Below are 50,431 nucleotides of genomic sequence, written 5' to 3'. Positions count from 1 at the left end.
GCGCGGGGGGGCGGGGGGGGCGGGGGGGGCGGGGGGGGGGGCGCTCCCCTCTTGAGAGTCCCCGCGAGGGGGCGCGCCCCGCGGGGGGGCGCGGGCCCCCCACGACATGGCCGCGGACCCGGCCGGGGCCCGTACCGCGATCCTCGCGCAGGCCCACGGCTCGCTCCAGGCCGGCTACGTGGAGGCCTTCCAGCCCCGCTACGCCTACGGGGCGTCGCTCACGCCCGAGCTCACCGCGCAGCTGGCGGAGGTGGCCGGCTGGGCCAAGGCCGCCCAGCAGCTGCCCGGCTCCGCCGATGCCGCGGCCCTGCGCGGGCACCTGAACCCCACTCCCCTGAAGGCCGTGGACCCGGCCGCCGTCACCCTCGACTGAACCCGAACGGAGACCACCATGAGCACCGTCGACCAGAACACCCTGCGCCGCCGCGGCGTCGGACTGCGCGCCCACGACCCGGAGCGCAGCTACGGCGGCTACACCCTCTACACCCCGATCGCCGGCCCCGGCGAGGTCCGGCTCGTGGACATCGAGGGCCGCCTCGTGCACTCCTGGAGCTCGCCGCATCCGCCGGGCCGCCACGCGCGACTCCTGCCGAACGGCAACCTCTTCTACCAGGGCAAGGACACCTCGGGGCCGTCCCTGTTCCCGATCTGGGACGTCTACCACGGCGGCATCTTCCAGGAGATCGCCCCGGACGGCACGGTGCTGCGCGAGGTCCGCCACCCCTTCCACCACCACGACGCGTCCCTGCTGCGCAACGGCAACCTGCTGCTGCTCGGCGTGGAGCCTCTCGACCCCTCCGACGCGGCCCGTATCCAGGGCGGCATCCCGGGTACGGAAGCGGCGGGCGGCGTGGTCCACGGGGACGTGGTGTACGAGCTGACCTGGGAGGGGGAAGTGGTGTGGCGGTGGGCCGCCATCGAGCACCTCGACCCGGCCGAGGTGCCGCTGAACCCGCATTTCGCCCGTGAGCACTGGCCGATGGCGAACACCGTCAACGAACTCGCGGACGGCGGTGTCGTGGTGGGCTTCCGCAGCGCCTCCACCACGGTGGCCGTGGACCGCGCCGACGGCTCGGTGCGCTGGCGGCTCGGCCCCGAGGTGCACTCCCAGCAGCACTACCCGCACGAGCTGGACAACGGCAACATCCTCGTCTTCGACAACGGCACCTACCGGGACACCACCTCGGTGCCGTACTCGCGGGTGGTGGAGGTCGAGCCGGTGACGGGCAAGGAGGTGTGGGCGTACGAGGACAACCCGCCGCAGAACTTCTACAGCCCCTACATGTCGAGCGCGCAGCGGCTGCCGAACGGCAACACGTTCATAGCCGAGGGCAGCTTCGGCCGGCTGTTCGAGGTGACCGCCGGGGGCGACGTGGTGTGGGAGTACGTGGTCCCCGAGTTCGGCTCGTTCGGGACGGGGGTCGGGCTGGAGTCCTCCCGCGGCGCCCAGAACTCGGTCTTCCGGGCCTACCGCTACGGGGCGGACGAGATCCCCTGGCTGTGACCTCCCCCGGCTATGGCCCCGCCGCGCGGGGCCGGCCCCGGCGGGAGGTGTCCCGCCGGGGCCGGCCCGGCCCGCGTACGCAAGTCAGATGCGGAAGGGGCCCGTCACCTCGTACGTGATGCCGCCCGAGGAGCTGCCGGTGGCGCCGCGCCGGCTGGAGAAGTAGAGCCGGTCGCCGGCCGGGGAGAACGCCGGGCCGGTGATCTCGGAGGAGGACTGCCCGGTGATCCGCAGGAAGGGTGCGACCACGTCGTCCGAGGTGATCAGGCAGCCACGGGTCGGTCTCGTAGACGAAGCCGAGGCTGGCCTCCTCGCAGGGGAGCCAGGTGTTCCAGGGGGTCTTGCCGCCCGCGCAGTTCCTGCGCGCGCCGGAGAGGATCCGGTAAACGCGGCGGTCACGGTTCCGGAGGAGTTCAGGCGGACCGCGCCCGCGCCGCCCGAGGGGTTGATCTCGGAGTTGGAGACGTAGATCCAGCCGGTGCCGTCGGCGAAACAGGCGCCGCCGTCGAGGGCGTTGTGCCAGGTGTACGAGGTTCCGGCGACGGTGAGGCCGGAGCAGGCGATCACGCGGCTGGTGAAGCCGGCGGGCAGCATGATGCCGTTCGCGTCGGCCGCGCCCAGCGCCCCGTACGGGCCGGGGCCGGGCTGCGCGGGGGCGGCGTAGGCGGCTCCCCGCATGAGCGTGCCGCCGAAGGCGGCGGACGTGCCGACGACGGCGCCGCGCAGGAAGGTACGTCGTTCCACGGTCACTCCTCGAAGAGGGGACGCCCCGACCGGGCCGGGGCAGGGGTGGAGCGGGCAGGTTGGGAAGGTCCCGTAATCCGCCGCTCATGACGGTTCTTCGCGGTGCCCCACATACCTTGAGGTAACCACTGACCTGAATGTTCGTACTTGTGACCACGCCCTTCATGGGTGACGCTGTGACCGCGACCGGAAAGCGCGCTTCGACTGACGGCTTTCCGTGCGGACCAGTTGAGAGGAATTCATGAGCACGTACGCGGGCAAGAAAGCGGTTATCACCGGCGGCACCATCGGAATGGGGCTTGCGACGGCCAAGGCCTTGGTCGAAGCCGGGGGTGAAGCACTTGTCACGGGGCGGAACGAGAAGAACCTGGCCGGCGCCCAGGCCGAACTCGGCGCCAAGGGACACGTCATACGCTCGGACACGGGGCTCCTGAGCGACATCGACGCCCTCGGCCGGATCGTCGAGGAGAAGCTGGGGCAGATCGACTTACTGTTCGTCAACGCCGGCTTCGCGCAGCCCGGCCCGTTCGGGCACGTGACCGAGGAGTTGTTCGACACCACGTTCAACGTGAACGTGAAGGGCGCGTTCTTCACGGCCCAGCGGCTCGCTCCGCTGGTCAAGAACGGTGGCTCGATCGTCTTCACCACCTCGATCGCCAATGACTCGGGCAACCCGGGCATGGGCCCGTACGCCGGATCCAAGGCCGCGGTGCGGGCGTTCACCAAGGTGATCGCGGCCGAGCTGCTGCCTCGGAACATCCGGGTCAACGCGGTCAGCCCCGGGTTCATCCACACCCCGACCGCCGGCATCACCGGGGCCAGTCCCGAGATGCTCCAGGCGTTCGAGAAGATCGGTGACGAGCTCACCCCGATGCGCCGTCACGGTTCGGCCGAGGAGATCGCGCGCGCCGTGCTGTTCCTCGCCTTCGACGCCACTTTCACCACCGGTGAGGAGCTGAACGTCGACGGCGGTCTCGGCCAGCGCATCAACCGGCCGCAGGGCCTGTAGTTTTCGCCGGAGGGCGGAGCACGAGAAAGACGGTGCAGCAATGCGCCCCGCCTCTGCCGGGCTGCCGGTGTTGCCCCCTGACGGAACAAGGAGACGCCGATGGCGACGGGCCCGGGCTGCCCGAACGGGTGGCGGTGCGCGGCGCCGAGCGTCGGCCCTCCTCAGCGACGCCGAGGTCGACCGGCTGGAGCAGGCGTTGCGGGCGCTGTGCTCCGTTTCTGCGCGACCAGAAGGTGCAGGCACCCCTGTTCGCCCGGTGAACGGGCCCGATTCCGGCGGAATTCAGCGGCGCGAAATATCCTGTGAACGCCCGCGCGAGCAATGCACTTCGTTACGCTGGCGGCTCTGGTGACACCCGCATGTATACGGGGACACTCGGGGAGGGTGAGAAGAAAATGAGCGTAAGGGCACGGCCGGTCTTCTGCGGCCTCGACGCCGCGATGGAAGTCATCAGCGGCAAGTGGAAGGTGCTCATTCTCTGGGCCCTGCACCACCAGTCGCACCGGTTCGGCGCATTGAAACGGCTCGTCCCCGGAGTCAGCGAGAAAGTGCTGATCCAGCAGCTGCGCGAGCTGGAGGCCGACGGGATCGTCCTGCGCACGATGCACGACGACACCCGGCTGCGCGTGGCGTACTCGCTGACCCCCAGCGGCGAGGAACTGTTCGAGGCGCTCGAACCCCTCGGCGCCTGGGGCCGGGAGCACCTCCCCCGCAGGAAGGAACTCCCGGCCGAGGCGGCCGCCGGGGCCTGAGTCCCCGCGCCCTGCCGGCTTCGTCCGCCGGGTACCGCGGCCGGTGGATGGCGAGCCACCGAGCGCAGCAGGCAGTCGACCAGCTCGTCCACCGCGGCGTCCGACAGCGGGTCGTGGGTGAGCATGGTGACGTGCCGCCTTCCGCCTCCCCACTCCGGGCGCTGCACGCCGACGCCGGCCGCCGGACCGCGGCGTTCGCGGCCGCGGGACTCTCCATCGCCCGGCCCGCCGAGCGGAGCTGGATCCGCTCGACGCCGCTGCGGCCCTGAAGCCGGACGCCCCGCACCCCGGACCGGGGGGCGGGGCGTCCGCGTCAGGCGCCCACCGCTTTGCGCATGTGCTCGGCGGCGCGCCGCTCGAAGTCGTCCGGGTGGACGTCCTCGATGTGCGTGGCGATCGTCCAGCGGTGGCCGAACGGGTCGAGCACCTGGCCCGTGCGGTCGCCGAAGAAGTGGTCCTGGACCTCCCGCTGCTGGGTGGCCCCGGCCTTCAGGGCGCGGGCGAAGACGGCGTCGACGTCCTCGACGAACAGGTACAGGGTGACCGGGGTGCCGCCGATGGCCCGGGGGCCGAGCAGGCCGGCCTCCCGCAGCTCGTCGGAGAGCATCACGATCGTGCTGCCGATCCGTATCTGCGCGTGCATGATCTTGCCGTTGGGTGCGGTGGACCGGGCCAGCTCCTCGGCCCCGAACGCCTCGGCGTAGAAGGCGATCGCCTCGCTCGCGCCGTCCACGGCCAGGTAGGCCGTCAGCTCCGCATATCCGTCGGGAATCGGTTGGACCATTCTTGACCTCCGTGGTGTTCGGTGACTTCGGTGAGGGGACGGCTAGGCGGCGGTGAGCCGGTCGAGTGCGTCCAGGAAGCGCTTCAGTTCCCGTTCCGTGCCGAGCGAGACGCGCAGGTGGCCGGGGAAGCCGAACATGCCGGTGTCCCGCACGAGGATGCCGTGCTCCTTGGCGAGGACGTCCTGCGCCGTGGCCGAGTCCTCCACCCGGACCGCGACGAAGTTGGTCTCCGAGGGCACGTACCGGTATCCGCGCCGCTCCAGTTCGGCGTGGAACCAGTGCCGCCGCTGCGCGGTGGACTCCCGGATCCTGCGCAGGAACCCCTGGTCGGCGAGTGCGGCCAAGGCCCCCGCCTGGGCGACGCGGTTGACGCTGAAGGGCAGGACGTTCAGCGTGCGGCGGACCTCCGCGATGAGATCGGCCCGGCCGACGGCGTACCCGATGCGCAGCGCCGCCAGCCCGTACGCCTTGGAGAACGTGCGCAGCGCGAGGACCGGCGCGCCCCGGTCGAGGAAGTCCCGCGTCTGGGGCAGGCCCGGGTCGCCGAACTCCTGGTACGCCTCGTCGAACACCAGCGGTACCCCGCCGGCGTCGGCCGCGGCGACCAGTCTCGCGAAGTCCTCCCGGGCCAGTGCGGTCCCGGACGGGTTGTGCGGGTTGCACACGTATCCGATGCCGTGTTCCGGGAGCCTGTCCGCGAAGTCCGCCACGTCGACGGCGCCGTCGCGCAGCGGCCGTGCGACCGCCCCGCGGCCGATGCGTTCGAGGACCTCCGGATAGCCGGGGAAGGTGCCCTCGCTGACCAGCCCGGGCCGCGAAGGGTCGCCGAGGCTCAGCGCGGTGGCCAGCACCAGCTCGTCGCTGCCGTTGGCCACCGCGATCTGGTCCTCGGCGACGCCCCAGTGCGCGGCGAGGGCCGCCACGAGGGTCTCCCGCTGCGGCGCCGGGTAGCGGTGCACCCGTTCCAGCGCCTTCGTCGCCGCCGCCACGGCCGCGGGGCTGGCGCCGTACGGGCTCTCGCTCAGGTGTAGCCGCACCATCGTGTCGGCGTCCGGGACGCTGGTGTTGTAGACCTTCGGCTGCGGCCGTACGGGTGCGGTCACAGCCGGGATCCCAGCAGGATGCCGAAGCAGTAACTGCCCACCACTGCTTCCTTGGTGAGGAAGAAGTGCTCGCTGCCGGCCGGGATGCGCATCACGGCGGGCGAGGTCAGCTCGTGGAGGACACCGTCGAGGTGGACCTCGATGCGGGCCTGCCCGGGCTCCGGCGAGATCAGGAAGTAGATCTCGTCGACCTCGTGGGTGTGGGGCGCGGCGACCGGCTTGTCGACGAGCGTGCTGAGCTCGCCGCCCGCGATCTGCACGGGCATGCCGCCGAACATCTCCGCCGTGAGGTAGAAGGGCGCCGGCTGGTGGTGGCCCGCCACCGCGAGCGGGATGGGCAGCGCGGAGACGATCTCCGCGGTGGTCGCCGCGCTCATGCCGCCTCCAGCACGAAGAGGTAGGTGTGCGGGGCGCCGAAGGGGACCGCGCTGCGCAGGTGCATGCCGCCCTTGGCGAAGAGCTCCTCGTAGGCCTCGCGGGTGTAGATGGGAACGCCCATGAGGGCGTGCGCCAGTTCGAAGCCGCTGGAGAAGATCGGCAGGGTGTCCTCGCCGTTCCTCGGCCTGACGGTGGTGTCGCCCAGCAGGAACGTGTTGGCCTTGGGGAAGGCGGCACGCAGCCGGGGGATCACCTGGTCGCGGCGCTCGGGGTCGACGAGCAGGTCGTGCAGGAACATGAAGCTCATGACGACGTCGGCCTCGTCGGCGCCCTCGACGCGGTGGTCGTTGAACAGGATGTCGAGCACGTCCGCGCACACCGGCTCGACGGTTCCGCGCAGCCCGTACCGCTCGACGGTCTCGGCCCCGAGCTCGGTGGCGGACTTGCTGATGTCGATACCGATGCCACGGCTTCCGGGGCGCGCCTTCACCAGGCGGGAGACCCGCTCGCTGACGCCGGCTCCGAGGTCGACGAGGGTGGTGAAGTCGAGCCGGGAGATCTCCTGGTCCAGGAGGTGCCGCATGAGCGCGGAGTCCGCCTGGGCCGAGCCGAGCGCCACCATGCCCTCGTCGCGGTGGAGGTCGACGCCGAACCGGCGCTCCCCGCGGGCGACGGCTGCGGCGTTCGCGAAGACGTCGTGGTAGCCGCCGACGCCCCAGGTGAAGAAGCCGATCGCCTGGCGGACCTCCTCCCCGGTGCGGGTCGCACGGACGCGGTCCCCGCTCACGGCCAGGTAGCCGAAGGATTCCGCGGCGCGGACCAGGGCGTGGACGACGGCGTGGTCCAGGTGGTGTTCACGGCAGAACGAGGGCACCTCCACGGAGCCTTCGTCCTCCACTCTGCGAAACAGGCCAAGGCGTTCCAGTGCGTGCAGGACGTGCGCGCAGACGAATCCGTTGAAGGCGGTGTCGGGGTGGAGCGGGGTCTGCGCCTCCCCTTGCCACGGGGCGGTCAGCGTGTGTACCGGCGACAATGGTCTACTCCTCTCAGGATGGCGGCGGGCGGGGCGGTGGGGGCTCCGCCCGCCGCGAGCAGGACCTGGTCAGAAGGCCGGGTCAGAAGGCCTCGAGCCGGGCCAGGTTGGTGGCCAGGGAGTACGGGGTGAGGTCGACGCCCGGCGACTTGCCGAGGTGGAGGTCCCGGACGATCTGGCCGGCGAGGGGCGCCTGCGCCAGGCCGTGACCGGTGAATCCGGCGGCGAAGAGGATGCGCTCGTGCTTGCCGCTGCCCTTGCCGATGATGGCCGACTTCGTGGGCGTGACGTCCAGGGTGCCGGTCCAGGCGCTGTGCAGCGTGAGCCCTTCGAGCTCGGGGTACCACTTCGGCAGTTCGTCGACGGCGGCCTGGTACCAGATGTCCCGCAGGCCGTCCTGCTTCGAGATGCGCTCCAGACCGACGAGGACCGCCTTGCCCATGCCCATCGTCTTCAGCCCGGAGACGGGGTGGAAGGTGAACGGCAGGTTGTGGATGTCGCGGTCGGTGCGGAGCGGGTCGGAGTGCAGCAGCTCCGCGAACTGCCCCCACACCGGCAGGTCCAGGCCGGCCAGCTTTGCGACGTCGCCGCTGAACGGGCCGGCCGCGATGACGACGGACTCCGCGGTGAAGTCGCCCGCCGTGGTGGTGACCACGCCGCTGTCGGCGTCGATGCCGGTCACGGCGGTCTGCGAGTACAGGCGCGCCCCGTGCCGCTCCGCGGCCTCGGCGTACCCGCGGACGATCGCCTCCGGCTTGATGCGGTACGTCGCCGGGTTCCAGACCGCGGCCTCGATCGTGTCGGGGTCCAGCCAGGGGTTGAGCTCGACCGCCCGCGCGGCCGTGATCATCTCCACCGCGGCTCCGGCCTCGCGGTGGTCCGCGAGGTCGGCCTCCAGCTCGGCCGCCTGCTGCGGGCTGGTGAGGATCGTCAGCAGCCCCAGGTCCTGCAGTCCGACGTCGACGCCCGTGTCCGCGGCGAACTGCCGGAATTCCGCGAGGCTGCGCGTCGCCAGCTCGGAGTCGTGCGGCTTGCGGGGGAAATAGGTGCGGAAAGCTCGGGCGGTCTGGGAGGTGGTCCGGGAACCGAACTGGTTCTTCTCCACGAGGACGACGTCGACGCCCGCCTTGGCGGCGTGGTAGGCGATGGAGGTGCCGATCACCCCTCCGCCGATGACCAGCATTTCCGCCGTGTTCTTCTGCTCAGACATGCGCGCCCCTCGTAATGGTCGGACGGTAGGTCCAGTCGTCGCCTTCGATGTCCCACGGGAACAGCTGGAGGTTCCAGGCACCGAGGGCATTGACGTACGTCGCCATCTGCGCCATCAGCGCGACGAAATCCTCGCGCGTGGTGATGACGTCGAATGCGGCGACGACTTCCTTGGTGATGTCCCAAAGGGTGTTCATTCCGCAGTAGCCGAGGAATTCGGTCGGCTTGACGAGCAGGATGCGGGCCAGCTCGATCAGGGAGGAGAGCGGCATGTCGATGTTGCGGCCGGCCTTGACCAGCGTGGTGTAGTTGACGTAGCCGAGCGGCCGGGTCTCGCCGTTCACGGCGACCAGGGTGGTCAGGACCGAGTTCTTCGTCCCTGCGCCGGAGGTGCCGCGGGACTTGCCCTCGTGGATGTCGAGCAGCTCGTCGGTCGGGTCGACCAGCACGCGCTCGGTCTCCGCGGCGATCCGCTCGATCAGGTCGCGCAGCTTGTCGGACCCGACGTCGACCCGCCGTACGCCGTGGCCGGACGGCCCGTCGACGCGCCGTACGTGGGCGATCACCGGCTCGCCGTTTCCGTAGACCGACTCCCAGATCATCTGGCCGATCTTCGGCAGCGAGTCCACGTCCTCGGGGACGACCCGGCCGATCGGCGAGGTCGGCATCGGCTCGGTCAGCTCGCCGTACTTGATCGTCAGGTGCTGCACGGCGGAGAGGAACACCGTGCCGTTGGGCTGGATCTTGCGGTCCACCTTGTAGTCCGGCACGGCGTGCAGCAGATCGTGCGCCGGCGGGACGTGGTACATGCAGTCGCCGGCCACGAGCGCGTGGCCCTGCAGGGTCCGGTACGGCAGTGATGCCCACAGCGGCTCGACCAGATCCGCGTTGCGTCCCTCGTCGAGAGTGATCCGAACCTTGGCGCCGATCGGCTCCCAGGCGATCTCAATTTGTCGCATTGTGCTCCTAGCTCCTTCTACTCGGCCCTGTCGCTGACGAGAGCGGGGAGTTGGATACCACCAACGGGCTGGATGCCGTCGCAAATCGAATATAAGAACAGCGACTTTCGGTCGGCCGATCGGACCGGTTTTTCTGTCACCTTGGGAATTGTTTGTCATTTCCCGGAACGTGACACGTTCCGGGAATGCAAAATTCCGGTGCCCGCGCGGCGGACACCGGAATTCGAGGGGTGTTGGGGAATGGGAAAGATGGGGAATGGAGGACGGTCGTCAGGCCCCGTTGTGCGCGAGTGAGAACGGCGTGAGGTCGACGCCGGGACGGCGGCCGAGGTGGAGGTCGCGGACGATCCGGCCGGCGGCGGGCGCCTGGCCGAGCTCGTGGCCGCTGAACCCGGTCGCGTAGAGGATCCGTTCGTTCGGACCGTCCGCCCTGCCGATGAGCGCCGTTTTGGAGGGGGTGACCTCCAGGGTCCCGGTCCAGGCACTGTGCAGCGCGGCGTCACGCAGGCGCGGGTAGCGCTGCGCCACCTCGGCGGCGGCCTCCGCGTGCCAGACCGCCCGCAGGCCGGGATCGTCGCCGAAGCGTTCGAGCCCCACCAGGAACGAGGGGCCCATGGCCATCGTCTTCAGGCCGGCCGCGGGGTGGAAGGTGAACGGCGCCGCGACGGCGCCACCGCCGTCGCCGACCGGGTCGGTACGGAACAGTTCGGCGAACTGGTCCCGCAGCGGAAGCTTCAGCCCGGTCAGCTCGGCGATGCCCCCGCTGCCCTGCGCGTCCGCGATGACGACCGCCTCGGCGGTGAACTCGCCCGCAGTGGTGGCGACACGGCCGGACGCGGCGTCCAGTGCCGTCACGCGGGCCCCGCCGACCGTGCGCGCGCCGTGCTTCTGCGCGCCCTCGGTATAGCCGCGCAGGACCTCGTCCGCCCGGAGGTGGATCATCTGCGGACACCAGATGCCCGCCTCGATGCCCGCCGGGTCCAGCCAGGGGTTGCGCGCGGCGACCTGTGCGGCGGTCAGCAGCTCCAGCTCCACGCCGGCGTCACGCTGGGCGGGCACCTCCGCTTCCAGCTCGGCGGCCTGCTCGGCCGTGGCGGCCACGACGAGCATTCCGGTCTGCGCCATCCCGAGATCGGCGCCCAGGGTGCTGCCGAAGGCGCGGAAATCGGTCAGGCTGCGCGCCACCAGTTCGGAGTCGTGGACCTGGCCGGGAAAATACGTGCGAAATGCACCGGCGGTCTGTGTCGCGGTCTCCGCGGACCGTTCCCGTTCCAGCCGGATGACGCCGACGCCCGCCTCCGCGGCGTGGTAAGCGATGGACGCGGCGATCACCCCGGTGCCGATGACCAGTAATTCTGTGCTGTTCCTCTGCTCGGACATGCAAATCTCCCGTGATGTGGCCGACGGACCGAATCATGGGGAGGGGGTCGGGAACCGGTCAAAGAACGCCGGCGCCCCTGTGTCAGGTTCACGACCGGTTCGCGGAGGGCGAGTTGACAGAAAGTCCGCCCCCTCGTCGGCGGGTGCGACGAAGGGGCGGACCATGGGGGCATGAGGGCAGCTGCCTCCTGCTTACTTCTTGATCGGCGCCTGCAGGCTCCAGACCCGCCCGTCGGGGTCGCGCACCTTCATCTCCTGCGTTCCGTAGTGCGTTTCCTCGAACGGCGTGACCACCTCGACGGACGGGTCGGCGATGAACTCGCCGGCGTCCGCGACCTTCAGCACCACCTGGACCTCGGGCTTCTGGTCCTCGGGAATTTCGGCAAGGAGGAGGTAGGGCCCGTCACCGTTGCGGAGCATTCCCGAGCCTTCGGGAGTCGAGAACTCGACGTTGTAGCCCAGCGTCTGGAAGAACTTGGCCGCCTTTCCCCAGTTGTGGGTCTCGAGGTAGACACCTTCGATGCCTTCGGTGGTCATGCCTGCTTTCCCTTCGGAGGTTCCTGTTCGGATGCGTCGAGGTACGTGCGCAACGCCTCGGCGACCAGGGCCGAGAGCGACTGCTCGTTCTCGATGGCATGGTGCTTGATCTGCCGGATGAGCTCCACCGGCAAGTAGACGTTGAACTGTTTCACTTCTGCACGCATGCTAGCATGCTAGCACTTCTGACGCCCATTCACCTATGGGCGGCAACAAGAGAGTTACGAGCCGAGGAGGGCTCCGAACGATGAAACGCCAATGGTGGACGCTGCTGGTGGTGTGTGCTGCGACGTTCATGCTGCTGCTCGACGTCACGATCGTCGCGGTCGCACTGCCGGACATCCAGCACTCACTGGACGCGAGCTTCAGCGGTCTGCAATGGACGACGGACGCTTACGCGTTAAGTCTGGCGGCCCTCCTGCTCACCTCCGGCTCCCTGGCCGACCTGTACGGCAGGCGGCGCCTGTTCGTCATCGGCTTGGCGGTCTTCACGGCGGGATCGCTGCTGTGCGGCGTCGCCCAGGACCAGCTGACGCTGATCCTGTCGCGCGCGGTGCAGGGCGTCGGCGGCGCGATCCTCTTCGCCACCTCCCTCGCGCTGCTCGCCGGCGCCTTCCAGGGCAGGGAGCGGGGGGCGGCCTTCGGCATCTGGGGCGCCGTCGCGGGTGTCGCGACCGCCCTCGGCCCGGTGCTGGGCGGTGTGATCACCAGCGGGATCAGCTGGCGCGGCATCTTCCTCGTGAACCTGCCGATCGGCATCGCCGCGCTCGTCATCACGCTGCGCCTGGTGGACGAGTCCCGTCCGCCGCGCGCCTCCAAGGTCGACTGGCTGGGCATCGTGCCGCTCACCGCCGGCCTGTTCAGCCTCGTCTACGCCCTGATCCGGGCGAGTGACACGGCATGGGACGAGCGGGGCGTGCTGATCTGCTTCGCGCTGGCCGCGGTGTTCCTGATCGCCTTCGTGGTGGTCGAATCGCGGGTGTCCGAGCCGATGTTCGACCTGTCGCTGCTGCGGACCCCGACCTTCCTCGGCGGGTCCATCGCGGCGTTCGCGATGAACGCCTCGCTGTTCGCGATGTTCATCTACCTCGTGCTGTACCTCCAGAACGACCTCGGCTACAGCGCGATGGGCACCGGCGCCCGCCTCCTGGTCAGCTCCGGCGCCACGCTCGTCGCCGCCATGGTGGCCGGCCGGGTGATGAGCCGGGTCCCGACCCGGTGGCTGATCGGCCCGGGCCTCGTCGTGGTGGGTGTCGGCCTGCTGCTCATGACGGGCGTCTCCGCCGATTCGGACTGGACCCACCTCATCCCGGGCTTCATCGTCACGGGCATCGGCGCCGGCATGGTCAACCCGCCGCTGGCCTCGACCGCCATCGGTGTGGTCCCCGTGTGGCGGGCCGGCATGGCCTCCGGCGTGAACCAGACCTTCCGCCAGGTGGGCATCGCCGTCGGCATCGCCCTGTACGGCTCGATCTTCACCGCCTCCCTCCACGACGCCCTGCGCGAGCGGCTCTCGGCCGTCCCCTCCCTCCAGGGTCAGACCGACACGATCGCGGACTCCATCCGCATGGGCGCCCCGGGCCAGGCGATCGCCTCCGCCCCGCCGGAGCTGCGCGGCCAGGTGGAGCACGCCGTCCACGCCGGCTTCGCCACGTCCCTGAACGACCTGCTGTACGCCAGCGGCATCATCGCCCTCGTCGGCGGCGTCCTGGCCTTCGCCCTCATCCGCGCCAAGGACTTCGTCCCCCAGGGCGGCCCGGGCGGTCCGGGCGGCGGTCCGGGCGGGCCCGGGGGCCGTCCCCAGCCGCAGGGGGCCGGAGCCCCGCAGCCGCAGGCGTAGCAGCCCCGGCCGTACCGGGATCCAAGCGGCAACCGGCACTGCACTCGACACGGCCCGTGGTGTCGAGTCCAGTGCCGGGCTCTTGGGATCAGGAGCTGCTCAGCACCTGTGGGGACAGGGTCTTGATCATGGTGTTGGCCCACTTCATCTGCCGGATCGTCTGCGGGTGGCAGGCCGTGCACACCTCGAGGAGGCGTTGGTCGCGCGTGGCCTGCGCAGCCTGGGCGAGCATCTCCCAGTGCAGCGAGTTCCATACGGCTGCGAGGTGCAGGCGGCCCAGGTCGCGCAGCAGCACCAGCCCGTCCGGCAGGTCCGGGGGATCCCCCACGGTGGGGCCGGTTGCGCCGGTCGATGCGGTCGTTGCGTCACTGTCCGTTCCGTACCGGGGGCCGAGGGCGGCGAGCCGGTCGCTGTGCTCGCGGGACCAGCGGGCGAGGTCGAGGGCCACGTGGCGGACCTCCACCTCGGCCCCGTGGCGCTCCGCCGCGGCCCGCAGCGCCCGGTCGAGCTCCTGCTCTCCGCGGTGGAGTTCCCGCAGGGTGACCGCGATCGCGTTCATGACGGCTCCTCCGTCGCGCGGGCCCCGGGCCCGCCGGTGGTGGCCGGGGCCCCGTCCGGGTCGGCGGGCGCCGAGGCCGTGGTGGTGGGTGCCGGAGCCGGGGTGCCGTCGCCGCGCTCGACGAGGGCGACCCGGGCCGCGGCGGTCTTGAAGAGGGGCTGCTTGGAGACCGGGTCCCAGTCGGTGACGGTGGTCTCGTTGGCGGCCCGGCCGGCGCGCCCCTCGCCCGGGCCGTCCCCCTGAGGAGTGTCCCAGTAGCCGTAGTGGAACGGCAGGAAGACCAGCCCGTCGCGGATCGCGGTGATCCGCAGCCGGGCCAGGACCCGACCGCGCGCGGTGGCCACCTCGATCAGGTCGCCCTCGCGCAGGCCGTGCGCGTCCGCCTCGGCGGGGCTGAGCTCGGCCCACACCTCCGGCGCCGCCGCGTTGAGCTGCGGCACCCGGCCGGTCTTGGTCCGGGTGTGGAAGTGGTAGAGGGTACGGCCCGTGGTGAGCCGCAGCGGGAACTCCCCGTCCGGCTCCTCGTGCGGCGGCGCGTAGGCCGCGGCCTTGATGACCGCCTTGCCCTCGGGGTTGAGCGCCCGGTACTCCTCCTCCTCGACCGCCGCGCCGGTCAGCAGGTCCCTGCCGTACGTCTCGCAGTCGTCGGGGGCCGCCCAGCTGATGCCGTCGGTGTACAGGCGCTCGGTGCCCCCGGGCGCGGCCTCGGTACAGGGCCACTGGATGCCCCCGGAGCCGCGCAGCCGGTCGTAGGTGATGCCCGTGTAGTCGCAGGGGCGCCCGGCACTGCACCGCTGCCAGGCCTCGAAGGCCTCCTGCGCGGTCCCCCAGGTGACGAGCGGTCCGCCGTCACGGTCGCGGAAGTCCATGCGGCGGGCGTAGTCGAGGAAGATGTTCAGGTCGGCGCGGGCGAGGCCGGGCGGCTCCACCGCCTTCTCCGACAGGTGGACGGTGCGGTCGGCGTTGGTGAACGTGCCGGTCTTCTCGCCCCACGTGGCGGCGGGCAGCACGACGTCCGCGTACTGCGCCGTCTCGGTCGCGAACAGGTCCTGCACCACGGTGAAGAGGCCCTCCTGCCCGAGGACGGAGCGGATGCGGCCGAGGTCGGGCAGCGAGACCGCCGGGTTGGTGCCGCTGATCCACAGCATCTTGACCGAGCCCTGCTCGGCGTAGCGGAAGATCTGCATGGCGTGGGTGGGCGGCCCGTAGTGCGGGATGGTCTCGGGGGCGACGTTCCAGATCCGGGCCAGCTCCCGGACGTGCGCGTCGTTCTGCCAGTTGCGGAAGCCCGGCAGGTCGCCGTCGGCGCCGGTCTCGCGGGTGTTCTGGGCGGTGGGCTGGCCGTTCATCTGCAGGACGCCGCAGCCGGGGCGGCCCAGCATGCCGCGCACCAGGTGCAGGTTGTTGACCTGGACGGCGGCCGCGGTGGCCTGGTGGGACTGGTAGACACCCTGGAGCACGGTGGACAGCAGCCGGTCGGCTGCGCCGAGGAGTTCGGCGGCCTCGCCGATCGCGGCGGCGGGCACGTCGCAGATCCCGGCCGCCCACTGCGGTGTGCAGTCCGCCACCTGCTGCTCCAGCCCGTCGAAGCCGACGGTGTGGGCCTCCAGGTAGGCGCGGTCGATCCAGCCGTGGCGGAGGACCTCGTGCAGCAGGGCGTTGAGCAGCGCCAGGTTCGTGCCCGTACGGGGGGCCAGGTGTACGTCGGCGGCCCGGGCCACGGGGGTGGGGCGGGGGTCGACGCAGAGCAGGCGCGGCGGATCCGGTCCGGCCAGCCGGTCGAGCACCCGCATCCACAGCACGGGCTGGGTCTCGGCCATGTTGTGCCCGAAGAGGGCGAGGGCGTCGGCGTGGTCGACGTCCGTGTACGAGCCCGGCTGGCCGTCGCAGCCGAAGGTCTCCTTGAGCGCCTCGGCGGCGGTGGCCGTGCACATGCGGGTGTTGCCGTCGAGGTGGTGGGTGCCGATGCCGGCCCGGGCCAGCACGGCGAGCGTGTAGTACTCCTCGAGGAACAGCTGCCCGGTGGTGTAGAAACCGATCGAGCCCGGGCCGTCTTCCTCCAGGAGGGACGTGGTGCGGTCGGCGACGGCGGCGAGGGCGGTGTCCCAGGAGCACTCCTGCAGGCGGCCGTCCCGGCGGATCAGCGGTGTGCGCAGCCGGTCCCCGGAGTGGTTGGCCTGCCAGCCGAAGAGGTCCTTCGGGCCGAGTCGGCCGCGGTTGACCCGGTCACCGGTGCAGCCGCGGACCCCGACGATGCGGCCGTCGCGCACGGCGATGTCCATGGCGTCGCCGTTGGAGTGCAGCAGGGACGCGGAGGGCACCCACGCGTCGACGTCCCCGGGCAGGGTGCCGGGGGCCAGGTGGCCGTCCGTACGGGCGGGCCAGGGGGCGCCGCGCCGGTAGGGCGTGCGGCTGCCCCAGGGGTGTGCGATCCGGTCGGCGCGGCCGGCGCGCTCCACAGGTGCTCCCATCGCCCTTGCTCCTCTCGCGGGGGCGGAACCGGTCACCGGCGTCTTCCCGGTACGCCGCGCGGGACACGTGCGCGGCGCATGCATGTCCGACGCCCCGGCGGGCAGCCGCACGACAGCAGGACCGGTACGACCAGTACCAGGCCGATCGGCAGCAGGAGCGAGCCATGTCCACCGACGCCATCGTCATGCTCAGGGACGACCACAAGCAGATCCGCAAGCTCATCCGCGCCTACCGGGCGGCGGAGAGCGGCAGGAGCAGCACCAGGGGCGACGGGCAGCACGGCGACGGGCAGCGCGGTGCCCCCGGGACCCGCCACACGGCCGCGGACCCGGCCGCCAAGGCCGAGGCGGTCGACGAGCTGCTGCACCTGCTCAGCGTCCACACGCACATCGAGGACGAGGTCATGTACCCCCGCGTACGCCAACTGGTCCCGCAGACCGGGGAGACCGTGCTGGAGTTCCACGAGGAGCACCACGTCGCGGACGTCCTGGCACGCGAGCTGGAGGGCATGGACCCGGCCGACGAGGCCTTCGACGCCAAGGCCAAGGTGCTGATGGAAGCCGTCGAGCGGCACATGGAGGCCGAGGAGGGCGCCTGGTTCCCCGAGGTGCGCCGGTCCGTGGGCCGCAAGGAGCTCCAGGCCATCGGCGCGCGCATGGCGGAGGCCCGCGAGCGGGCTCCGCAGCGCCCGCAGCGATCGCTGCTGAAGAAGCTCGCCCACGCGCTCACGCCCGTGTGAGCCCCGGGCACGCCGAGGACCCGCAAGACGCCGAAAGACGCCGAAAGACGCTGAAAGACGCTGAAAGACGCCGCAGACGAACGGCCGACACGGAGGACGCGATGATGGCACGCAGGCACGGGCAGCAGGGGCACGGATCCGAGCCGCAGACCGTGGTGATCACCGGAGCCAGTGCGGGCGTCGGGCGCGCCACGGCCCGCGCCTTCGCCGCGCGCGGGGCCCGGGTGGCCCTGATCGCCCGCGGCCGCACGGGGCTGGAGGCGGCGGCGCGGGAGGTTGCCGAGGCGGGCGGCACCCCGCTGGTGGTGCCCGCCGACGTCTCCGACCACACCCAGGTCGATGCGGCCGCGGACGAGGTGGAGGCCGCCTTCGGCCCCGTCGACGTCTGGGTCAACGCCGCCTTCACCACCGTTTTCGCGCCGTTCGAGGAGATCCGACCCGAGGAGTTCCGCCGGGTGACGGAGGTGACGTACCTCGGGTACGTGCACGGGACGCGGGCCGCGCTGGCCCGGATGCTGCCCCGGGACTCGGGGGCGATCGTGCAGGTCGGCTCCGCCCTCGCCGAACGCGCGATCCCCCTGCAGTCGCCGTACTGCGGTGCCAAGCACGCCGTCCACGGGTTCACCTCCGCCGTCCGCACCGAGCTCCTGCACCGCGGCAGCCGGGTGCGCATCACGGTGGTCCAGCTGCCGGCCGTCAACACCCCGCAGTTCTCGTGGGGGCTCTCACGACTGCCGCGGCGGCCGCAGCCCGTGCCGCCCATCTACCAGCCGGAGGTGGCCGCCCGCGCCGTCGTCCACGCGGCCGACCATCCCGGACGCCGCGAGTACTGCGTGGGCGGCGCGACCCTCGCGACGGTGCTCGCCAACCGGGTCGCACCCGGCTTGCTGGACCGGTACCTCGCGCGCACCGGTTACGCCTCCCAGCAGACCGGCGAGCCCGACACCGAGCCGCGCCACCACAACCTGTGGCACCCGCTCGACGGCGAGGACGGCCGGGACTTCGGTGCTCACGGGCGCTTCGACGCCCGCGCCCACCCGCGCTCCCCCGAGGCCTGGGCGGCGCGCCGCCCGCGCGCGCTGTGGGCCGCCCCGGCCGCGGCGCTGGCCGCGACCCTGGTGTACCGGCGCAGGACCGCACGCCGCCGGTGATCAGTCAGGGGGTTCCGGCAGCGGCTTCTCGGGATCCCCTTCGCGCGACGGTACGGGTCCGTCCGGGGGTTCCTCGGGCGCGGGAGCGTCCTCCGGTTGTGGGTCGCGGGGGACGGGATCGGGCCTCGAGGGGGTCCGGTCGGGGCCGTCGGGGGGCGGTTGCGTCGGCTGCGTCGTCACTGCGCTCACCTCCGTGACTCGGGCTCCACGCCACCCGCGGCCGCCGGCGGGCCGTGGGTGGCGTACTGCCCCGCGCCTTTCCCGCAACGGCCGGATCATGCCTGTCACGGCGCCCGCCTGAACGGCCCGGAAGTGGGATGCTCAAAGCATGGAGAGCGACTCCGTACTCCCCGGACTCCCCGGTGACGGCGCCACGCCCGAGGTGCTGGCCCTGGCGAAGGTCGTCGCCAGGCTGCGGGCCGAGGTCGTGGAGCTGGAGGCCGTGGCCTCGATGACGGGCGTCGTCGAACGGGCCAAGGGCGTCCTCATGGTCGAGCAGGGGATGTCCGCCGACGCGGCGTACGAGCTGTTGTGCGCCCGCGCCGACAAGGGCCGGCGCACGCTCATGGAGGAGTGCTGGATCACCCTGGGCAGGACCGGCCGGGGCGGGATGTTCTCGTACCCCCGGCGGCACCCGGAGGCACCCCCGGAGGAATCCGCTCCCGGCGGGGCCGTCGCGAGCGGCCCGTCGCCGTTCAGCTCCGGCCGGTACCTGGCGGTCACGGAGGGCGACGAGGGTCAGGCAGCTCCCCTGGCCCGGCTCGCCGAAGGGCTCACCGGCACGCAGACACCCCATGACGTGGCCGGGCTCCTGCGCAGGGTCCTCGGCGAGCCCGAGGGCGTGGACGCCGTCATGATCTACACCGAGACGGCCTCCGGCCGGCTGGACCTGGTCGGCCACGCCGGCATCGACGACGCCCTCGCCGAGCAGTGGAGCCACGTCCCGCCGCTCAGCGGCGTCGCGGCGATGGAGGCGCTCGCCGAGGGGCGCGCGGTGTGGCTGGAGAACCCCGCGCAGGACGCCGTCCGGTACCTCCTCATCGGAGACCCGCCCGAGCAGTGGCCCTCGCGCGCCTGGATCCCGGTCCCCGGCCGGGCCCGGGTCGTCGTCGGCTTCTTCCGGAACCGGGAGGCCCCCTTCGAGCCCCGGAGCCGGACCCTGCTGCGCCGGGCCGTCCGGATGTGCGCCGGGCCGCTCCGGGCCCTCCCGGGTACCTCCCCGGACGCGCCCGGGGAGGACGTGGACCAGATCCAGCGGATCCTCGACGCCCTGTCCGGGCCGGCCATCCTCCTCACCCCCCTGCGGTCCGAGGCGGGGACGGTCGAGGACTACCGCATCGACGCGGCCGCCCCGGATTCGGTCGACGTGGCCGGGCGGCGGGGCAGGGAGCTGGTGGGGCGCAGGGTCCTCGAGACCTACCCGACCGTGGCGGGCAGCGCCCTGTGGGACGGCTACCTGGAGACGCTGCTGACAGGAGCCGTCTACGAAGGGCCCCCCTTCACCTACCACGAGGTGCTCGCCGGGGTCCCGCACGAGTCGTCCTACTCGGTACGGGCGTCCCGGCTCGGTGACCGCCTGGTGGTGTCCTGGGTCCGCCACGACACCAGCGAGCGCGAGGCCCGCAGGCTCGCCGACATGCAGCGCCTGGGCAACCTCGGCTGGGCCAGCTGGAACCTGGCCGGCAACACCATCCTCTGGTCGGAGCAGGTGTACGCCATCTTCGGCCGCGAACCGGCCGAGGGCCCCATGACCCTCGAGGAGCTCCCCCGGCACCTGGTGCCGGACGACCTCCCGGCGGTGGCGGCGGCGGTCCGGCGGCTGCTCGGCGACGGCACCCCCATCGACCAGCCGTTCCGCATCACCACCGCCCGGGGGGTCCGCCACCTGCGGATCGTGGCGGAGGCGCAGACCGACGCCGACGGGACGCCGGTCGAGGCCCACGGCTTCTTCCAGGACCTCACCGCGCAGCGGGGCGCCGAGATCGCCCTGCGCGAGAGCGAACGCGTCAATCTCGTCCAGCGCGGCATGCTCCAGGCCGAGCGCACCCTCGCCGCCCGGCTCCAGGAGACCCTGCTGCCGACGCCCGTGCAGTCCCTCGAGCTCGCCGGACTGTGCGTGGACGTCGCGTACGTGCCCGCGGACCGCGGGGTCAACGTCGGCGGCGACTGGTACAGCGCCATCGAGCTCCCCGACGGGGAGGCCCTCTTCGTCGTCGGCGACGTCGCCGGCCACGGCCTCCCGGCCGTCGGCACCATGGCCCAGCTCCGGTTCACCACCAAGGGCATGACCGTCACAGGATCGGCCCTCCCCGACGTCCTCGGCCGCCTCAATGCGCTGCTGCTCCACAGCGCCCCGGACGCGCACGGGGCCACCGCCACCATGGTCATGGCCCGCTACCGGCCCGGCGACCACCGGCTGACCTGGGTCAGGGCCGGGCACCTGCCGCCGCTGCTGATCCGGGAGGGGCGGGCGGAGTACCTCGAGCAGCCCGAGGGCGGGCTCCTCGGAGCCGCCTTCGAGACCAGGTACGGGGAGGCCGAGATCGAACTGCTGCCCGGTGACCACCTGCTGCTCTACACCGACGGCCTCGTGGAGGACCCGGGCGAGGACATCGACGAAGGGCTCGCCCGGCTCGCCGAGACCACGCTGCGACTGGTGCTGGACGGCCGGCACGAGGACCTCGCACCGACCCTGGCCGGGATGCGGCCCCAGCACCGCGACGACATCTGCGTCCTGGCCGTCCACGTACCCGACACAGCCTGACGGGCCGCTCAGCGGCGCCGCCGCCGGGGGCGCTGCTCCTCCTCGTCCTCGTACTCCTCGTCCTCGTCCTCGAACTCGCCCTCGTCCTCGCCTTCCTCCTCCTCTTCTTCAGGTTCTTCAGGCTCTTCCTCTTCGTCCTCTTCGTCCTCGTACTCCTCGTCCTCGGGGTACTCCTGCTCACCCCGCTCGTCCTGCTCGTCCTCGTAGTCCTCGTCCTCCGACTCCTGCGGTTCCTCTTCGGAGGACTCCTCCTCCTCGACGGCCTCGTCGTGGGTGCGCACGACCTCGCCGTCCCGTATCTCGCCGCGCCAGCCCTCCGGCTCCTCGTCGCTGGACAGGGTCACGTAGCGCATGAAGTGCTTGAGGTCCAGGCGCATGCGCCGGCCCTGCGCGCGCCAGAGGTTTCCCGTCTTCTCGAACAGCCCGGAGGGGTAGTACTCGACGACCAGGAGTATGCGGGTGAGGGACGGGGCGAGCTCGTGGAAGCTGACGCATCCGCGCGTGGTCCCTTTGGCGCCCTCGGAGGTCCACACGATCCGGTCGTCGGGGATCTGCTCCTGGACCGTCGCCTTCCAGCTGCGGGTGGAGGGGCCCACCTTGACCTTCCAGTCGCTGGTGGTGTCGTCACCCTGGGAAACGCTGCGGACGCCCTTGGCGAAGGAGCTGAACTGTTCGTACTGGGTCCAGTGGTTGTAGGCGGTACGCAAGGGGATGCCGATGTCGACGGACTCCGCGATGTGGGTGGGCTTGGATCCGCTCTTGCGGCCTCTGCCCTTTCCGCCGCCCAGCAGCCCGCCGCCGAGGTCCTTGACCTTGTCCTTCAGCCCGCCGAGCGTACTGCCGGCCACGGCCTTGAGAGGTGAGTCGCCCTTGAGGAGCCGACCGCCGATGTCGGCCAGCGAGCCGCCGTTCTCGGCGACGTCGGAGAGCTGGTCGGTGAAGTCGCCGAGCTTGTCGGCGGCCTTGTCGGCCAGTTGGTCGGCCTGGGCGGAGAGGTAGCCGCCGAGTTCCTCGAGCAGCTGGTCCAGCGGGGACTGTTGGCTGCGGGAGCGGTCCCGGTGGGTGGTGGTGGCCATGGCGCTACCTCCGCGTCGTCGACTTGCGGGCCGACGTCTTCTTCGCCGGCGTGGCGGTCTTCTTGGCGCTGCTGCCGCTGCGCGCCGGCCTGCGCGAGGCGGTCTTCTTCGCCGGTGCCCGCTTGGCCGGGGCCCGCTTCGCCGGCGCCTGCTTGGCGGGTGCCCGCTTGGCCGGGGCCCGCTTGGCCGCTGTCTTCTTGGCTGTCGTCTTCTTGGCTGTCGTCTTCTTGGCCGCCGTCTCCTTGGCCGTCGTCTTCTTCGCTGCCGGCTTGGGGGCCGCCGTCTTCGTGGCTGCCGTCTTCTTCGCCGGCGGCTTGGGGGCCGCCGTCTTCTTCGCCGGCGTTCCCGAGGACGCCGTCGTCTTCTTCGCCGTCCTCTTCGTGGCTGCCGTCTTCTTGGCCGCCGTCTTCTTCGCCGAAGGCTTCCCCGGAGCGGTCTTGCCCGCCGAAGCGGTCTTCTTCGCCGGTGCGTGGGCCGCCCGGGAGCCCGCCTTCTCGGCAGGCGCGGCCCGGCTGCGGGAAGCGGCTTCACCGGCCGGCTTGCGGGGGGCGGCCTTCCCGGCCGAGGGGGTGCTGCGGCGGGAGCGGGGCGCTGCCCGCGCCCTGCGGGGCTGCTCTTCCTCGGGCTCCTCGGCTTCCTCGGGCTCCTCGGCTTCCTCGGGCTCCTCGGCTTCCTCGGGCTCTACCTCGGACTCCGGCTCTTCCTCCCCCTCTTCCTCGCCCTCTTCCTCTTCGTCCTCTTCGTCCTCGCCCCGCTCGTCGTCCCTGGCCTCGTCCCCGGCCTCGTCCTCGTACTCCTCCTCGCCCTGGTCCTCGTCCTCGTCCTCGTACTCCTCGTCGTAGGGCTGGTCCTCCTCGCCCTCGGCCTCGTCCTCGTAGGGCTCCTCGTCCCGGCCCTCGTCCTCGTACTCGTCCTCGTAGGCCTCGCCCTCGTCCTCCTCGTACTCGTCCTGCGGCTCCTCCTTCCTCGGCCCGCGGGTGAGTTCGAGCGTGCGCTGGTGGAGGGTGTCGGCCAGGTCGGAGAGCTGGCGGTTGGCCGCTGCGGTCAGGGCCTTGCGGCCCGCCTGGAGGGCCTCGCCGCGCACCTGCTCACCGAGTTCGGCGACCTGCGGCATCTCGCTGAGCTTGCGCAGTCCCTGGGTCATGAGCTGGCCCGGTTCGAGGCCGAACCTGCGGCCGGCGATGTAGGTGGCCAGTGACAGGGCCATCCGGCCCTTTTTCGCGCGGCCCAGTAGGTAGCCCCCCGCGATGGCGGCAGCCAGGGCGATCTTGCTCGTGTCATCCATCAGCCTGGTCCTTTCCTAAGGCGGTGGACGGTCGGGCCGTGACCCGAGCGGTCCCTACAGGCCTGCTCACGCCGAAGCGCAATATGCGCGGATATGCGAAGAAAGTTCCACCTCGGGAGTGTGACGGGCGCAGACGCGGGGAGGGGCGTAGTCCAGGGAGTTTCGGTTCCGAGGGAGCAGATGGCCTTGCCGCAACCCGCTCGCCGCCGGCGCAGCCCGGCGCAGGATGACGGCGAACAGCCGACCACCAGGTCCGCGCGCAAGTCGGCGGCCGGACGGCGGCACGGTGTACCCGTCGCGTCCTCGGCCCTGCGGGCCGCCGTGGAGCAGTTGTCGGACCTGCTGGGCCGCCGGCCGGAGTCGGTGTCCTCGCTGAGACCGACGGAGGAGGGCTGGGAGGCGGTGGTGGAGGTGCTCGAGCTCGAACGCATCCCCGACACCACCAGCGTCATGGGCAGCTACACGGTGACGCTGGACGAGGAGGGCGAACTGATCTCCTACGAACGGACCCGGAGGTACAGCCGGGGCATGATCGACCGGCCGGGCGGCTGACACCGGACGGACGGCCGGGAAGGGAAGCGCCATGACGATGGTGCCGCAAGGAGCGGGCGGGAACCTCAGCCGCAGCGGCGGCGGAGGCACCAGCAGCCTCTACGACGTCCTGGAACTCATCCTCGACAAGGGTCTGGTCATCGATGCCTTCGTGCGCGTCTCCCTGGTCGGGATCGAGATCCTGAAGATCGACGCACGGATCGTCGTCGCCAGCGTCGACACCTACCTCCGCTTCGCGGAGGCCTGCAACCGGCTGGACCTGGAGGCGGGCCGCAAGGCCCCCGCCCAGCTGCCGGACGTCGTCGGCAAGGTGGTCGAAGGCGGCAGCAGCGGCAAGACCAAGGGCGCCCTGAGCGGCGCGATGGAGGCCGTGACGCAGTCACTGACGGGCCGCGGCGGCGACGAAGAGGAGCCGGAGGAGGACGAGCGGGAGCAGGAGGAGGAAGAGCAGCCTGTCCGTCGCCGGAGGCCCACCCGCCGGCCGGTGCACCGCGAGAGGGAGTGACCCATGGCCGTCTACGTGTACGCCGTCACCCTGCGCGAGCACCCGTGCCGCCTGGACGGGCTCACGGGCGTCGGCTCGGACGCCCCGCCCGTGCGCTCGCTGGAGACGGAGCAGCTGCGGGCGGTGGTCAGCGACGTCGACGAGGAGATCCGCCCCAAACGCCGGGACCTCGCAGCCCACCAGGCGGTCCTGGACCGGCTCCTGGAGGACGGGACCCCGCTGCCGCTGCAGTTCGGGTACACCGCCGCCGACGATGCGTCCGTACGCCGGGTCCTGGAGGAGGACGCGGCCACGTACCTGGACGCCTTGGCCGGGGTGCAGGGGTGCGTCGAGTACAACGTCAAGGCCGGGCGCGAGGAGGACCTCCTCCTGCGGGAGATCCTGGACGACTCCCCCCGGGCGCGCCTGCTCAACGAGGAGATCCGCGCCGGGGCCTCGGACCCCCGGCTGTCGCTGGAGCTGGGGCAGCTGGTCGCGGCCGAGGTCGACGTACGGCGCACGAACACCTCCACCGAGGTGATCCGGGCGCTGGCGCCCCTGGCCCGCGAGCACGTGCTCCATCCGCCCACCGGCGAGGACTTCCTCAACCTCTCGCTGCTGGTGCCGCGGGACGACGAGCGCGCCTTCCTCGACGCCCACGCCGAACTGACCCGGGACATCGAGGCCGGTGTCCGCACCCGGGTGGCAGGACCGCTGCCCCCGTACAGCTTCGTGCCGTAGGAAGGGGCTCGGGGCCGCAGGAAAGAACACAGGAAGGAGCTCCGGCCATGGGCCTGCTCGGGAATCTGATCACCGCCCCCCTCTTCCCCGTGCGGTCCGTGGTGTGGGTGGCGCAGCGCCTGGCGGAAAAGGCGGAGGCCGAGTACTACGACCCCGCACCCGTGTGGGCGGCGCTCGCCGACCTCGCGCGGCAGTTGTCCGACGGGGAGATCGACCAGGAGACGTTCGACCGCGAGGAGGAAGCACTGCTCGACCGCCTCCAGGAGATCGAGGAGTACCTCCACCGCAACCGGTGAGTGACGAGACCCGTCGGAGGCGAAAGCCGTGAGTGACTCCCTGTCCCACAGGTTCGATGCGCGCCCCGCCATGGCCGGCTACCCGCCCGGCGGCTCCTCGGCCAGCCTCGCCGACATCCTCGAACGCGTGCTGGACAAGGGGATCGTCATCGCCGGCGACATCCGCATCAACCTGCTCGACATCGAGCTCCTGACCATCAAACTGCGCATCCTGATCGCCTCCGTCGACAAGGCGAAGGAGATGGGCATCGACTGGTGGGAGCACGATGCGTCGCTGTCCTCCGGGGCCTCCCGGCACGAGGACCGGTCACTGGCCGCCGAGAACGAGCGTCTGCGCGCCGAACTGGAACAGCTGCGCCGGACGACCGGGGCGGAGCCGGCTCCCCTGCCCCGCGGGGCGGAGGAGGAGCCCGAGGAGGAGGCTGTGGAGGAGCCCTCCGTACGGACCACGAAGAAGCGCAGGCCGCCGCGATGAACGACACCCCGGCCACCCCGGCCCCCACCCTCACCTACGTGTACGCGGTCACCGCGCCCGTACCCGGGCTGGGGGAGGTCCTGGCGGGCCTCGAGGGCGTGGCGGGCGCCCCGGTCACCCTCCTCTCGTCCTCCGGCCCCGTGTCGTTCACCGTCAGCGACGTCCCCCGCGCCGACTTCGACGAGGAGGCCCTCAAGGCCCGCTTCGAGGACCTCCGCTGGCTGGAGGTCACCGCGCGGGCCCACCACCGCGTCATCGAGGTGCTCGCCTCGCAGACCACCGTCCTGCCCCTGCGCATGGCCACCCTCTACCAGGACCCCGCGAGCGCGCTGGACGCCCTGCGGGCCCAGAGCGGGGCCTTCGCCGCGCAGCTGGCACGGCTGAGCGGCCACGCCGAGTACGGCGTCAAGATCTACGTGCGCCCCGCGGACCGGCCCCCCGCCGAGCCGGCACCGGCCGCCTCCAGCCCCGGCAAGGCCTATCTGGCCGCCCGGCGGGCCCAGCACCATGCGCATGAGGACCACTACCGGCAGGCGCAGCTGGCCACCGAACGGATCGCCGACCTGGCCCGCCGCCACACCGCGGGCCTGGTGCGCCACCCCGCCCAGAGCGGGCCGCTCGCCGCCTCCGCGACCGAGGAGAACGTCCTCAACGACGCCTACCTCGTGGCCGACCCCCAGGCCGACGCGTTCCGGGCGGCGGTCACCGGTGCGGCGCAGGACCTCCCGGGCATCCGCATCGAGGTGACCGGACCCTGGGCCCCCTACTCCTTCGCAGCACCATGAACCCCGCCGACCGGCCCGCTGCCGTGCCACCCGGTGCCGCCCTGCCCGCCCGGCAGGTGGCCCTCGTCGACCTCCTCGACCGGCTCCTGGCGGGCGGTGTGGTCATCACCGGCGACATCGTCCTCTCCATCGCCGACATCGACCTCGTACGGATCTCCCTGCGCGCCCTGATCAGCTCGGTCTCCACCGCGGACGGTGAGCGCCATGGCCCCTGACGTCCCGGACCTGCGCGCGCTCGGCGACACCATGGCCGAGGCCCTCAGCCTGCTCCCCGCCACCCCGGCCGAGGCGGCGGAGGCCACTGCCGCCCCCTCCCCCGGCCACCGCATGCGCACCGGCCCCGACACCGTGGCTGAGGACCTGGTCAAACTCGTCCTGACCCTCGTGGAGCTCCTGCGCCAGCTGATCGAACGCCAAGCGCTGCGACGCGTCGAAGCGGGCGGCCTCACCGACGCGCAGGAGGAGGAACTCGGCGCCACCCTCCTGGCCCTCCACGACCGCATGACGGACCTCTGCGCCCAACACGGCTACACCCTCTCCGACCTCAACCTCGACCTGGGCCCCTTGGGCACCCTCCTGCCGCCTGCCCCCTGAACACGTAACCTTCCGAAAACCTGGGAGGCCGCCCAGAGAATCTCCGGACGGCCCCTTTCCTGTTGTGCGCGCGAAGTCGGAAACCGTCAGCTTTGCTTGAGTTCGAGAGCCACGTCTTGCCACTCTTCCAGCGCCGCCACGCTGCCGAACAACATCTGAAGGGATCCCCCGATTCGCCGGGCGGGTCCCCGCAGATGCCGACTGGCGGCTCCGAACATGTTGATGAGACCCATTACTTCCTGGAAGCCCACAGCCGCAGTCCGGATCTCCAGAGAGGTTGAAACCACCTGGTCGAGTACGCCTTCCACGCCGTCCGGCCATTCGCGGCGCGGCGTGTGCCGGGCCCATTCCAGAAAGTGTCCGAAGGCGACGACTACAGCCTGCATCCGTCTGGCGAAGCGTTCGGCCGCCGCTTCCAGATCATCGGCCGGTCCATCGATGGCTTTTGCCAGGCGGTGGACCACGGCCAACCGCGTGCCCATCGAAGCCCCGGTATGGCCGACTCGCATCATGTCCTCGGCAATGAGCTCCGACATTGCCGCAAGATCAGTCAAAGCCGCTTCTACATCGGCCATATCGCCTGAGATGGCTTCCAACTGCGCTTCCGCGTCCGCTACCAGGTCGAACAGCCCAGGGGGCTCCTGCTCAGGTCCCGCCGGCGAGCTGACACCCTGGTCGGCACCCGGGTCAGGCGGCGGGGCTACGGAACTCAGCCCGAATTCTGCATCGCGCAACAGGGCCGTGAGCCGCTGCCGCGCCGCGGCCACAGTTGCAGGAAAGACCGGGAACTCGATGCAGGGCGCGCCTCCCGCCCGGGGAGGGGTATCACGCCCCTCGATGAAGTGGACGGTGTACCGGCCGAGTGCATGTCGGACCCCGAGGCTGAAGGACAGCTCCTGTCCGGCGCCGCCGAGGTCGGCGACAACGATGTCTACTTCAGTGACCAGCCGTTGCAACTGCTCAGCAGGCAAGTCGGCGGCCCGCAGCTCGTCGGCTCGAAGGAGAGTGAGGCCGAGTTGTTCGCAGGTGGGACGCACGATGTCCTCATAGAAGATGGCGGTCCGTGATCGGCCGCCGAAGACGGTTTCACGGGTGGGGCGGGCGATGGTGGCCGTCTCTCCTATGGCAAGGCAGGTAGGTGCGTTGAAAGGCATGCTGGCTCCTTCAGTTGTGCGTGGGTCCTGTCAGCTGCTGCCAGCTGCAGGGCTTGGAGGCGTCAGTCGAAGAGGGTGAGTGCGACACCATCGGCAATCTCATCGGCGAAGACGGGCCGCTCCTCGACGCCCAACGCGCGCAACAGGTTCACGGTGAGTACCCGGTGGCGCCGGCCGACACGCACGGTCTCGCAGGGGAAGGTGCCGAGATCAACGAGCCGATAGGCAGTACCCAGACACATGCCGAATGCCCTGGCCGCCGTCCTCAGATCCACGCTGACGGGCAGGTCAAAGATCTCCCGAAAGGTCAAAGGTGTCAGCTGCGGGGCGCTGTGAGCGGTCATCCGTTCCCCCTGACGCGCCGCAGGGACATCGTCCCGACCTGCCTTCCCCGGCGCAGGTGACCGGTGTCGGTCGCTGTGTCGGCCAGACCCCATGCCTGGGCCAGTGCTCCGGTCCGCACGCCTTCGCGACGGTGGGCGGGAACGGTGATCCGCAACGTTGCCGAGAGCCCGTCCGGCCGCTCGGGCGGGTCGTAGTCCGCCTGCCAGAGACCTCCGGTGACCGCAGGAAGGCAGGTGAACCTCTCCATGTCCTCCGCTGACACTTCGTTGTGGGCCTTGCGCCATACAGTCCATGCGTGCGAGCAGGCTGAGCGCAGCACCGTGGCCCCCGGGTCGGCGATCGTCGGTCCGAGCTCAGCCAGCGTTTCGAGGTAGTTCGTGACGAGTTCGGCTTCAACGTCACCACGCTCTGCACGGCAATAGTGGGTGATCCTGAACACGGTCCGGCGCAGACCCGGCAGTCCCAGCCACACGGCGGCCAGCGGCCAGTCGGACGGGGCGGCGGTACGCCCGCGCTCCGCGATCTGGTACCAGAGCGCATCACGCACAGCCCGGTCACCCGACGGGTCGTACAGCAGGCGGCGTGCCTGCTCCAGGGCGACGGGAACGCCTTCTGCTTGTGATCCGTCGATGAGCCGCAGCTCAGGTGACGGATTGCGGCCGACGCACTGCCGCTCGATAGAGGCGAAAAGTCCAGGGTGAGGAGCTAATGCCATCGGGGTTCCTCCTGATCAGTCCGTGCTCGCGGTCGGGGCCTTGCCGCGCCACTCGTCCAACAGTGCTGCCACCCGTTCCTTGCCGGGCATACCTTCCGGGCCCCGGTCGACGGCCAAGAGCCAGCGCAGGAACCCGGGCTGCCGGGCTTCCACCAGGCCATTGAGCAAGACCCCCAGCGCCGGGGGCGGCCCCGGTGCACCGGCTTTCCCGCAGAGCCAGGCGAGGAGGACATCGCGCATGGATCCGTAGGCGGCCGACTCGTTCAGGGCGTGGCCGGTCAGTTGGACCACGGTGGCGGCCGTCGCGGCGGAATCAAGCATGCTGCGGGCGAACCATGTGAGGTCCGTCCCGACCATGACCGGAAACGTGAGGGCCACCAACTGGCCGGTAACGTCCTCAGCGCCCGCCCAGGACCGCATCCGGTCCAGGACGGTCTTCCTATCCGCGCAATTGCTCGCTGCGAAGCGCTGCACCAGCGCCTCTGCAACAGCAGCGGCGACGGCCACATCGTCGGCGTCGTTGCTCAGGGTCCCCATCACCCGGTGCATCAGCTGGAGAGCCTGCTCGATCGGTAGCTCCGAGCGACACGCATACACAACCGCCCTCCGCAGGGCCGCGGCGGATGCGATACTCCATTGCTGGAGCAGGTGTTCTGCCATAGCCGCCGTTGCAGGCTGCTGGGCCGTCTCACTCAGGCAGCGGGCGGCCACTTCAATAGCCTGAGGCCGCGGTACCGCGACCAGCTGGTGCAGCAGCTCTAAGGTCTGGCCATCGGTCCCAACTGCCATAGCGGTGACAGCGTGCCCGGCCCGTTCGATCTGAGCTGGGTCATTCCCCGTAGAACCAAGCCAGGCGTGCAGCACAGGCAGAAGGTCGGTGTGCTCACGGCACACCAGGCGCCATACGGCCTCGCCCACGGTCGGCCAGAAGAACTTCACGCGATCCGCGGCATCCGTTCCGACCCTATACAGGTCATTTGCACCGAACGCCCCCAAAGTCTCCGACTGGGGCGGTTGCCGGCCGGGTTCGAGCGAGGGCCACCCCCACTCCGTCCCAAGGCTTCCTGTGGTGGGTTCCCCTTCGCATCGGGGTGGTGTCGGCCGCAGCAGGTCTGCTGCCCTCTCCCAGACGACACTGCGGTCCAGCCCGCCGTAGACACACAGCGAGAGAAGGTGGGCTAGGAGTGCGGGATCCCCCTGAGCCCTTGCCACCAGTGCAGGAGCCTCGACACGGCCCAAGCGGGAGAGAACCTCAGCGCAGGACACGCCGTCGCGAATGCCCAGCCTGGCAGCAATCTGTGCGGCCTGCGCCGCATGGCGAGGCGGGAGGTCCAAGGGCAGCACCTCGTCGAAGAGGCCGGGTCCCAACGACTGCACCAGTCGGGTGCGTACTGCGTCGTCGGGGCAGACGTCGGCGAGATGGGCTTGAAAGACTTTTCGTGGATCAGGAGGAGCGTGGCATAGGACCGGAATGCCAAGGCGATCCATCAGAGCGGCAGCGAGCCCGGGGGTGTCCGCGAGCACAATGACGAGGCATGCCCCCGCATCCGCTAAGGCGGCTTCCAGCCGGGACAGGTCCCAGGGGCGGAGTGCGAAAGGATCAAGCGGCTCCATCACCAGGTATCCGGTCACTCCATGCGCCCGCGGCCCCCATCGGCTGAGGTCAACCGCCCCGTCCACCTGGACGAGCCGGGGGTCCTCCTTACCATGAGCGAGTAGATTGAGGGCGTGCGTCTCCCGGCCTGTGCCGGGTGGCCCGAGGAGCACCACGATGCCGGAATCCAGTGCGGCAAGAGCGTCCTCGAAATCCGGCGGAGGCACGAACAGGCGCCGGGCTGCCATGAGGTCCCTTGCCCTGACGGGCCCCTGTCGCATACTTCCCGTAGAGGGCATAGCACTTGCTGCGGCGGACACGACGTGCCGCTGGTCACCCGTCACTACGCCTGTGTTGACCGTGCTGTTCGGCGCGAGAAGCACCATGTCCCGTCGGGAGGCCAGAGCTGCGACGAGCGCGTCCAGGTCGTGGGCTGGTAGGGCCTCAGACGCCACCATCGGCTCCGTGGTCGCGATCGCCCGAGAACCCGACGGTCGTGACGTACTGACCACCGTGAACGGTGCCTGTGTTGATGATGCCCCGTTCTGCGTTCAGAACCGCGCCGGCCGGAACCTCGGGCTCATGGGCGGCGTCCGGTTCCGAAAGTCGGTCGGCCATAGGGACGCCCCCCGGTTTCCGGTGGCGGAGCACGATCACGTTGTCCACCTGGGGAGATTCCTCTTCATACATCTTTTCCTCCTCGAGCCATCCGGATTCCCGAGGCCGGCGGCCGCGGGTGTTTCCCGTTGGATGACCACAGGTTCTCGCGTCTTTGCGAGCCGTTCCGCTCCCGGAGTGCAGACGAGACGTGGCCGCTGTCACACTCGCAAGATCACGCAGATCCGTTCACGCAAAACAACGAGCACACCGCCCGCAGGCGGCATGCCCGTTCACCTATTCGAATACGTCTACGAAATCAGACCGGACTTCCGGGCACCTGTCGCCCCAGCACGGAGATCCGGTCTCTGAGAATGCAGGAGATCTCTCTTCGCTCCTGCTCGGTTAGGGTGCCCAGCAGGGCAGCCAATTCCTCCTGCCAGTCGGTCCGGGGTGGACTGAGGAGTCTCTCATGGTCAACCGCCCAGTCCAGAACCTGTCGCACCTGATCGGGGTGCCTGAGCAACCAGAGCGCCGCGAGGGACACGGGACCAGCACGGAGCGCCTGAAGGCAGAACTCGTACTCACCGCGCCGGCTGGTAGTCCAGGAATAGCGGACACCCTCGTCCTCCGTTTGACCCAGCAGAAGCTCCTCGCCGGATTCCCGAAGTCGCACGTCGAAGACCTGGTAGCTCAGACCCGCCGCCTCCACACGCTGCGGCGAAGCGAGGTGCTGCATGATCTCCGGCGCCCCGAGCCCATTGCCAGCCATGGCCTGCGTCTCAGCCAAGCGGCGCAGAGCCCCAGTGAGATGAGTGCGCACCACATCCCAGCCATACATGGTCTTGGTACGCACGACCCGCACTGGATCGTGCACCCACCATGACACCCACAGGTCCACCGACTCCGCCCCATAGACCGTGGGAAGTCCTACGGCCCGGGTGTCAATGTGCTCTGCCATGTCGACGTGGAACGAGTCGGCGTAGCGGCCGATGACGCCCGGAACGGACGCCTCGTCGGGCAGCGGCACATACGCCCCGGTTTCCTCGGGGTCCCCGCGGCGACCGAGTACGAAATAGGCACCTTCCTCGTTCCTCAGCACAAGAGACCGTTCCCTTTTGGCTAACCAGCGGTAAGCCAAAATGTCGATCCACGGCGCTCCGGCCGCTCGAACAAACAGACGATCGTCGGGTTCGTCGCTCATGCCGCCCCCCTCTGAGCCCCATTACGCCAACCATTGAGTGCATCACGAGCAATGTCGCGACCCACCCAGCCATCGGTGTCACCTTGATCCAGTTCCACAAACAGCCGGAAAGCGCCATGCTGCATGAAGCCACTCAGAGTGGAATAAAGGTGTTCTACTGCCTGGGCCGCAACCTCGTCCCACCGCGCCAATGCGGACCAGCGCAGCAGCGCCGCGCAGGTGACTTCGAACGAACCCTCTGCGTTCAACGCTTGCTGAATCGCCTCAGCGATCAGTCGCCCATACGCCGTCCGACTGGCGAGCTCCTGCTGGAACCACCGGGGATACTCGAGCAACTGGCCGAACATCACCAAGAGCTGCTCCTTGGCCGCCTGATTCTCGCGCAGCCAGCTGAGAAGCTGATCGACAACGTTCTGCTCATTACCAGCCTGGAACAGGCGTACGATCGCCGCCCGCAGGGCCAGACCTACTCGCGCTTCGCCTTTGTCTTCCTGCACATCGCCGCCCACGGCACCGAGCAATAAGGTGCGCAGCAGACGCAACGCCACATCGGGACGTGACAGGCCGAACGCGGCTCCGCACGCGTAGGCCACGGTCGTTCTGAGGTGAGGACTGGCTGCAAGACTCCAGCGATGGAGGCGATAGCGCACCTCCGCCACGAGAACGGGATCCTCAGCGGCGATGCCCAGGGCATGGGCGGCTATGAGACGACTGGTCGTGCGCTCGGAGTCCGCCAAAGCCTGGAGGTGGCGCAGCGCGCGACGCCCACCTCCCCAGCTCGCGGCCATCCCCATGACCCGGCCTACCGGGAGGGTCAGTTCACTGTCGCGTTCGACGTTGCGCATCCACGTGACGAGCAACGCAGAGAGTTGTCCGTACTCGCGCCACACATGCCTCAGCACAGCTTCGGCCTGTCCGTGCCGGACGAACGCGACCGGTTCCACCGTGTGCAAGTAGGCTCCCCCCGTCCGGATCTCGCGAGGCTGGCGGGAGGCGCGGATCGCGCGCAGCAGGTCTGTCAAAGGACGCCGGAATACGAACTCGCGGTTGGGACGATCCCGTTTCTCCGTACCTTGAGTATCGGCCGGAGGGAGCATCTCCGTCAGACGCCCATCGGAAAGCTCCAGCAGCCGGTCGGCTTCCTCTCGAACGATCCTGTGGTCCAACCCCTCATAGACACAGGTGGCCAGCAGGAAGGCCAATCCGTCCGGGTCGGCACGTAGCTGCTGTAGAAGTTCCGGCACTTCTTGTTCGGCCCGGTAGCTCAGCCGGGCTCGAAGATCCCCGAGTTCGCTGGGGTTGCCGTCCGCCGACACAATGGCCGTCACCAGTTCTACCACTTCGGCCGGCACCAGCTCGGGGACGAGGAGTTCTCCCAGCAGGTCGCGACCCAGAGCATCCAGCAATCGTTCGCGCTCGTGCTGATCCGGTGCCACTGCTTCGAAGCGACTGCCGAAGACCACGGAGGGCGGGGGCGGATCGCAGCTGATGGGGCTGACATGGAGATCCTGTTCGACGCGGCGCAGCAAGGCTTCGTCATCGGGCAGGACGATCACCATGTATGCGTTGGCCTTCTCCAGCAGGGAACGAATGTGTCCGAGCACGCCCGGCCCTAGCGGTCGCGCCGGGAAGAGTCCGTCAACGAGGTAGCCGCGTGCGTCACCATCAGTGGGCCGCCACCGGTCCAGTTCGGTGACGCTGTCCAAGGCGCGCAAGGGGGCTCCGTATCCGCATACCCGACGCAGTAGATTGAGCGCTGCAGTGCGACGCCCGGAGCCTGGACGTCCGGTCAGGAAGAGCAGACCCTTGTCCAGCTCCGTCAGTGCAGTGCCGAATCCGTCCGGTTCCGCGAACCCGAATGCGGCCGCTTCCACCTCGGTGTCCGGGATTGGCCCCTCATGCACTCTGGCCGCCTGCGCTGTGCGCCCTTCGTTGCTCGATGCGTTGTGCACACGTTGACCCCCATGTACAGCCCCTGTGTTGATGTTGGCGTACGGGGCGTAAACGGAGGGACCGGGGCCGCCCGAGGATCCAGCGATGGCATCGATCAGCTCGGAGATATCGTGCTCGAGTTCCGTATGGAGGACGTCACCGTCGGGCGATTGGTCCTCGGATGCTGGGTCCGCGAGGCTAGCCGGTCCCGCGTGCGTCGTCGCTTCGTCCGGGGTCACGAGTGCCCCTGGTACTTATTCCCGCGGATCTGGTCCCCCTGGGGGCCTCGCACGCGGCCGGCTTTGTTTCCTTCCACGTGGTCGCCGGCGACGTGGTAGTTGCCCACAGTCTGGCCACCGTGCAGCGTGCCCGTGTTGATGTTTCCGTTGGGCGCGTTATTGGTGACGCGGGAATCGTGGACCCTGCCCCGTTGCTGTTCCGGCCGGGCCTCTCCCTGCACCGGCGTCTGGGACTCAGGCGTGGCCAGAGCCTCATCGTGCAGCGGTCCGGAAGGCTGCGGCACGTAAATCCAGGCCCGCTGGGCGAAGACCTTGCCCTCCACAGTCGCAGGGACCTCGATGAAGTGGTCCGGGTGTCGCCCCGTGTAGCCGCCGGCCACGGCGTCTTCGTAGCAGCGGTCCGAGAGGACGGCCGCCACATGGGTGATGCTCTCCTTGTGCGAAGCGAGCACCGCCTTCACTGGTCGCGAATCGAGCAGGCGATGCGTGTCGTTGCGCGCGGTCCCATTGCCGCCGAACTCGTCCCCGGTGTCCGGCAACGGGCCGATGTTCAGGCTGACACGAAGCCTGATGGGCACCACCCCGTGCGACAGGACGTTGAAGTCGGTAAGGACGTCTTGGAGCGTGAGCAGCCATGGGTGAATCACGAAGGGCATCTGTGAGGGATCGAATCCAAAGACGTATCCGTCGCCCGTCGAAGCGGGAAACTTGCGCCTATCCCACAGCTCCTGCAGCCCGGCGCGGGCCAGGGAAGTTTGGATCAGGTCGGGAACGGCCCGGCTGATGACCTCGTGCTCGATGGCAGGGTGTCCCGTGAATCCCTTGGCATCCACGGCAAGAATCCCCTGATAGGGAGGCAGAGTGCGGCTTTGTGTGTACGGGGCCGCAGTCGCCCGAGGCAGTCCGGCACTGCTTTCGCTCATGTGTGTCTCCTCTGTGAAGCTCCGCATGGACCGAGCGGAGAGGGGGCGCAGTCTCTTTGCCCAGTGAGAGCTTCACAGTGAGCGGTCGGACGTTCCGCTCCGCGAGTGCGGACGCCGAGTGACGTACGACACAGCGCGGATCACGCGCCGTCGGAGGCGGTCACCACCTCCTTCAAAGCGGTGACATCGATGACTTTGATGCGGCTCTTCGTGGCGCTCACCCGTCCCGGACCCAGCCGTTTCAGGGCCTCGCTAACCGCATTGCGGCCCACTCCGATGTGCTGGGCCAGCTCTGGCCTCGTGAGGGTGAAGGAGTCCACGCCGCCGGACACCTCGACCAGACGGATCAGCGCCTTGGCAAGACGCTCGTGCACGGCGCCGTCGCATGCCTCCGTCTGCTCCCGCAGCCGACTGGCAGCGACTACGGCAAGGGGGTACGCCAGCTGGTGTTCCTGCACGAAGCTCCGGAAGTCATCGTTGAAGACAACGAAGGCTTTGCACATGCTCATCGCCCGGACGTCAGCCAACCGCTCGCCGTCGTGCTCCACCGCCATCTCACCCAGGATTTCACCCGGTCCGCGAAAAGCGAGGAGCCGCTCTTTGCCGTCCCGACCCGTGCGAACCACTTTCACCATTCCACTGACTAGGGCCAGCACATGCTTCCCCCCTGGCCCTTGCCGCAACAGAGTTCGACCTCTCGGATACGTCTGTAACGGATAGCGCGCCAGACCGGCCCACGCCTCTTCCGGCACGAGGTCCCTGAGGACCGGCACCGAACGGAAACGATGTTCGCTCATGCGATCACGCTAGATGAGCCAGCTTCTCGATGAGTACGGAATGCCGGGTTCCGACTCTTCGGTGGCACGATGCGGCCGAAACCGTCTCCTCTGGCGGATTCCCGTTCCCTGCCAGCTGAGGACGCCAGGGGCCAGCCCCACACGGAGTTGGGTAGATATCCGGATCGTTCTGGTGAGCGGCTGTGGAGATGCTGGGAGTGGCGTCCTGCGCCGCTTATCCGACGATTCGTAGGTTGACAAAATGCGAGGCAGGGTGGCGTTCCCTCCCGGCGGAGGGCTGGGCGGCGCAGGGTTGTGTCGGCGGCGGTTGCGGTGGCCCTCGGGGGCTGGGGCGGTTGCTCCGGCGCCGCCTGCCGGGGCCGCGGGCGTCCGGCCAGACAGCGTCCGGCCGGCCATGGAGGCACTGGTGCACTCCGACGGGCTGCCTGCCGCGCTGGCGAGCGTCCAGGGGCCCGACGGGCGCCTGCGCACCTACACCGCGGTCGGCGACCTGGCCACCGGCTCGAAGGTGCCCGGGGACGGCCACGTGCGCGTGGGGAGCAACACCAAGACGTTCACCGCGGTGGTCGTGCTGCAACCGGTCGGCGAGGAGAGGATCCGCCTCGACGCCCCGGTCGAGAGCTGTCGCCGCATCACCGTGCGCCGGCTCCTCCAGCAGACCAGCGGACTGCACAACTACACCAGGGCCGACCTGCAGCCCCGGTACTACGACCCCCGCGAACTCCCCCGGCTTCGCCCTCCGGTACGAGGCCGACTTCGCGCCCGGGGTGAGATGGGCGTACAGCAACACGGACTACGTACTGGCCGGCCTGCTCGTCCAGGAGGTCACCGGCCGCCCGCTCGCCGAGGAGATGGACCGGCGCATCATCCGGCACGTCGGCCTGCGCCACACCTCCTTCCCCGCTCCGGGCGAGGTGACCCTCCGCGCGCCCCATCCCCGCGGCGACCACCGGGATGCGGCAGGCGGGCCGCTGCGCGACGTCACGGGCCTGGATCCCTGGGCCTGGGCGGCGGGTCAGATGGTCTCCACCAACTCCGACCTCAACCGGTTCGTCAGCACGCTGCTGGTCGGCCGTCTCCTTCTCGCCGCCCAGCTCGACCAAATGCGTACGACCGTCCCCGCCGGACGCCCCTTCGGCCCGGGTGCCCGCTACGGGCTCGGGCTCATCGGTACGCCGCTGTCGTGCGGCGGGCTCTCCTGGGGCCACGGCGGCAGCTTCCCCGGGTACGAGACCCGGGGCGGCGTCATCGGCGACGGGCGCGCCGCCCATGTCGCGGTGCCCGCCAGGCCGTCCGAGGGGGCGGCCATGGAGCGGTTGCAGAGCGCCGTGGACGCGGCCCTGTGCTGACCATGCCTCCCGGCTCAGGTGTGGCTGATGACGACCTTGCCGAAGGCGCCGCCCGCGGCGTAGTGGCGGTAGGCCTCCGCGGCCTCGTCGAAGAGGAAGACGCGGTCGATCAGGGGGCGCAGGCCGTGGGCCTCGACAAGGGCGTTCATGGCGGTGAACTGAGCGCGGCTGCCGACCGCCACGCTGCGGATGGTCGCGCCGGCGGCGAAGAGGGCCCGGGGGTCGAGGGGAGCTGCGCTCCGGCCGACGAAGCCGACGCATGCGATGGTGCCGGCGAGGGCGATGGCGCGGACCGACTCGTGGAGGAGTCCGGCGACGTCGACGATGCGGTCGGCGCCGCGGCCGTAGGTGAGGGTGCGGACCTCGCCGGCCCAGTCGGGTGTCGCCGCGTAGTCCACGGCGTGGTCGGCGCCGAGCCCGCGCAGGCGTGCGGCCTTGGCGGGGCTGCTGGTCGTGGCGATCACGCGGGCGCCGAGCGCCTTGGCGAACTGCAGCGCGAAGAGGGAGACGCCGCCGGAGCCCTGCACCACGACGGTGTCGCCGGGGCGGACGCCGGCTCCGTCGCCGGTGAGCGCGTTCCAGGCGGTGACCGCCGCGCAGGGCAGTGTCGCGGCTTCCTCGTACGTGAGGTGTGCGGGAACGGCGACGAGTGAGTCCGCGTCCGCCACGGCCAGTTCGGTGAGCATGCCGTCCAGGGAGCCGCCACGCTGGGGAAGGTGCTCGACGGCGAACGGCCCGTCCTGCCAGGAGGGGAAGAGCGTGGCGGCGACGCGGTCACCGACACGAACGGTGTGGACGCCCGGGCCGACTGCGACCACGTCGCCGGCGCCGTCCGAGACGGGGACGACGTCCGGCTTGACCGGCAGGACGTACGTCCCGTCGAGCACCATGAGTTCGCGGCGGCTCAGGGAGGTCGCCCGCACCGCCACCAAGGCCTGGCCGGGGCCGGGCGCGGGGGTGTCGTGCTCGCGCACGGCCAGGCCGGACAGTCCGGCCCCGCTGTGTGACAGGTGGTAGCTGCGCATCGGGGTCACTCCCCCGCGGTCTTGCTGAAGCCGAGGTCCTCGGCGATCAGGTCGGCCAGGCGACGGGCCTCGTGCTCGGTGAACGCGCGGGTGAAACGCTCGATGACCTCAGTGGTGGTGCGGGCGCGCATGACTCCTCCTCAGGAGAGATCGACCGTTCGGTCTACTTCAATAGATAGACCGGTTGTTCTACGGGGTCAAGGGCTGCCACAATGCCGGCATGACCACCTCCGCCGCCAAGCCGGGTCCCCGCGAACGACTGCTGCTCGCCGCCCAGGAGCTGACCTACGCCCAGGGCGTCGGTGTCGGCGTCGACGCCCTGCTCAAGGCGGCCGGCGTCGCCCGGCGCTCGCTGTACGAGCACTTCGGGGGCAAGGACGGGCTCATCGCCGAGGTACTGCGCCGCAGCACCGCCGAGGACGAGCAGCAGTACCGTGCGACGATGGCCGCCGCGGGCGACGACCCCAGGGCCCGGCTCCTCGCGGTGGTCGACCGGCTCGGGCGCATCGCCTCCGACCCCGGCTTCCACGGCTGCCGGTACCTTGCCGCCGATCTCGCCCTCACGGACCCCGCGCACCCGGGACACGAGGTGACCCGGGCCTACCGGCGCGCCCTGCACCGCCTGTTCGCCGACGAGTTCGTCGCCCTGGGGCACACGCGACCGTCCTTCGCCGCCGACCAGCTGCTCATCCTCGTCGACGGGCTCCTCGCCGCCGGTGCGACCCGCCCCGACAGCAGCCCTGCCGCCGCCTCCCGCGCACTCGCCGAGCACGTCATCGACTCGGGCCTTGACGCGTGAGCCGGCCCGCCGGCCGGTGACCGGGCCGTTCGCCCGGTCACCGTGCCGCCGCGGTCAGGCCGCCGTCTGCCCGCCGGCGGATCCCGGTGCGGCGATCGCGTGTTCCGCGGCCCGGCTGACCTGCTCCCACGCGGACCAGGTGTCCATCCGACGCCGGGCTATGTCGAACGCGAGGTCGTAGACCATGCTGCCCAGCAGGAGGCGCAGCGGGGGTTCGTCGCTGTCGACGAGCTTCAGCAGGGCCTGCGCCGCGAGCTTCGGGTCGCTGTCGACGGACCCCTCGGCGAACTGCTTCTGCAGTTCCTCCCGCAGCGGGCCGTACGCCTCCAGCGGGCTGGTGCTGCTCATGGCGGCGTAGAGGTCGGTCCAGTAGCCGCCGGGCTGGATGACGCTCACCTTGACGCCGAATCCGGCCGCCTCCATGGCGAGGGCCTCGCTGAGCCCTTCGAGCGCGAACTTGCTGGCGCTGTAGAGGCCGGTGCTCGGGAAGCCGCCCAGCGCGGCGATGCTGGAGACCTGTACGAGGTGGCCCGAGCCCTGGGCGCGCAGCGTGGGCATCACCGCCTGCGCCACCCACAGTGCGCCGAAGAAGTTGAGCTCCATCTGCGCCCGGGCCTCGGCCTCGGTGAACTCCTCGACCATGCCCATCGACAGCGAGCCGGCGTTGTTGACCACGATGTCGAGCCGCCCGAAGTGCCCCACGGCCTCGGCGACGGCCGCGAACACCGCAGCGCGGTCGGTCACGTCGACGCTCAGGGGCAGGACGCGCCCGGGGTGTGCGGCGGCCAGCTCCTCCAGCGGCGCGGCGGTCCGTGCGGCGATCGCCATCCGGTCCCCCGCGGCCAGCGCCGCGTCGGCGAAGGCGCGGCCGAGACCCCGGCTGGCGCCGGTGATGAACCAGACGCGGCCGGTGTTCCCGTCTGCGGTCGGCATATGTGCTACTCCCTGTCGATAGCCGAGACGTTTCGTCTCATTGGGCGGTCGTGCAGCACCGCTGAACTCCACCCGGAGGAGGGGTGTTCAGAAGTTGATCATGTGGCCGGCGATGCCGTGGATCGCTTCCTTCACGGCCTCGCCGAGCGTCGGGTGGGCGTGGATGTTGCGTGCCACCTCGTGCACGGTCAGGTCCCACTGCTGGGCCAGGGTCAGCTCCGGCAGCAGTTCGGTGACGTCGGGGCCGATCAGGTGGGCACCGAGGAGCTCGCCGTGCGTGGCGTCGGCGACGATCTTCACGAAGCCGGTCGGATCGCCCAGCCCGTGGGACTTGCCGTTGGCGGTGAACGGGAAGCTGGCGACCTTGACGTCGTAGCCCTTCTCGCGGGCCTGCTTCTCGGTCCAGCCGAAGCTGGCGATCTGCGGCTGGCAGTAGGTGGCCCGCGGGATCATCGGGTAGTCGAGCTCCATGGTCTCGGCGCCCGCGATGGTTTCGGCGGCGACGACGCCCATGGCCTCTGCGGTGTGCGCGAGCATCAGCTTCGCGGTCACGTCGCCGATGGCGTAGATGTGCGGCACGGAGGTGCGGCAGCGGCCGTCGACGTCGATCGCACCGCGCTCGGTGAGGGCGACCCCGGTGGCCTCCAGGCCGTAGCCGGAGACGTTGGGCGCGAAGCCGATGGCCTGCAGCACCTTGTCGGCCTCCAGGACCCGCTGTGCGCCGTCCTTGCCGGTGACGGTGACACGGACCTGCGGGCCGGACTCGTCGATCGAGTCGACCCGGGTCGAGGTGAGCACGTCGATGCCGAGCTTGCGGTACTGCTTGGCCAGCTCCTTGGAGACGTCCTCGTCCTCCAGCGGGGCGATCCGGTCCAGGAACTCGACGACGGTGACCTTCACACCGTAGTTGTGCAGGACGTACGCGAACTCGATCCCGATCGCGCCGGCGCCCGCGATGACGATCGACTGCGGCAGGTCCTCGGCGAGGATCTGTTCCTCGTACGTCACCACGCGCGTGCTGCGGGCGGTGCCGGGCAGCAGACGCGGGGTGGCCCCCGTGGCGATGACGCAATGGCCGAAAGTGATCGTTTGCGCGGTGCCGTCGACCCCGTTCACCTGGAGGGTGTTCGCGTCGATGAAGGTGCCCCGGCCGTCGAACTCGGTGATCCCGTTCTTCTTCATCAGGTAGTGGACGCCCTTCACCCGGCCGTCGGCGACCCGGCGGCTGCGCCGGAACGCCTCGCCGTAGTCGAAGGACACCGTGCCGTCGACCTTGATGCCGAAGGTCTTGGCCTCGCGCTGGAAGATGTGGGCGAGCTCGGCGTTGCGCAGCAGCGCCTTGGTCGGGATGCAGCCGACGTTCAGACAGACGCCGCCCCAGTACCTCTCCTCGACGACCGCGACCTGCAGGCCCAGCTGGGCGGCGCGGATGGCGGCCACGTAACCGCCGGGGCCGGCCCCGAGTACGACGACATCGAAGTGCGTGTGCATGTGGATTCCTCAGAGTGGGAAGCAGGGGTGCCAGGATCCCCCGGTCCGGGGCGGGGTCCGGCCGGACGCGCCGCGAACACGCCAAACCGTCAAGGCGGTCAGGGGGCGTTGACAACCAGGTGCAGCGGGCCGACCACGCCCTGGCACACAGCCTCCTCCGAGGCCGCGGCGGGATCAACGCAAAGATCGTGCACCCATCGATAACGCAGCAGTTATCGCAGGACGGGTTTGCAACCCGTCATCCGCAAAGTCCCGGTTCCTGCCACCCGACGCCCCGCAGCGATCGCGCCACATGTCCGACAACGGCCTTAAATCGCCGCTAAGTTATGCCCAAAAGGTGACTGTCTGCTGTCTGACCTGGTCGGATAGCAATGACCCGGCGCCTGGAACGGCCTGCCGACGGTCGGCGGCGATCCCAGCGTGTCTCGAAAGGAACCCCTCATGCTCCGCACTCGTTACGCCGCCGCTCTGGCCACCATGGCCTTCACCGCCCTGGCGGTCACCGCGAGCCCCGCCTCGGCGGCGCCCGGCGACACGCTCACCATGTGCTCGAGCACGCTCACCCCGGACGGCTGGGTGGACGTCCAGTGGTGGAACAGCGGCGGCTGCGGCTCCGGTTTCAACCCCAACACCAAGCAGATCAAGGACCTCCGCGGCTACCCGGTCGGCACCCAGGTCAACGCCTGTGCCTCCACGTGGGCGCCCGCCGGCTGGACCGTCGTCAGCAGCTACTACTCCAGCGGCTGCCGCTACTCCTCCGTGCCGAGCTTCAACGCCAACACCTGGACCCTGAAGCGCACCTCCTGATCCCTCACGACCCGCCACCGGGCGCCGCAGCCGGCTTCCACCGCCGACTGCGGCGCCCGGCGCCGTCACCACTGCCGCCGGGGGCGGCTCAGGAGGCGCGATGGTAGTACTGGGCGAGCCGGGCCAGGGCGACGGCGCCCAGGAGCAGTCCGAAGTCGCGCAGCGCGATGTCGTAGTAGCCGGGGATCGTCAGCAGGTTGACGATGATGCCCGCGAGCCAGCCGGCCACCAGCCAGCCGCCGAAGCGCGGGGCGACCGCCACCACGATGCCGGCGACGATCTCGATCACGCCGACCGCGTACATGGCGGCTTGGGCGCTCCCCGGGACGATGTCGTCGATCCAGGGCGCGAGGTACATCGGCCAGTCGACGAGCAGGTTGGTGAACTTGTCGAGGCCGAACAGGATCGGGGCCACCGTGAATCCGGCGCGCAGGATCAGGAAGGCCTGGCGACCGGGATCAGCGAGGCCGGTGCGCCGGTGCGCGACGGGGGCGGGGGTTGTGGACGTCATGACAGCCTCCTTCTAAAAGCAGCCTTCATTAACGATAGAATCCCCGGTTCCGTCTTTAGTCAAGAGCCATTGGTTTTACACTGGCACCGTGGACCACCCGAAGCACGCAGAGGACGCGACGAACCGCCTGGGCGCGGACGTCTCCGCGGTCGCCGCCCTCGACGAGCCGAACCGCAGGCGCCTCTACGCGTACGTGGGCCGGCAGCCCGCACCCGTCAGCCGCGACGAGGCCGCCGAGGCGCTGGGCCTCGCACGGCAGACCGCCGCGTTCCACCTGGACCGCCTGGCCCGGGAATCACTGCTCGACGTCGTCTACGAACGGCGTACGGGACGCACGGGCCCCGGAGCCGGCCGGCCGGCCAAGCTCTACCAGCGCTCCCTCCGGCACGTCGAGGTCAACCTGCCCGACCGGCGCTACGAGCTGGCCGGCCGGCTCCTCGCCCAGGCCGTCGAGGAGGCAGAGGCGACCGGCGAGCCGGTCCGCGCCGTGCTGCACCGCAAGGCCGAGGAGTTCGGCACCCAGCTGGGCCGGCAGTCCACGGCGGGCATCGTCGAGGTGCTCGAACGGGGCGGCTTCGAACCGCGGCCCGAGGGAGAGGGCGAAGGCGAGGCCATCGTGCTGGCCAACTGCCCCTTCCACGCCTTGGCCCGCGAGCACACCCGGACCGTCTGCGGCATGAACCTCCACCTCCTCGGCGGCCTCCTGCGCGGGCTCGGCGAGGACCGTTTCGAGGCCCGCCTGGCACCCGAGCCCGGCCGGTGCTGCGTCCGCCTGGAACGACCGGACCCGCAGCACGACCGCCCTTAGAGCGCGAGGCGGCGCAGCAGGGCATGGACCGCCGCGTCGTCCGCGACGGATGCCGTGCCGATCAGCCGGGCCAGCAGCAGGGCGAAGCGGTTGTCCGGCTGGTGGACGAAGGGCTCGCCGCCCTCCCGCAACACCGCGCGGAGCCGTTCCGCCGTGAGCTGCCCGTCGCCCGCCGACGCGGTGACGAGGAACCGGGCGAGGCGCCGGTCCAGACCGGTCGGCGTCCAACGGCCCGCCGTCAGGTCGTCGGACGGATACCCGGCCGGTGTGCCGACGGAGGCGGCGGGCCGGGTGCGGTCGGCACGGTCGCCATGGGTGGTGCGGTCGGCGTGGGTGGTGCGGTCGGCGTGGGTGGTGCGGTCGATGGAGGTCGTCATGGGCGGGGCCGTGGCCTTTCCGTGAACGACGCCGGGCCGCGCGAGCGGCCCGGCGGTTGGTGGGGAGCGCAGCGAGCGCCCCGACGGTCGGGAGGTTCAGTTCGCCGGCGTGGTCCGGCGGCCGGTGGCGGCGCGCAGGATCACGGCGAGGGCGACCAGGGCGATGCCGAACCAGACCACGCTCGTGACGCCCGCGTGGTCGGCGAACAGGCCGCCGACGAGGGCGCCGAGGGCGATGCAGGTGTTGTAGGCCATGGTGTTGAGCGACATCGCGGCCTCGAAGGTCTCGGGGGCGGCCGCGAGCGTCATGTTGATCTGGCTGAGCTGGACGACGCCGAAGGCGATGCCCCACAGGACCATGGCGGCGATCACGCCGACCTCGTTCGTGCCGATGGTCAGCAGCATGACGAGAGCGGCGATCAGGAGCAGGCCTCCCGCGATGAAGCTGCCCCGCAGGCTCTTGGTGACGGTCTGCCCACCGATGAAGTTGCCGATCGCTCCGCCGATGCCGAAGACGATGAGGACGACGGTGATGAAGCCGACGGTGGCGGAGGTGCTCTCCTCCAGGTACGGGCGGACGAACGTGTAGGCGCCGAAGTGGCCGAGGACGAAGAACACGACCATGGCCAGGACGACGCGCAGCGGCACGTTCCTGACGGGCAGTCCGAAGACCTCGCGCACGGAGACGGCGTTCGCGGACGGCAGCGACGGGATCGTGAGGGCGACGGCGAGGAACACCAGGGCGCTGAGCCCGGCCCAGATCAGGAAGGTGGTGCGCCAGTCGCTCGCGCTCTCGAGCAGCGTGCCGAGCGGGATGCCGACGACCGTGGCGATCGAGATGCCGGACATCACCACGGCGGCGGCCCGGTTGGCGTGCTTCTCCGGAACGATGCGCATGGCCATGCTGACGCCGATGGCCCAGAAGACGCCGCTGGCGAAGCCCATGATCAGGCGGGTGCCCAGGATCAGCGGGTAGTTCGGGGCGACCGAGGTGATGAGGTTGCCGACGGCCAGAACGGCCAGCAGCGTGCTCAGCAGCCGGCGCCGGTTGACGCGGCGGGTCCACGCCACGATGAACGGCACGCCGAGACCGGCCGCGACGCCCTGCGCCGTGACCATGAGGCCGGCCGCGCCCACGGAGACGCCGAGGCTCTCGCTGAGGGGGGTGAGCAGGCCGATCGGCATCAGTTCGGTGGTGAGGAAGACGAAAAGGCTGGCGGTGATGGCGGCCACGCCCAGCCATCCCCGGGTCGGGGACGGGGACGCCTGCTTCTGCGGTGCGACGGGCGTGTACGTCTCTTCTCGGACGGTCATGTCATCTCTCCGGACGGGGTCAGGCGGGGCGCGGGAACGGGGGCTTCCTCGGGCTTCTTGCCGTTCGGGCGGGGCTGGCCGAGCAGGACCGCCAGGAAGATGACGACCATGCCGACGATCTGGAGGGCGGACAGCGTCTGGTCCTTGAACAGGTAGCCGAGCAGCGCCGCCACGACCGGGCTGCCCAGGGCGAGGAAGGAGACCGCCACGGCCGGCAGGCGTTCGATGCCCCGGAACCAGACGATGTAGCTCAGGACCGCGCCCAGGGTGATGAGGTAGGCGAAGCCGAAGACGTTGGAACCGGTGACACGCTCGGGAAGGTCTTCCAGCGACAGCCAGAACGGCAGCAGGACCAGGCCGCCGGCGGTGAGCTGCCACCCGGTGAACGTGAGCAGGTTGACGCCCTCGGGCCGGCCCCACCGCTTGGTCAGGGTGATGCCCGAGGCCATGCACAGCGCTCCGCCGACCGCGGCGAGCACTCCCAGGGCGTCGAGGGACCCCGCGCCCTTGAAGACGAGCAGCACCACGCCTCCCGCGCCCATGGCGCAGGCCAGCGCGTGGAGTGCTCTGATCCGCTCGCCGAGGAAGAGGGCGGCGAGGATCACGACGAACATGGGCTGCGCGGACATGATCATCGCGGCGATGCCGCCCGGCAGCCGGTAGGCCGCGACGAAGAGCAGGAAGTTGAAGGCGCCGATGTTCAGCACCCCCAGCACCAGTGCGCGCCACCACCAGATGCCCGCGGGCAGCCGCCGGCCGAGGGCCAGCAGGACCAGGCCGCCGGGCAGGGCCCGCAGGGTGGTCGCCAGGAGCGGCCGGTCCGGTGGCAGCAGTTCGGTGGTCACCAGGTACGTGCTGCCCCAGACGGCCGGCGCCAGCCCGGTGAGGGCCGCGGTGAGTACGTTCTGTCTGTTGTTCACATCGCCTCCGTCCGGCGGCTCGGTCGCTCCGGCGTGATGCTCATGGCGATCGCTCGTCCTTTCGGTGTGACGGGTGCACGGTCGCGGGGGCATGCCTCGGCGGGGTGCGCCCCGGATAGGGGGAGGGAAGGAAGGAAGAGGCCAACGGCCTTGCGGGGCACTGAGGTTGTTGCCGTGCACCGTCCTCATCAGTGTCGGCCCGGGGCCATTGATGAGTCCAACACATGCTTGTCACGCGATACATCACGCATCACGATGGATCCGTGGAGCTCCAGCAGATGCGTTACGTGATCGCCGTGGCCGAGACGAACAGCTTTACGCGAGCCGCCCAGCGCTGCCTGGTGGTGCAGTCCGCACTCAGCCACCAGATCGCGCGTCTGGAGAAGGAGCTGGGTGCGCGGCTCTTCGAACGGACCAGTCGCCGCGTCCGGTTGACCGCGGCGGGCGCGGCCTTCCTGCCCGCTGCCCGCCAGTGCCTGGACGCGGCGGAACGGGCCGCCGCCGAAGTCGCCGCCGCCGTCGGGGAGGTGCGCGGACGCCTCGCGGTGGGGCTGATCCCCACCGTCGCCGCCGTGGACGTTCCCGCCGTCCTCCGGGAGTTCCACCGGCGCCATCCGAAGGCCCGGGTCGGCCTCAGCGTGGGAGCGAGCGACGAGCTCGTCGAAAGGGTCAGGCTGGGCGAGATCGAGGTGGCCTTCCTCGGCGTCCCGGTCACGGCCCGCCCGCGCGGCGTCAAGGCCCGGGAGCTGGCCCGGGAAAGGCTGGTCGCCGTGGTCTCCCCGGACCACCCGCTCGCCGGCGAGGCCTCGGTCGATCTGCGCCGGCTCTCCTCGGAGGTGTTCGTGGACCTCCCGGCGAAGACCGCCGGCCGGGCCCAGTCGGATCTGGCCTTCGCCGCCGCGGGACTCACCCGCGAGGTCGCCTTCGAGGTGACCAACGCGGACTACCTGGCCCGGCTGGTCGGCGCGGGCCTGGGCGTGGCCCTGCTCCCGCCCGCGTACGTGGCGGGCCTGGCCGGTCTGGTCACCATCGAGGTCACGGACGCACCGGCCCGCGCGGAGTACGTGATCTGGGGCGGGGAGAGCCGCACCCCGGCGGCCGCCGCCTTCCTGGAACTGCTGGGCATCGAGGAGCAATGAGAACGGGGACCTCCCCGGAAAAGGGGAGGCCCCCGCGGGTGCCCGGTGGTCGCGCAGGTCGCGCAGGTCCCGCAGGATCAGGACAGGCGGTGCACGGTGAACTCGACCGGCACGTCGAAGACGGGCCGGGTGGTGGACAGGACCACCTCGTGGGCGAAGCCCTCGTCGGCCACCAGCTTCTCGAAGTACTCCGCGTCGCCCATCGTGCTGAAGAAGACGATCATGCGTCCCTTCTCCGTCAGGTGGGCGCGGGCCTCGCGGAAGAAGCGGGTCAGGGCCTGGTAGCCGGCGTCGGTGCCCGCGACGTCCGCGTAGTCGGTGGCGGCGAACCACTGGAACGGCGGGTTGAAGACGATCAGGTCGAAGCGGTCCTCGACCGCATCGAAGACGTCGCTCTCGCGCGCCTCGACGCGATCGGCGACCCCGTTCGACTCCGCGTTGGCGCGGACGGCGGCCACGGCGTGCGGGTTGAGGTCCACCGCCAGGACGTCGGCGCCCTTCTTCGCGGCGAGCAGGGCCAGGCAGCCGCTGCCGGTGCCCATGTCGAGGACCCGCTCACCCGGTTCGACCTCGGCGAAGACCGCGCCGCCGAGGAGCGGGGACACGGGGCAGGGCGTCATGACCTGCGCGGGGACCCGCAGGGTCAGGCCCAGGAACGGGTGCGTCTGCTCGCCCCCCTCGCCGCCGCCGTACGCGGCCATCGCCTTGCGCAGTTCCTTGATCTCCGCCACCCGCTCCGGGGAGACGAGCGGCCGGTAGGACTCGGCCTCGGACGTGGACTGGCGGTCGAGCTTCGTCATGGTGTCGCATCCGTTCGTGTGTCGTATGTCGTGTGTCGTGAGTACGCGGGGAGGCGCGGGGAGGGGGGAGGCGGGAAGCGGAAAGGGCGTCCGTCGTTCCGTCACAGGGACCGGGACGCGGCCCGGAGCCGGGCGTGCGCTGCGGCCAGCCGGCCGCCGACCTCGGCCGTGCTGACGAGCACGGCCATGTTGGCCTTGGACGAGCGGCCTTCCGTGGCCGCGTCCACCGCACGCATCAGGTACTTCGTGATCGCCTGGCCCCGGATGCCGTCCCGCTCGGCGGCGGCGACGGCCTCGGTGATCGCGGCGTCGACCTCGGCGCCGTCGACCGCGTCCTCGGGCCGGACCGGCGTGGTGACCAGGAACGAGCTGTGGTTGCCCAGCGCCCAGTGGTTCTCGATCGACCGGGCGATCACCTCGTCGTCGTCCAGCCGCACCGGGCTGCGGAAACCGCTGGACAGGCAGTAGAAGGCGGGGAAGTCGTCCGACCGGTACGAGACCACCGGTACGCACTGGGTCTCCAGGTACTCCAGCGTCAGGCCGAGGTCCAGGATCTTCTTCCCGCCGGCGCACACCACCGCGACCTTGGAGCGCGTGAACTGGATCAGGTCGGAGGACACGTCCATGGTGGCGGCCGCGCCCCGGTGCACCCCGCCGATGCCGGCCGAGGAGAAGAAGGCGATGCCGGCGCGTTCGGCCGCCACCAGGCAGGAGGCGACCGTCAGCGCACCCGCCCGGCCCTGGGCCAGGACGACGGGCAGGTCCCGGCTGCTGACCTTGGGGATGCCGGGCGTCGAGGCGAACCGGTCGATGTCGGCGTCGGTCATGCCCACCACGATCCTGCCGCTCTCCACGGCGATCGTGGCCGGGACCGAGCCGCCCGCCCGTACCGCCTCCTCGACCTTCCGGGCGGTCGCGGCGTTGTCCGGGTACGGCAGGCCGTGGGTGATGACGTTGGACTCCAGTGCCACCACCGGGCGGCCTTCGTGGAGCGCGTCGGCCACCTCGGCGCTGAAGACGAGCGGGACGTCCTGGTGGGGAAGGGGGGTCGTCATGGTCGCAGCCGTCTTCATCAGTCGGTGTCGGGGCCGTAGTTCGGTACCTTGCCGAGGATGTGCCTGCGGCCCACGATCTCCGGGATGTAGACCTCCTCGTTCCAGAGCTCCTTGTCGATCGGCTCGACCGCGATGGACACCACCCCCGCGTCGCAGCCGAAGGCGTCGGTGACGGCCTTGGTCACCGCCGACAGCAGCTCGGAATGCTGCTCGTCGCTGAGCGCCGTCGGAAAGTGCTTGATGTTGACGTGTGGCATGACGGTGTCCTTCCGGGGGTCCAGGCGCCGGCGGATGGCGGTCACGAGCTCGTCCACGTCCGGCGCCCTGAGCAGGGAGTAGTGGTCGGCCTCCAACTCGACGACGGTCGGCGGGGCGCAGGAGTAGCCGCTGCTGGCGT

54 protein-coding genes and 2 pseudogenes (1 of these 56 running past the window's edge) are annotated in these 50,431 nt (G+C 70.5%); 22 read left to right on the top strand and 34 right to left on the bottom strand.

Translation table 11 applies throughout. The features are described from left to right. Positions 1-106: 106 nt before the first annotated feature. Complete coding sequence (locus ABZ924_RS11520) at positions 107-373, top strand: hypothetical protein (protein WP_361907040.1); 267 nt, start codon at positions 107-109, stop codon at positions 371-373. 18 nt (positions 374-391) lie between these two features. Further along, positions 392-1,504, top strand: coding sequence for an aryl-sulfate sulfotransferase (locus ABZ924_RS11515; RefSeq protein WP_361907038.1), 1,113 nt, complete (start codon positions 392-394; stop codon positions 1,502-1,504). A gap of 84 nt (positions 1,505-1,588) precedes the next feature. On the opposite strand, the pseudogene ABZ924_RS11510 reads toward ABZ924_RS11515, so the two are convergent. Continuing rightward, positions 1,589-2,248, bottom strand: a pseudogene (locus ABZ924_RS11510) (alkaline phosphatase PhoX). 241 nt (positions 2,249-2,489) lie between these two features. Here ABZ924_RS11510 and ABZ924_RS11505 point away from each other — a divergent pair. The 3 genes from ABZ924_RS11505 (at position 2,490) to ABZ924_RS11495 (ending at position 4,278) form a co-directional block, all read left to right on the top strand. Next, complete coding sequence (locus ABZ924_RS11505; RefSeq protein ID WP_361907036.1) at positions 2,490-3,257, top strand: SDR family oxidoreductase; 768 nt, start codon at positions 2,490-2,492, stop codon at positions 3,255-3,257. A gap of 395 nt (positions 3,258-3,652) precedes the next feature. Then, positions 3,653-4,009 carry a helix-turn-helix domain-containing protein gene (locus ABZ924_RS11500; RefSeq protein WP_361907034.1) on the top strand — a complete coding sequence of 119 codons (357 nt, stop codon included), beginning with the start codon at positions 3,653-3,655 and terminating at the stop codon, positions 4,007-4,009. Positions 4,010-4,056: 47 nt separating this feature from the next. Further along, entirely contained in the window at positions 4,057-4,278 is a 222-nt protein-coding gene (locus tag ABZ924_RS11495) for a hypothetical protein (RefSeq protein ID WP_361907033.1), read from the top strand. Between the two features lie 44 nt (positions 4,279-4,322). On the opposite strand, the gene ABZ924_RS11490 is transcribed toward ABZ924_RS11495, so the two are convergent. From ABZ924_RS11490 to ABZ924_RS11450, 9 genes are all read right to left on the bottom strand, one after another. Then, complete coding sequence (locus tag ABZ924_RS11490) at positions 4,323-4,793, bottom strand: VOC family protein (protein WP_361907031.1); 471 nt, start codon at positions 4,791-4,793, stop codon at positions 4,323-4,325. A 42-nt stretch (positions 4,794-4,835) separates the two neighbouring features. Beyond that, positions 4,836-5,897: a histidinol-phosphate transaminase gene (locus ABZ924_RS11485; protein WP_361907029.1), complete on the bottom strand. Its 1,062-nt coding sequence runs from the start codon at positions 5,895-5,897 to the stop codon at positions 4,836-4,838. Beyond that, positions 5,894-6,274, bottom strand: a complete 381-nt coding sequence (locus tag ABZ924_RS11480; RefSeq protein WP_361907027.1) for a cupin domain-containing protein — start codon at positions 6,272-6,274, stop codon at positions 5,894-5,896. Before ABZ924_RS11480 ends, ABZ924_RS11485 begins: the two co-directional genes overlap by 4 nt. Next, complete coding sequence (locus ABZ924_RS11475; RefSeq protein WP_361907025.1) at positions 6,271-7,308, bottom strand: class I SAM-dependent methyltransferase; 1,038 nt, start codon at positions 7,306-7,308, stop codon at positions 6,271-6,273. Before ABZ924_RS11475 ends, ABZ924_RS11480 begins: the two co-directional genes overlap by 4 nt. 82 nt (positions 7,309-7,390) lie before the next feature. Beyond that, positions 7,391-8,608: an FAD-binding oxidoreductase gene (locus ABZ924_RS11470; protein WP_361907023.1), complete on the bottom strand. Its 1,218-nt coding sequence runs from the start codon at positions 8,606-8,608 to the stop codon at positions 7,391-7,393. Beyond that, positions 8,511-9,476: a hypothetical protein gene (locus tag ABZ924_RS11465; RefSeq protein ID WP_361907021.1), complete on the bottom strand. Its 966-nt coding sequence runs from the start codon at positions 9,474-9,476 to the stop codon at positions 8,511-8,513. The genes ABZ924_RS11470 and ABZ924_RS11465 overlap by 98 nt, the downstream gene beginning before the upstream one ends. 270 nt (positions 9,477-9,746) lie before the next feature. After that, positions 9,747-10,856, bottom strand: a complete 1,110-nt coding sequence (locus ABZ924_RS11460; RefSeq protein WP_361907019.1) for an FAD-binding oxidoreductase — start codon at positions 10,854-10,856, stop codon at positions 9,747-9,749. A gap of 192 nt (positions 10,857-11,048) precedes the next feature. Beyond that, positions 11,049-11,393, bottom strand: a complete 345-nt coding sequence (locus ABZ924_RS11455; protein ID WP_361907017.1) for a VOC family protein — start codon at positions 11,391-11,393, stop codon at positions 11,049-11,051. Next, entirely contained in the window at positions 11,390-11,560 is a 171-nt protein-coding gene (locus ABZ924_RS11450; RefSeq protein WP_361907015.1) for a ribbon-helix-helix domain-containing protein, read from the bottom strand. The genes ABZ924_RS11455 and ABZ924_RS11450 overlap by 4 nt, the downstream gene beginning before the upstream one ends. Before the next feature lie 80 nt (positions 11,561-11,640). Between ABZ924_RS11450 and ABZ924_RS11445 the strand changes: the two genes are divergently transcribed. Beyond that, positions 11,641-13,233: an MFS transporter gene (locus tag ABZ924_RS11445; protein ID WP_361907013.1), complete on the top strand. Its 1,593-nt coding sequence runs from the start codon at positions 11,641-11,643 to the stop codon at positions 13,231-13,233. An 88-nt stretch (positions 13,234-13,321) separates the two neighbouring features. Here the strand turns inward: ABZ924_RS11445 and ABZ924_RS11440 are convergent, their stop codons facing one another. Together ABZ924_RS11440 and ABZ924_RS11435 are read right to left on the bottom strand one after the other, a co-directional pair. Further along, positions 13,322-13,792 carry a hypothetical protein gene (locus ABZ924_RS11440; RefSeq protein WP_361907012.1) on the bottom strand — a complete coding sequence of 157 codons (471 nt, stop codon included), beginning with the start codon at positions 13,790-13,792 and terminating at the stop codon, positions 13,322-13,324. Beyond that, positions 13,789-16,263, bottom strand: a complete 2,475-nt coding sequence (locus ABZ924_RS11435; protein ID WP_361907010.1) for a molybdopterin-dependent oxidoreductase — start codon at positions 16,261-16,263, stop codon at positions 13,789-13,791. Before ABZ924_RS11435 ends, ABZ924_RS11440 begins: the two co-directional genes overlap by 4 nt. A 164-nt stretch (positions 16,264-16,427) precedes the next feature. Between ABZ924_RS11435 and ABZ924_RS11430 the strand changes: the two genes are divergently transcribed. From ABZ924_RS11430 to ABZ924_RS11420, 3 genes are all read left to right on the top strand, one after another. Beyond that, positions 16,428-17,003, top strand: coding sequence for a hemerythrin domain-containing protein (locus ABZ924_RS11430; RefSeq protein WP_361907008.1), 576 nt, complete (start codon positions 16,428-16,430; stop codon positions 17,001-17,003). Positions 17,004-17,104: 101 nt separating this feature from the next. Next, positions 17,105-18,154: an SDR family oxidoreductase gene (locus ABZ924_RS11425; protein WP_361907006.1), complete on the top strand. Its 1,050-nt coding sequence runs from the start codon at positions 17,105-17,107 to the stop codon at positions 18,152-18,154. A 328-nt stretch (positions 18,155-18,482) separates the two neighbouring features. Beyond that, on the top strand, positions 18,483-20,918 hold the full coding sequence (locus tag ABZ924_RS11420) for a SpoIIE family protein phosphatase (protein WP_361907004.1): 2,436 nt from the start codon (positions 18,483-18,485) through the stop codon (positions 20,916-20,918). Positions 20,919-20,926: 8 nt separating this feature from the next. On the opposite strand, the gene ABZ924_RS11415 is transcribed toward ABZ924_RS11420, so the two are convergent. Together ABZ924_RS11415 and ABZ924_RS11410 are read right to left on the bottom strand one after the other, a co-directional pair. Then, positions 20,927-21,994, bottom strand: coding sequence for an SRPBCC family protein (locus ABZ924_RS11415; protein ID WP_361907002.1), 1,068 nt, complete (start codon positions 21,992-21,994; stop codon positions 20,927-20,929). 4 nt (positions 21,995-21,998) lie between these two features. Next, positions 21,999-23,279 carry a histone H1-like repetitive region-containing protein gene (locus tag ABZ924_RS11410; protein ID WP_361907000.1) on the bottom strand — a complete coding sequence of 427 codons (1,281 nt, stop codon included), beginning with the start codon at positions 23,277-23,279 and terminating at the stop codon, positions 21,999-22,001. 180 nt (positions 23,280-23,459) lie between these two features. Here ABZ924_RS11410 and ABZ924_RS11405 point away from each other — a divergent pair, with 180 nt between their 5' ends. The 8 genes from ABZ924_RS11405 to ABZ924_RS11370 all read left to right on the top strand — a co-directional run bounded on the left by ABZ924_RS11405 (position 23,460) and on the right by ABZ924_RS11370 (position 27,206). Then, complete coding sequence (locus tag ABZ924_RS11405; protein WP_361906998.1) at positions 23,460-23,831, top strand: gas vesicle protein; 372 nt, start codon at positions 23,460-23,462, stop codon at positions 23,829-23,831. 31 nt (positions 23,832-23,862) lie between these two features. Beyond that, the gene (gene gvpJ, locus ABZ924_RS11400) at positions 23,863-24,336 is read left to right on the top strand and encodes a gas vesicle protein GvpJ (protein WP_361906996.1); all 474 of its coding nucleotides are present in this window, start codon (positions 23,863-23,865) and stop codon (positions 24,334-24,336) included. Positions 24,337-24,339: 3 nt separating this feature from the next. Next, positions 24,340-25,056 (top strand): GvpL/GvpF family gas vesicle protein, encoded by a 717-nt coding sequence (locus tag ABZ924_RS11395; RefSeq protein WP_361906994.1) that lies wholly within the window; start codon positions 24,340-24,342, stop codon positions 25,054-25,056. Positions 25,057-25,103: 47 nt separating this feature from the next. Continuing rightward, positions 25,104-25,352 (top strand): gas vesicle protein GvpG, encoded by a 249-nt coding sequence (locus ABZ924_RS11390; protein WP_361906992.1) that lies wholly within the window; start codon positions 25,104-25,106, stop codon positions 25,350-25,352. Positions 25,353-25,422: 70 nt separating this feature from the next. Then, positions 25,423-25,827: a gas vesicle protein gene (locus ABZ924_RS11385; RefSeq protein ID WP_361907062.1), complete on the top strand. Its 405-nt coding sequence runs from the start codon at positions 25,423-25,425 to the stop codon at positions 25,825-25,827. Beyond that, the gene (locus ABZ924_RS11380) at positions 25,824-26,612 is read left to right on the top strand and encodes a GvpL/GvpF family gas vesicle protein (protein ID WP_361906990.1); all 789 of its coding nucleotides are present in this window, start codon (positions 25,824-25,826) and stop codon (positions 26,610-26,612) included. The genes ABZ924_RS11385 and ABZ924_RS11380 overlap by 4 nt, the downstream gene beginning before the upstream one ends. After that, positions 26,609-26,827, top strand: a complete 219-nt coding sequence (locus ABZ924_RS11375; protein ID WP_361906988.1) for a gas vesicle protein — start codon at positions 26,609-26,611, stop codon at positions 26,825-26,827. Before ABZ924_RS11380 ends, ABZ924_RS11375 begins: the two co-directional genes overlap by 4 nt. Continuing rightward, the gene (locus ABZ924_RS11370) at positions 26,817-27,206 is read left to right on the top strand and encodes a gas vesicle protein K (protein ID WP_361906986.1); all 390 of its coding nucleotides are present in this window, start codon (positions 26,817-26,819) and stop codon (positions 27,204-27,206) included. The genes ABZ924_RS11375 and ABZ924_RS11370 overlap by 11 nt, the downstream gene beginning before the upstream one ends. Positions 27,207-27,292: 86 nt before the next feature. Here ABZ924_RS11370 and ABZ924_RS11365 read toward each other — a convergent pair whose 3' ends face one another. The 9 genes from ABZ924_RS11365 to ABZ924_RS11325 form a co-directional block, all read right to left on the bottom strand. Continuing rightward, positions 27,293-28,360, bottom strand: a complete 1,068-nt coding sequence (locus ABZ924_RS11365) for a hypothetical protein (protein ID WP_361906985.1) — start codon at positions 28,358-28,360, stop codon at positions 27,293-27,295. Positions 28,361-28,422: 62 nt separating this feature from the next. Continuing rightward, positions 28,423-28,704 carry a DNA-binding protein gene (locus ABZ924_RS11360; RefSeq protein ID WP_361906983.1) on the bottom strand — a complete coding sequence of 94 codons (282 nt, stop codon included), beginning with the start codon at positions 28,702-28,704 and terminating at the stop codon, positions 28,423-28,425. After that, positions 28,701-29,420 carry a hypothetical protein gene (locus tag ABZ924_RS11355; protein WP_361906981.1) on the bottom strand — a complete coding sequence of 240 codons (720 nt, stop codon included), beginning with the start codon at positions 29,418-29,420 and terminating at the stop codon, positions 28,701-28,703. Before ABZ924_RS11355 ends, ABZ924_RS11360 begins: the two co-directional genes overlap by 4 nt. 15 nt (positions 29,421-29,435) lie before the next feature. Continuing rightward, entirely contained in the window at positions 29,436-30,359 is a 924-nt protein-coding gene (locus tag ABZ924_RS11350) for a hypothetical protein (RefSeq protein WP_361906979.1), read from the bottom strand. A gap of 1,099 nt (positions 30,360-31,458) precedes the next feature. Then, on the bottom strand, positions 31,459-31,704 hold the full coding sequence (locus ABZ924_RS11345; RefSeq protein WP_361906977.1) for an S-type pyocin domain-containing protein: 246 nt from the start codon (positions 31,702-31,704) through the stop codon (positions 31,459-31,461). A gap of 226 nt (positions 31,705-31,930) precedes the next feature. Further along, positions 31,931-32,815 carry a hypothetical protein gene (locus tag ABZ924_RS11340; RefSeq protein WP_361906975.1) on the bottom strand — a complete coding sequence of 295 codons (885 nt, stop codon included), beginning with the start codon at positions 32,813-32,815 and terminating at the stop codon, positions 31,931-31,933. Further along, on the bottom strand, positions 32,812-34,986 hold the full coding sequence (locus ABZ924_RS11335; RefSeq protein WP_361906973.1) for a hypothetical protein: 2,175 nt from the start codon (positions 34,984-34,986) through the stop codon (positions 32,812-32,814). Before ABZ924_RS11335 ends, ABZ924_RS11340 begins: the two co-directional genes overlap by 4 nt. Next, entirely contained in the window at positions 34,983-35,909 is a 927-nt protein-coding gene (locus tag ABZ924_RS11330) for a hypothetical protein (RefSeq protein ID WP_361906971.1), read from the bottom strand. Before ABZ924_RS11330 ends, ABZ924_RS11335 begins: the two co-directional genes overlap by 4 nt. 140 nt (positions 35,910-36,049) lie before the next feature. Next, on the bottom strand, positions 36,050-36,706 hold the full coding sequence (locus ABZ924_RS11325; RefSeq protein WP_361906969.1) for a Crp/Fnr family transcriptional regulator: 657 nt from the start codon (positions 36,704-36,706) through the stop codon (positions 36,050-36,052). Between the two features lie 294 nt (positions 36,707-37,000). Between ABZ924_RS11325 and ABZ924_RS11320 the strand changes: the two are divergent. Beyond that, positions 37,001-38,055 (top strand): annotated as a pseudogene (locus tag ABZ924_RS11320) (serine hydrolase domain-containing protein). 14 nt (positions 38,056-38,069) lie between these two features. Here the strand turns inward: ABZ924_RS11320 and ABZ924_RS11315 are convergent. Beyond that, entirely contained in the window at positions 38,070-39,080 is a 1,011-nt protein-coding gene (locus ABZ924_RS11315; protein ID WP_361906967.1) for an NAD(P)-dependent alcohol dehydrogenase, read from the bottom strand. Between the two features lie 5 nt (positions 39,081-39,085). Continuing rightward, positions 39,086-39,211 (bottom strand): hypothetical protein, encoded by a 126-nt coding sequence (locus ABZ924_RS11310; protein WP_361906965.1) that lies wholly within the window; start codon positions 39,209-39,211, stop codon positions 39,086-39,088. An 89-nt stretch (positions 39,212-39,300) separates the two neighbouring features. Here ABZ924_RS11310 and ABZ924_RS11305 point away from each other — a divergent pair, with 89 nt between their 5' ends. Then, positions 39,301-39,879, top strand: coding sequence for a TetR/AcrR family transcriptional regulator (locus ABZ924_RS11305; protein ID WP_361906963.1), 579 nt, complete (start codon positions 39,301-39,303; stop codon positions 39,877-39,879). 54 nt (positions 39,880-39,933) lie between these two features. On the opposite strand, the gene ABZ924_RS11300 is transcribed toward ABZ924_RS11305, so the two are convergent. Then, a complete protein-coding gene (locus ABZ924_RS11300) occupies positions 39,934-40,812 on the bottom strand; it encodes an SDR family NAD(P)-dependent oxidoreductase (protein WP_361906961.1) in 879 nt (292 codons plus the stop codon). A gap of 87 nt (positions 40,813-40,899) precedes the next feature. After that, positions 40,900-42,303: a dihydrolipoyl dehydrogenase gene (gene lpdA, locus ABZ924_RS11295; RefSeq protein WP_361906959.1), complete on the bottom strand. Its 1,404-nt coding sequence runs from the start codon at positions 42,301-42,303 to the stop codon at positions 40,900-40,902. A gap of 441 nt (positions 42,304-42,744) precedes the next feature. Here lpdA and ABZ924_RS11290 point away from each other — a divergent pair, with 441 nt between their 5' ends. Next, entirely contained in the window at positions 42,745-43,110 is a 366-nt protein-coding gene (locus ABZ924_RS11290) for a hypothetical protein (protein WP_361906958.1), read from the top strand. Between the two features lie 88 nt (positions 43,111-43,198). Here the strand turns inward: ABZ924_RS11290 and ABZ924_RS11285 are convergent, their stop codons facing one another. After that, entirely contained in the window at positions 43,199-43,621 is a 423-nt protein-coding gene (locus ABZ924_RS11285) for a hypothetical protein (RefSeq protein WP_361906956.1), read from the bottom strand. Positions 43,622-43,709: 88 nt separating this feature from the next. Between ABZ924_RS11285 and ABZ924_RS11280 the strand changes: the two genes are divergently transcribed. Next, a complete protein-coding gene (locus ABZ924_RS11280; protein ID WP_361906954.1) occupies positions 43,710-44,429 on the top strand; it encodes a helix-turn-helix domain-containing protein in 720 nt (239 codons plus the stop codon). On the opposite strand, the gene ABZ924_RS11275 is transcribed toward ABZ924_RS11280, so the two are convergent. The 3 genes from ABZ924_RS11275 to ABZ924_RS11265 all read right to left on the bottom strand — a co-directional run bounded on the left by ABZ924_RS11275 (position 44,426) and on the right by ABZ924_RS11265 (position 47,040). Then, the gene (locus ABZ924_RS11275) at positions 44,426-44,806 is read right to left on the bottom strand and encodes a hypothetical protein (RefSeq protein WP_361906952.1); all 381 of its coding nucleotides are present in this window, start codon (positions 44,804-44,806) and stop codon (positions 44,426-44,428) included. The two genes, ABZ924_RS11280 and ABZ924_RS11275, sit on opposite strands and share 4 nt — an antisense overlap. Positions 44,807-44,902: 96 nt before the next feature. Beyond that, positions 44,903-46,120, bottom strand: a complete 1,218-nt coding sequence (locus tag ABZ924_RS11270) for an MFS transporter (RefSeq protein WP_361906950.1) — start codon at positions 46,118-46,120, stop codon at positions 44,903-44,905. Then, a complete protein-coding gene (locus tag ABZ924_RS11265) occupies positions 46,117-47,040 on the bottom strand; it encodes an EamA family transporter (protein ID WP_361906948.1) in 924 nt (307 codons plus the stop codon). The genes ABZ924_RS11270 and ABZ924_RS11265 overlap by 4 nt, the downstream gene beginning before the upstream one ends. Positions 47,041-47,303: 263 nt before the next feature. On the opposite strand from ABZ924_RS11265, the gene ABZ924_RS11260 reads away from it, so the two are divergent. Beyond that, positions 47,304-48,179, top strand: coding sequence for a LysR family transcriptional regulator (locus tag ABZ924_RS11260; protein WP_361906946.1), 876 nt, complete (start codon positions 47,304-47,306; stop codon positions 48,177-48,179). A gap of 77 nt (positions 48,180-48,256) precedes the next feature. Here the strand turns inward: ABZ924_RS11260 and ABZ924_RS11255 are convergent, their stop codons facing one another. From ABZ924_RS11255 to ABZ924_RS11245, 3 genes are all read right to left on the bottom strand, one after another. Next, positions 48,257-48,979: a HemK2/MTQ2 family protein methyltransferase gene (locus ABZ924_RS11255; protein ID WP_361906944.1), complete on the bottom strand. Its 723-nt coding sequence runs from the start codon at positions 48,977-48,979 to the stop codon at positions 48,257-48,259. 101 nt (positions 48,980-49,080) lie between these two features. Further along, on the bottom strand, positions 49,081-50,034 hold the full coding sequence (locus ABZ924_RS11250; RefSeq protein ID WP_361906942.1) for a pseudouridine-5'-phosphate glycosidase: 954 nt from the start codon (positions 50,032-50,034) through the stop codon (positions 49,081-49,083). A gap of 17 nt (positions 50,035-50,051) precedes the next feature. After that, a protein-coding gene (locus ABZ924_RS11245) for an amino acid adenylation domain-containing protein (protein ID WP_361906940.1) crosses the window boundary here: on the bottom strand, positions 50,052-50,431 show its 3' end. The gene runs 3,703 nt beyond the window's last position; 380 of the gene's 4,083 nt are visible here — the last part of the coding sequence; its start codon lies off the right edge, out of view — the gene reads right to left on this strand; its stop codon occupies positions 50,052-50,054.

The sequence above is a fragment of the Streptomyces sp. NPDC046876 genome, from assembly GCF_040645035.1.
GTDB lineage: Bacteria > Actinomycetota > Actinomycetes > Streptomycetales > Streptomycetaceae > Streptomyces.
Note: the sequence above shows the minus strand (reverse complement) of the source record. Positions and strands in the feature narration are given on the sequence as shown.

Coding starts and splice junctions, on each gene's coding strand:
- ABZ924_RS11520 (WP_361907040.1), top strand. CDS start 107: ATGGCCGCGGACCCGGCCGGGGCCCGTACCGCGATCCTCGCGCAGGCC.
- ABZ924_RS11515 (WP_361907038.1), top strand. CDS start 392: ATGAGCACCGTCGACCAGAACACCCTGCGCCGCCGCGGCGTCGGACTG.
- ABZ924_RS11505 (WP_361907036.1), top strand. CDS start 2,490: ATGAGCACGTACGCGGGCAAGAAAGCGGTTATCACCGGCGGCACCATC.
- ABZ924_RS11500 (WP_361907034.1), top strand. CDS start 3,653: ATGAGCGTAAGGGCACGGCCGGTCTTCTGCGGCCTCGACGCCGCGATG.
- ABZ924_RS11495 (WP_361907033.1), top strand. CDS start 4,057: ATGGCGAGCCACCGAGCGCAGCAGGCAGTCGACCAGCTCGTCCACCGC.
- ABZ924_RS11490 (WP_361907031.1), bottom strand. CDS start 4,793: ATGGTCCAACCGATTCCCGACGGATATGCGGAGCTGACGGCCTACCTG.
- ABZ924_RS11480 (WP_361907027.1), bottom strand. CDS start 6,274: ATGAGCGCGGCGACCACCGCGGAGATCGTCTCCGCGCTGCCCATCCCG.
- ABZ924_RS11470 (WP_361907023.1), bottom strand. CDS start 8,608: ATGCCCTCGGTGCCTGGAACCTCCAGCTGTTCCCGTGGGACATCGAAG.
- ABZ924_RS11465 (WP_361907021.1), bottom strand. CDS start 9,476: ATGCGACAAATTGAGATCGCCTGGGAGCCGATCGGCGCCAAGGTTCGG.
- ABZ924_RS11460 (WP_361907019.1), bottom strand. CDS start 10,856: ATGTCCGAGCAGAGGAACAGCACAGAATTACTGGTCATCGGCACCGGG.
- ABZ924_RS11455 (WP_361907017.1), bottom strand. CDS start 11,393: ATGACCACCGAAGGCATCGAAGGTGTCTACCTCGAGACCCACAACTGG.
- ABZ924_RS11450 (WP_361907015.1), bottom strand. CDS start 11,560: ATGCGTGCAGAAGTGAAACAGTTCAACGTCTACTTGCCGGTGGAGCTC.
- ABZ924_RS11445 (WP_361907013.1), top strand. CDS start 11,641: ATGAAACGCCAATGGTGGACGCTGCTGGTGGTGTGTGCTGCGACGTTC.
- ABZ924_RS11440 (WP_361907012.1), bottom strand. CDS start 13,792: ATGAACGCGATCGCGGTCACCCTGCGGGAACTCCACCGCGGAGAGCAG.
- ABZ924_RS11435 (WP_361907010.1), bottom strand. CDS start 16,263: ATGGGAGCACCTGTGGAGCGCGCCGGCCGCGCCGACCGGATCGCACAC.
- ABZ924_RS11430 (WP_361907008.1), top strand. CDS start 16,428: ATGTCCACCGACGCCATCGTCATGCTCAGGGACGACCACAAGCAGATC.
- ABZ924_RS11425 (WP_361907006.1), top strand. CDS start 17,105: ATGATGGCACGCAGGCACGGGCAGCAGGGGCACGGATCCGAGCCGCAG.
- ABZ924_RS11420 (WP_361907004.1), top strand. CDS start 18,483: ATGGAGAGCGACTCCGTACTCCCCGGACTCCCCGGTGACGGCGCCACG.
- ABZ924_RS11415 (WP_361907002.1), bottom strand. CDS start 21,994: ATGGCCACCACCACCCACCGGGACCGCTCCCGCAGCCAACAGTCCCCG.
- ABZ924_RS11410 (WP_361907000.1), bottom strand. CDS start 23,279: ATGGATGACACGAGCAAGATCGCCCTGGCTGCCGCCATCGCGGGGGGC.
- ABZ924_RS11405 (WP_361906998.1), top strand. CDS start 23,460: ATGGCCTTGCCGCAACCCGCTCGCCGCCGGCGCAGCCCGGCGCAGGAT.
- gvpJ (WP_361906996.1), top strand. CDS start 23,863: ATGACGATGGTGCCGCAAGGAGCGGGCGGGAACCTCAGCCGCAGCGGC.
- ABZ924_RS11395 (WP_361906994.1), top strand. CDS start 24,340: ATGGCCGTCTACGTGTACGCCGTCACCCTGCGCGAGCACCCGTGCCGC.
- ABZ924_RS11390 (WP_361906992.1), top strand. CDS start 25,104: ATGGGCCTGCTCGGGAATCTGATCACCGCCCCCCTCTTCCCCGTGCGG.
- ABZ924_RS11385 (WP_361907062.1), top strand. CDS start 25,423: ATGGCCGGCTACCCGCCCGGCGGCTCCTCGGCCAGCCTCGCCGACATC.
- ABZ924_RS11380 (WP_361906990.1), top strand. CDS start 25,824: ATGAACGACACCCCGGCCACCCCGGCCCCCACCCTCACCTACGTGTAC.
- ABZ924_RS11375 (WP_361906988.1), top strand. CDS start 26,609: ATGAACCCCGCCGACCGGCCCGCTGCCGTGCCACCCGGTGCCGCCCTG.
- ABZ924_RS11370 (WP_361906986.1), top strand. CDS start 26,817: ATGGCCCCTGACGTCCCGGACCTGCGCGCGCTCGGCGACACCATGGCC.
- ABZ924_RS11365 (WP_361906985.1), bottom strand. CDS start 28,360: ATGCCTTTCAACGCACCTACCTGCCTTGCCATAGGAGAGACGGCCACC.
- ABZ924_RS11360 (WP_361906983.1), bottom strand. CDS start 28,704: ATGACCGCTCACAGCGCCCCGCAGCTGACACCTTTGACCTTTCGGGAG.
- ABZ924_RS11355 (WP_361906981.1), bottom strand. CDS start 29,420: ATGGCATTAGCTCCTCACCCTGGACTTTTCGCCTCTATCGAGCGGCAG.
- ABZ924_RS11345 (WP_361906977.1), bottom strand. CDS start 31,704: ATGTATGAAGAGGAATCTCCCCAGGTGGACAACGTGATCGTGCTCCGC.
- ABZ924_RS11340 (WP_361906975.1), bottom strand. CDS start 32,815: ATGAGCGACGAACCCGACGATCGTCTGTTTGTTCGAGCGGCCGGAGCG.
- ABZ924_RS11330 (WP_361906971.1), bottom strand. CDS start 35,909: ATGAGCGAAAGCAGTGCCGGACTGCCTCGGGCGACTGCGGCCCCGTAC.
- ABZ924_RS11325 (WP_361906969.1), bottom strand. CDS start 36,706: ATGAGCGAACATCGTTTCCGTTCGGTGCCGGTCCTCAGGGACCTCGTG.
- ABZ924_RS11315 (WP_361906967.1), bottom strand. CDS start 39,080: ATGCGCAGCTACCACCTGTCACACAGCGGGGCCGGACTGTCCGGCCTG.
- ABZ924_RS11310 (WP_361906965.1), bottom strand. CDS start 39,211: ATGCGCGCCCGCACCACCACTGAGGTCATCGAGCGTTTCACCCGCGCG.
- ABZ924_RS11305 (WP_361906963.1), top strand. CDS start 39,301: ATGACCACCTCCGCCGCCAAGCCGGGTCCCCGCGAACGACTGCTGCTC.
- ABZ924_RS11300 (WP_361906961.1), bottom strand. CDS start 40,812: ATGCCGACCGCAGACGGGAACACCGGCCGCGTCTGGTTCATCACCGGC.
- lpdA (WP_361906959.1), bottom strand. CDS start 42,303: ATGCACACGCACTTCGATGTCGTCGTACTCGGGGCCGGCCCCGGCGGT.
- ABZ924_RS11290 (WP_361906958.1), top strand. CDS start 42,745: ATGCTCCGCACTCGTTACGCCGCCGCTCTGGCCACCATGGCCTTCACC.
- ABZ924_RS11285 (WP_361906956.1), bottom strand. CDS start 43,621: ATGACGTCCACAACCCCCGCCCCCGTCGCGCACCGGCGCACCGGCCTC.
- ABZ924_RS11275 (WP_361906952.1), bottom strand. CDS start 44,806: ATGACGACCTCCATCGACCGCACCACCCACGCCGACCGCACCACCCAC.
- ABZ924_RS11270 (WP_361906950.1), bottom strand. CDS start 46,120: ATGACCGTCCGAGAAGAGACGTACACGCCCGTCGCACCGCAGAAGCAG.
- ABZ924_RS11255 (WP_361906944.1), bottom strand. CDS start 48,979: ATGACGAAGCTCGACCGCCAGTCCACGTCCGAGGCCGAGTCCTACCGG.
- ABZ924_RS11250 (WP_361906942.1), bottom strand. CDS start 50,034: ATGACGACCCCCCTTCCCCACCAGGACGTCCCGCTCGTCTTCAGCGCC.